The sequence below is a fragment of the Klebsiella sp. NPDC088457 genome (genome assembly GCF_044900465.1).
In the GTDB taxonomy this organism is placed as follows: Bacteria; Pseudomonadota; Gammaproteobacteria; order Enterobacterales; family Enterobacteriaceae; genus Klebsiella.
Map to the genome: position 1 here is coordinate 54894 of NZ_JBJDNH010000004.1, position 41627 is coordinate 96520.

Annotated in this window: 35 protein-coding genes and 1 pseudogene; 25 read left to right on the plus strand and 11 right to left on the minus strand. The window is 56.4% G+C overall.

The features are described from left to right. The 18 genes from mraW to mutT all read left to right on the plus strand — a co-directional run. The coding region (gene mraW, locus ACI2JR_RS04190) for a 16S rRNA (cytosine(1402)-N(4))-methyltransferase (protein ID WP_462477946.1) at positions 1 to 243 on the plus strand (243 nt) is incomplete at its 5' end. Continuing rightward, positions 240 to 605 carry a cell division protein FtsL gene (gene ftsL / locus ACI2JR_RS04195; protein ID WP_004857854.1) on the plus strand — a complete coding sequence of 122 codons (366 nt, stop codon included), beginning with the start codon at positions 240 to 242 and terminating at the stop codon, positions 603 to 605. The genes mraW and ftsL, both read left to right, overlap by 4 nt. Positions 606 to 620: 15 nt before the next feature. After that, positions 621 to 2387, plus strand: coding sequence for a peptidoglycan glycosyltransferase FtsI (locus ACI2JR_RS04200; protein ID WP_132729913.1), 1767 nt, complete (start codon positions 621 to 623; stop codon positions 2385 to 2387). Continuing rightward, the gene (murE, locus tag ACI2JR_RS04205) at positions 2374 to 3861 is read left to right on the plus strand and encodes a UDP-N-acetylmuramoyl-L-alanyl-D-glutamate--2,6-diaminopimelate ligase (protein ID WP_462477947.1); all 1488 of its coding nucleotides are present in this window, start codon (positions 2374 to 2376) and stop codon (positions 3859 to 3861) included. The genes ACI2JR_RS04200 and murE overlap by 14 nt, the downstream gene beginning before the upstream one ends. Then, positions 3858 to 5216 (plus strand): UDP-N-acetylmuramoyl-tripeptide--D-alanyl-D-alanine ligase, encoded by a 1359-nt coding sequence (murF, locus tag ACI2JR_RS04210; protein WP_462477948.1) that lies wholly within the window; start codon positions 3858 to 3860, stop codon positions 5214 to 5216. Before murE ends, murF begins: the two co-directional genes overlap by 4 nt. Continuing rightward, positions 5210 to 6292, plus strand: a complete 1083-nt coding sequence (gene mraY / locus ACI2JR_RS04215) for a phospho-N-acetylmuramoyl-pentapeptide-transferase (protein ID WP_132729910.1) — start codon at positions 5210 to 5212, stop codon at positions 6290 to 6292. Before murF ends, mraY begins: the two co-directional genes overlap by 7 nt. Before the next feature lie 2 nt (positions 6293 to 6294). Then, positions 6295 to 7611 (plus strand): UDP-N-acetylmuramoyl-L-alanine--D-glutamate ligase, encoded by a 1317-nt coding sequence (gene murD / locus ACI2JR_RS04220; RefSeq protein ID WP_462477949.1) that lies wholly within the window; start codon positions 6295 to 6297, stop codon positions 7609 to 7611. After that, positions 7611 to 8861, plus strand: coding sequence for a cell division protein FtsW (ftsW, locus tag ACI2JR_RS04225; protein ID WP_132729908.1), 1251 nt, complete (start codon positions 7611 to 7613; stop codon positions 8859 to 8861). The genes murD and ftsW overlap by 1 nt, the downstream gene beginning before the upstream one ends. After that, the gene (gene murG / locus ACI2JR_RS04230; protein WP_132729907.1) at positions 8858 to 9928 is read left to right on the plus strand and encodes an undecaprenyldiphospho-muramoylpentapeptide beta-N-acetylglucosaminyltransferase; all 1071 of its coding nucleotides are present in this window, start codon (positions 8858 to 8860) and stop codon (positions 9926 to 9928) included. Before ftsW ends, murG begins: the two co-directional genes overlap by 4 nt. A gap of 47 nt (positions 9929 to 9975) precedes the next feature. Then, entirely contained in the window at positions 9976 to 11451 is a 1476-nt protein-coding gene (murC, locus tag ACI2JR_RS04235; RefSeq protein WP_132729906.1) for a UDP-N-acetylmuramate--L-alanine ligase, read from the plus strand. Then, complete coding sequence (locus ACI2JR_RS04240; RefSeq protein ID WP_132729905.1) at positions 11444 to 12364, plus strand: D-alanine--D-alanine ligase; 921 nt, start codon at positions 11444 to 11446, stop codon at positions 12362 to 12364. Before murC ends, ACI2JR_RS04240 begins: the two co-directional genes overlap by 8 nt. 1 nt (position 12365) lies before the next feature. After that, positions 12366 to 13199: a cell division protein FtsQ gene (gene ftsQ, locus ACI2JR_RS04245; protein ID WP_132729904.1), complete on the plus strand. Its 834-nt coding sequence runs from the start codon at positions 12366 to 12368 to the stop codon at positions 13197 to 13199. Beyond that, on the plus strand, positions 13196 to 14458 hold the full coding sequence (gene ftsA, locus ACI2JR_RS04250; RefSeq protein WP_004857881.1) for a cell division protein FtsA: 1263 nt from the start codon (positions 13196 to 13198) through the stop codon (positions 14456 to 14458). Before ftsQ ends, ftsA begins: the two co-directional genes overlap by 4 nt. A gap of 62 nt (positions 14459 to 14520) precedes the next feature. Then, positions 14521 to 15672 (plus strand): cell division protein FtsZ, encoded by a 1152-nt coding sequence (ftsZ, locus tag ACI2JR_RS04255; RefSeq protein WP_004857884.1) that lies wholly within the window; start codon positions 14521 to 14523, stop codon positions 15670 to 15672. Positions 15673 to 15772: 100 nt separating this feature from the next. Then, on the plus strand, positions 15773 to 16690 hold the full coding sequence (lpxC, locus tag ACI2JR_RS04260) for a UDP-3-O-acyl-N-acetylglucosamine deacetylase (RefSeq protein WP_132729903.1): 918 nt from the start codon (positions 15773 to 15775) through the stop codon (positions 16688 to 16690). Positions 16691 to 16940: 250 nt separating this feature from the next. Next, positions 16941 to 17435, plus strand: coding sequence for a secA translation cis-regulator SecM (secM, locus tag ACI2JR_RS04265; protein WP_165905722.1), 495 nt, complete (start codon positions 16941 to 16943; stop codon positions 17433 to 17435). A gap of 59 nt (positions 17436 to 17494) precedes the next feature. After that, the gene (gene secA / locus ACI2JR_RS04270) at positions 17495 to 20200 is read left to right on the plus strand and encodes a preprotein translocase subunit SecA (protein ID WP_462477950.1); all 2706 of its coding nucleotides are present in this window, start codon (positions 17495 to 17497) and stop codon (positions 20198 to 20200) included. Positions 20201 to 20258: 58 nt separating this feature from the next. After that, complete coding sequence (mutT, locus tag ACI2JR_RS04275) at positions 20259 to 20654, plus strand: 8-oxo-dGTP diphosphatase MutT (protein ID WP_462477951.1); 396 nt, start codon at positions 20259 to 20261, stop codon at positions 20652 to 20654. A gap of 84 nt (positions 20655 to 20738) precedes the next feature. On the opposite strand, the gene yacG is transcribed toward mutT, so the two are convergent. Genes yacG through coaE form a run of 3 tightly spaced genes read right to left on the minus strand, consistent with a single transcriptional unit; the run spans position 20739 to position 22306 of the window. Next, complete coding sequence (yacG, locus tag ACI2JR_RS04280) at positions 20739 to 20933, minus strand: DNA gyrase inhibitor YacG (RefSeq protein ID WP_132729900.1); 195 nt, start codon at positions 20931 to 20933, stop codon at positions 20739 to 20741. A 9-nt stretch (positions 20934 to 20942) separates the two neighbouring features. Beyond that, a complete protein-coding gene (gene zapD, locus ACI2JR_RS04285) occupies positions 20943 to 21686 on the minus strand; it encodes a cell division protein ZapD (protein WP_462477952.1) in 744 nt (247 codons plus the stop codon). Next, on the minus strand, positions 21686 to 22306 hold the full coding sequence (gene coaE, locus ACI2JR_RS04290) for a dephospho-CoA kinase (protein ID WP_462477953.1): 621 nt from the start codon (positions 22304 to 22306) through the stop codon (positions 21686 to 21688). The genes zapD and coaE overlap by 1 nt, the downstream gene beginning before the upstream one ends. A 347-nt stretch (positions 22307 to 22653) precedes the next feature. Between coaE and ACI2JR_RS04295 the strand changes: the two genes are divergently transcribed. Next, positions 22654 to 23697 (plus strand): GMP reductase, encoded by a 1044-nt coding sequence (locus ACI2JR_RS04295; protein ID WP_462477954.1) that lies wholly within the window; start codon positions 22654 to 22656, stop codon positions 23695 to 23697. Positions 23698 to 23729: 32 nt separating this feature from the next. Here ACI2JR_RS04295 and hofC read toward each other — a convergent pair. From hofC to nadC, 4 genes and pseudogenes are all read right to left on the minus strand, one after another. Then, positions 23730 to 24925, minus strand: a pseudogene (hofC, locus tag ACI2JR_RS04300) (protein transport protein HofC). Further along, positions 24915 to 26300 carry a type II secretion system protein GspE gene (gene gspE / locus ACI2JR_RS04305; RefSeq protein WP_462477955.1) on the minus strand — a complete coding sequence of 462 codons (1386 nt, stop codon included), beginning with the start codon at positions 26298 to 26300 and terminating at the stop codon, positions 24915 to 24917. Before gspE ends, hofC begins: the two are co-directional and overlap by 11 nt. A gap of 10 nt (positions 26301 to 26310) precedes the next feature. Next, entirely contained in the window at positions 26311 to 26742 is a 432-nt protein-coding gene (ppdD, locus tag ACI2JR_RS04310) for a prepilin peptidase-dependent pilin (protein ID WP_132729894.1), read from the minus strand. Between the two features lie 179 nt (positions 26743 to 26921). Continuing rightward, positions 26922 to 27815 carry a carboxylating nicotinate-nucleotide diphosphorylase gene (gene nadC, locus ACI2JR_RS04315; protein WP_132729893.1) on the minus strand — a complete coding sequence of 298 codons (894 nt, stop codon included), beginning with the start codon at positions 27813 to 27815 and terminating at the stop codon, positions 26922 to 26924. A 232-nt stretch (positions 27816 to 28047) separates the two neighbouring features. Here nadC and ampD point away from each other — a divergent pair, with 232 nt between their 5' ends. Then, entirely contained in the window at positions 28048 to 28611 is a 564-nt protein-coding gene (gene ampD / locus ACI2JR_RS04320; protein ID WP_132729892.1) for a 1,6-anhydro-N-acetylmuramyl-L-alanine amidase AmpD, read from the plus strand. Continuing rightward, positions 28608 to 29462 (plus strand): beta-lactamase regulator AmpE, encoded by an 855-nt coding sequence (gene ampE / locus ACI2JR_RS04325; RefSeq protein WP_132729891.1) that lies wholly within the window; start codon positions 28608 to 28610, stop codon positions 29460 to 29462. The genes ampD and ampE overlap by 4 nt, the downstream gene beginning before the upstream one ends. Before the next feature lie 101 nt (positions 29463 to 29563). Here ampE and ACI2JR_RS04330 read toward each other — a convergent pair whose 3' ends face one another. From ACI2JR_RS04330 to aroP, 4 genes are all read right to left on the minus strand, one after another. Beyond that, on the minus strand, positions 29564 to 30931 hold the full coding sequence (locus ACI2JR_RS04330; protein WP_462477956.1) for a PTS transporter subunit EIIC: 1368 nt from the start codon (positions 30929 to 30931) through the stop codon (positions 29564 to 29566). Positions 30932 to 30973: 42 nt separating this feature from the next. After that, entirely contained in the window at positions 30974 to 32044 is a 1071-nt protein-coding gene (locus tag ACI2JR_RS04335; RefSeq protein WP_462477957.1) for an SIS domain-containing protein, read from the minus strand. A 151-nt stretch (positions 32045 to 32195) separates the two neighbouring features. Further along, positions 32196 to 33236 carry a LacI family DNA-binding transcriptional regulator gene (locus ACI2JR_RS04340; protein ID WP_462477958.1) on the minus strand — a complete coding sequence of 347 codons (1041 nt, stop codon included), beginning with the start codon at positions 33234 to 33236 and terminating at the stop codon, positions 32196 to 32198. A gap of 104 nt (positions 33237 to 33340) precedes the next feature. Further along, positions 33341 to 34714, minus strand: a complete 1374-nt coding sequence (gene aroP / locus ACI2JR_RS04345; RefSeq protein ID WP_165905721.1) for an aromatic amino acid transporter AroP — start codon at positions 34712 to 34714, stop codon at positions 33341 to 33343. A 646-nt stretch (positions 34715 to 35360) separates the two neighbouring features. Here aroP and pdhR point away from each other — a divergent pair. The 4 genes from pdhR to ACI2JR_RS04365 form a co-directional block, all read left to right on the plus strand. After that, on the plus strand, positions 35361 to 36140 hold the full coding sequence (gene pdhR, locus ACI2JR_RS04350; protein WP_004857919.1) for a pyruvate dehydrogenase complex transcriptional repressor PdhR: 780 nt from the start codon (positions 35361 to 35363) through the stop codon (positions 36138 to 36140). 248 nt (positions 36141 to 36388) lie between these two features. Continuing rightward, positions 36389 to 39052, plus strand: coding sequence for a pyruvate dehydrogenase (acetyl-transferring), homodimeric type (gene aceE / locus ACI2JR_RS04355; protein ID WP_462477959.1), 2664 nt, complete (start codon positions 36389 to 36391; stop codon positions 39050 to 39052). A 14-nt stretch (positions 39053 to 39066) separates the two neighbouring features. Then, a complete protein-coding gene (aceF, locus tag ACI2JR_RS04360; RefSeq protein ID WP_132729885.1) occupies positions 39067 to 40959 on the plus strand; it encodes a pyruvate dehydrogenase complex dihydrolipoyllysine-residue acetyltransferase in 1893 nt (630 codons plus the stop codon). 333 nt (positions 40960 to 41292) lie between these two features. After that, positions 41293 to 41627, plus strand: a 335-nt coding sequence (locus ACI2JR_RS04365; RefSeq protein ID WP_462477960.1) for an FAD-dependent oxidoreductase, incomplete at its 3' end; no start/stop codon positions are given.

Below are 41627 nucleotides of genomic sequence, written 5' to 3' on the forward strand. Positions count from 1 at the left end.
GGGCGGCTTTCGATCATCAGTTTCCACTCGCTGGAAGACCGTATTGTGAAGCGCTTTATGCGTGAGCAAAGCCGCGGTCCGCAGGTTCCGGCTGGGTTACCGATGACGGAAGAGCAGCTCAAAAAACTGGGCGGCCGTGAGTTGCGGGCACTAGGCAAGTTGATGCCGGGCGAAGAAGAGGTGGCAGAGAATCCACGGGCCCGTAGTTCAGTTCTGCGTATTGCAGAGAGGACGAACGCATGATCGGCAGAGTGACAGAAGCCTTAAGCAAAGTTAAAGGATCGTTAGGAAGCAACGAGCGTCATGCCTTGCCTGGCGTTATCGGGGACGATCTTCTGCGGTTTGGGAAGCTGCCACTCTGTCTGTTCATTTGCATCATCATAACGGCGATTACCGTAGTGACGACGGCGCACCATACCCGTCTGTTAACCGCGCAGCGTGAACAACTGGTTCTGGAACGTGACGCGCTGGATATTGAATGGCGAAACCTGATCCTCGAAGAGAACGCGCTCGGCGATCATAGTCGGGTTGAGCGGATCGCGACCGAGAAGTTGCAGATGCAACACGTCGATCCATCACAAGAAAATATCGTTGTACAAAAATAAGGATTATTGCGACGCATGAAAGCAGCGCCGAAAACGCTAAAACCAAAACGTCAGGAAGAACAGGCCAACTTTATCAGTTGGCGTTTTGCGTTGCTGTGCGGCTGTATTCTGCTGGCTCTGGCTTTCCTGTTGGGCCGCGTGGCCTGGCTGCAGGTGATCAGCCCGGACATGCTGGTGCGTCAGGGTGATATGCGATCTCTGCGCGTGCAGGAGGTTTCGACCGCCCGCGGGATGATTACCGACCGCTCAGGCCGTCCGCTGGCGGTGAGCGTGCCGGTGAAGGCGATTTGGGCTGACCCGAAAGAGCTGCATGATGCCGGCGGCGTCACCCTCGATAATCGCTGGAAGGCGTTGGCCGATGCGTTAAACATGCCGCTGGATCAGCTGGCATCGCGCATCAATACCAACCCGAGAATGCGCTTTATCTATCTGGCCCGTCAGGTCAACCCTGATATGGCAGATTACATTAAGAAACTCAAACTGCCGGGGATTCACATGCGCGAAGAGTCGCGCCGCTACTACCCGTCAGGCGAAGTTACCGCTCACCTTATTGGCTTCACCAACGTGGATAGCCAGGGGATTGAAGGCGTTGAGAAGAGCTTTGACAAATGGCTTACCGGCCAGCCAGGCGAGCGTATTGTGCGTAAAGACCGCTATGGCCGCGTCATTGAAGATATCTCTTCCACCGACAGCCAGGCCGCGCATAACCTTGCGCTGAGCATCGATGAGCGCCTGCAGGCGCTGGTTTATCGCGAACTGAACAACGCCGTGGCGTTTAACAAAGCCGAATCGGGAAGTGCGGTACTGGTGGATGTCAGCACCGGCGAAGTACTGGCGATGGCGAACAGCCCGTCCTATAACCCGAATAATTTCTCCGGCACGGCAAAAGACATCATGCGCAACCGCGCCATCACCGACGTGTTCGAACCGGGTTCAACGGTGAAACCGATGGTGGTGATGACGGCGCTGCAGCGCGGCATTGTGAACGAAAATACCGTGCTGAATACCATTCCTTACCGTATTAACGGCCACGAGATCAAAGACGTGGCGCGCTACAGCGAATTGACCCTGACCGGGGTACTACAGAAGTCGAGTAACGTCGGTGTTTCCAAGCTGGCGTTAGCGATGCCGTCCTCAGCGTTAGTAGATACTTACTCACGTTTTGGACTGGGAAAAGCGACCAATTTGGGGTTGGTCGGAGAACGCAGTGGCTTATACCCTCAAAAACAACGGTGGTCTGACATAGAGAGGGCCACCTTTTCTTTCGGCTATGGGCTAATGGTAACGCCGTTACAGTTAGCGCGAGTCTACGCAACGATCGGCAGCTATGGCATCTATCGTCCGCTGTCGATTACCAAAGTTGATCCGCCGGTTCCCGGGGAGCGCGTCTTCCCGGAACCTCTCGTTCGCACCGTTGTGCATATGATGGAAAGCGTGGCGCTGCCCGGCGGCGGCGGGGTGAAGGCGGCGATTAAAGGCTACCGCATCGCGATTAAGACCGGTACGGCGAAAAAAGTAGGGCCGGATGGTCGCTACATCAACAAATACATTGCTTACACCGCAGGCGTTGCGCCCGCCAGCCACCCGCGTTTCGCGCTGGTGGTGGTGATCAACGACCCGCAGGCGGGTAAATACTACGGCGGCGCCGTTTCCGCGCCGGTCTTCGGTGCCATCATGGGCGGCGTGCTGCGTACCATGAACATTGAGCCGGATGCGTTGGCAACGGGCGAAAAAAGTGAATTTGTGATTAATCAAGGCGAGGGAACAGGTGGCAGATCGTAATTTGCGCGACCTTCTCGCTCCGTGGGTGCCAAATGCGCCGGAGCGAATTCTGCGAGAGATGACGCTGGACAGCCGGGTGGCTGCTTCCGGCGATCTCTTTGTCGCGGTATCAGGTCATCAGGCGGACGGGCGTCGTTATATCCCGCAGGCGATAGCGCAAGGTGTTGCTGCCATTATTGCTGAGGCCAAAGACGAGGCTACAGATGGCGAAATCCGTGAAATGCACGGCGTGCCGGTGATTTATCTGAGCCAGCTCAACGAGCGCCTGTCTGCGCTGGCCGGGCGTTTTTACCATCAGCCGTCGCAACAGCTGCGCCTGGTCGGCGTAACCGGAACCAACGGCAAAACCACCACCACTCAACTGCTGGCGCAATGGGCCAAACTGCTGGGCGAAACCAGCGCGGTGATGGGGACCGTCGGTAACGGTCTGCTGGAGAAAGTGATTCCGACGGAAAACACCACCGGCTCTGCGGTCGATGTGCAGCACGTGCTTTCCGGCCTCGCAGGGCAGGGGGCAACGTTCGCGGCGATGGAGGTCTCTTCTCACGGGCTGGTTCAGCATCGCGTGGCGTCGCTGCAGTTTGCCGCATCGGTCTTTACCAACTTAAGCCGCGATCATCTCGATTATCACGGTGATATGGAACATTACGAAGCGGCGAAATGGCTGCTTTATTCCACGCATCATTGCGGTCAGGCTATCGTCAACGCCGATGATGAAGTGGGCCGCCGCTGGCTGGCGAAGCTGCCGGACGCGGTTGCCGTCTCGATGGCAGATCATATCAATCCGAACTGCCACGGTCGCTGGCTGAAGGCGACGGCCGTGAACTATCACGACAGCGGCGCGACGATCCACTTTGAATCCAGCTGGGGCAAGGGCGAAATTGAAAGCCGCCTGATGGGCGCGTTTAACGTCAGCAACTTGTTGCTGGCGCTGGCGACGCTGCTGGCGCTGGGTTATCCGCTGGCGGAGCTGTTGAAAACCGCTGCGCGTCTGCAGCCGGTTTGTGGCCGTATGGAAGTGTTTAGCGCGCCGGGCAAACCGACGGTGGTGGTGGATTATGCCCATACCCCTGATGCGCTGGAGAAAGCGCTGCAGGCGGCACGTCTGCATTGCAACGGCAAGCTGTGGTGCGTCTTCGGCTGCGGCGGCGACCGCGATAAGGGCAAACGTCCGCTGATGGGCGCCATCGCCGAAGAATTCGCCGATATTGTTGTCGTGACCGATGACAACCCGCGCACCGAAGTGCCCCGCGCGATCATCAACGATATTCTCGCCGGGATGCTGGACGCCGGCCATGCGAAGGTCAAAGAGGGCCGGGCCGAAGCGGTGACGAACGCCGTGATGCAGGCGCAAGAGAACGACGTGGTGCTGGTCGCCGGGAAAGGCCATGAGGATTACCAGATTGTCGGCAATCGTCGCCTTGACTACTCCGATCGCGTCACCGTGGCGCGTCTGCTGGGAGCGGTAGCATGATTCGCTTTACCTTAAGCCAGCTCGCCGGGATTACGCACGGCGAGCTGCACGGTCACGATCTGGCCATTGATGAGGTCACTTCGGATACCCGTAAAATTACGGCGGGCTGCCTGTTCGTGGCGCTGAAAGGCGAGCGCTTTGATGGTCACGATTTTGCTGAACAGGCGCGGCAAGCGGGCGCAGGCGCGCTGCTGGTGAGTCGTAAGCTGGACAGTGATTTACCTCAGGTGCTGGTGAAAGATACCCGCCTGGCCTTCGGCGAGCTGGCGGCATGGGTGCGTCAGCAGGTTCCGGCCCGCGTTGTGGCGTTAACCGGTTCTTCCGGGAAAACCTCGGTCAAAGAGATGACCGCAGCGATTCTCGGTCAGTGCGGCAATACGCTGTATACCGCCGGCAACCTGAATAACGATATCGGCGTGCCGATGACGCTGCTGCGTCTGACTAAAGAGCACCAGTATGCGGTTATCGAGCTTGGGGCGAACCACCAGGGCGAAATTGCCTGGACCGTCAGCCTGACGCGCCCGGAAGCGGCATTGGTCAATAATCTGGCCGCCGCGCACCTCGAAGGTTTTGGGTCGCTGGCGGGCGTGGCGAAAGCAAAGGGTGAAATCTTTACCGGCCTGGCGGAAAACGGCATCGCGATTCTTAACGCTGACAATAACGACTGGCTGAACTGGCAAAACGTGATTGGCGCGCGCAAGGTATGGCGCTTCTCGCCGAACGCGGCTAACAGCGACTTTACGGCCACCAATATTCACGTCACCAGCCACGGTACGGAATTTACGCTGCAAACCCCGCAGGGGAGCGTGGATGTTCTGCTACCGCTGCCGGGGCGGCATAATATCGCCAACGCGCTGGCTGCCGCCTCGCTGGCGATGGCGGTTGGCGCAGGGTTAAACGCGGTAAAAGCCGGTCTGGCGCAGCTGCAAGCGGTGCCTGGGCGTCTGTTCCCGATCGTTCTTGCGGAAAACCAACTGCTGCTTGATGACTCCTATAACGCCAACGTCGGTTCGCTGACCGCCGCGGTACAGGTGCTGTCAGAGATGCCGGGTTATCGCGTGCTGGTGGTCGGCGATATGGCTGAACTGGGTACGGAAAGCGAAGTCTGCCACCGTCAGGTTGGCGAAGCGGCGAAAGCGGCAGGGCTTGATCGGGTACTCAGCACCGGCGTGCTGAGCGCGGAAATCAGCCGCGCCAGCACGGTGGGCGAACACTTCAGCGATAAAGCATCGCTGGTGGCTCGTCTGCGCGAACTGCTGTCAGAACACAGTATTATCACCATTTTAGTGAAGGGTTCACGTAGTGCCGCCATGGAAGAGGTCGTACGCGCATTACAGGAGAATGGAACATGTTAGTATGGCTGGCCGAACATCTGGTCAAATATTATTCCGGCTTTAACGTCTTTTCCTATCTGACGTTTCGCGCCATCGTCAGCCTGCTGACCGCGCTGTTCATCTCGTTGTGGATGGGCCCGCGCATGATCGCCCGTCTACAAAAACTCTCCTTCGGTCAGGTCGTACGTAGCGACGGCCCGGAATCGCATTTCAGCAAGAAAGGCACCCCAACCATGGGCGGGATCATGATCCTGACCGCGATTGTGGTATCCGTGCTGCTGTGGGCTTACCCGTCGAACCCGTACGTCTGGTGCGTCCTGACGGTGCTGATCGGTTACGGCATTATCGGTTTTGTCGATGACTACCGCAAAGTCGTGCGTAAAGACACCAAGGGCCTGATTGCCCGCTGGAAGTATTTCTGGATGTCGGTGATTGCGCTGGGCGTTGCCTTCGCGCTGTATCTGGCCGGGAAAGATACGCCAGCCACTCAGCTGGTGGTGCCGTTCTTTAAAGACATCATGCCGCAGCTGGGGCTGCTGTACATTCTGCTGGCCTACTTCGTGGTTGTCGGCACCGGCAATGCGGTCAACCTGACCGATGGTCTGGATGGTCTGGCGATTATGCCGACCGTGTTTGTGGCGGCGGGCTTTGCGCTGGTGGCCTGGGCTACGGGTAACATGAACTTTGCCAACTACCTGCACATTCCCTACCTGCGCCACGCCGGCGAACTGGTTATCGTCTGTACGGCTATTGTCGGCGCGGGTCTTGGTTTTCTGTGGTTCAACACCTATCCGGCGCAGGTCTTTATGGGCGATGTCGGCTCACTGGCCCTGGGCGGCGCGCTGGGCATCATTGCCGTGCTGCTGCGCCAGGAGTTCCTGCTGGTGATTATGGGTGGCGTGTTTGTGGTGGAGACGCTGTCGGTCATTCTGCAGGTCGGTTCCTTTAAGCTGCGCGGTCAGCGCATCTTCCGTATGGCGCCGATCCACCACCACTATGAACTGAAAGGCTGGCCGGAACCGCGCGTTATCGTGCGCTTCTGGATTATTTCGCTGATGCTGGTGCTGATTGGCCTGGCGACGCTGAAGGTACGTTAATCATGGCAGATTATCAGGGTAAAAAAGTCGTCATTATTGGCCTGGGGATGACCGGGCTGTCTTGCGTGGACTTTTTCATGGCGCGCGGCGTGACGCCGCGCGTGATGGATACCCGCGTCGCGCCTCCGGGACTGGATAAGCTGCCGGAAGCGGTTGAACGTTACGTTGGCGGTCTGAATGAAGACTGGCTGCTGGCGGCGGATCTGATTGTGGCAAGCCCGGGAATCGCGCTGGCCCATCCTGCCCTGAGCGCGGCGGCGGATGCGGGCGTGGAAATCGTCGGCGACATTGAGCTGTTCTGCCGGGAAGCGCAGGCGCCGGTTATCGCCATCACCGGGTCGAACGGTAAAAGCACCGTGACAACCCTGGTGGGCGAGATGGCGAAAGCGGCGGGGGTGAACGTCGGCGTCGGCGGTAATATCGGCCTGCCTGCCCTGATGCTGCTTGATGCCTCCCGCGAGCTGTATGTTCTGGAGCTCTCCAGCTTCCAGCTGGAAACCACCGGCAGCCTGCGGGCGGTGGCGGCGACGATCCTCAACGTAACCGAGGATCATATGGATCGCTACCCGCTGGGTCTGCAGCAGTATCGTGCGGCCAAACTGCGGGTATATGAAAATGCGAAGACCTGCATCGTGAACGCCGATGACGGGTTGACGATGCCGGTGCGCGGCGCCGATGAGCGCTGCATTAGCTTCGGCGTGGACGTCGGCGACTACCACCTCAACCGTCAGCAGGGAGAAACCTGGCTGCGGGTGAAAGGTGAAAAGGTCCTCAACGTCAAAGAGATGCACATTACCGGGCAGCATAACTACAGCAATGCGCTGGCGGCGCTGGCGCTGGCCGATGCCGCGGGCCTGCCGCGGGCCAGCAGCCTCAAGGCGTTGACCACCTTTACCGGCCTGGCGCACCGCTTCCAGCTGGCGCTGGAGCATAACGGCGTTCGCTGGATCAATGATTCTAAAGCCACCAACGTCGGCAGTACCGAGGCCGCGCTGAACGGGCTGCATCTGGACGGGACGCTGTACCTGCTGTTGGGCGGTGATGGGAAATCCGCAGATTTCACGCCGCTGAAGCGTTACCTGGCGGGAGACAATATCCGTCTGTACTGCTTCGGTCGCGATGGCGAGCAGCTGGCTGCGCTGCGCCCGGAAGCGGCGACGCAAACTGAGACGATGGAACAGGCGATGCGGCAGATTGCCCCGCAGCTGAAATCGGGCGATATGGTGCTGTTGTCGCCCGCCTGCGCCAGCCTCGATCAGTTTAAGAGTTTTGAACAACGGGGCGATGTGTTTGTCCGTCTGGCGAAGGAGTTAGGTTGATGCGTTTATCCCTCCCGCGCCTGAAAATGCCTCAGTGGCGACTGCCGGGGATGTTTATCTTCGCCTGGCTGTTTGCCGCGCTGAAAGGCTGGGTGATGGGTTCCCGGCAGAAAGATAGCGATAGTCTGGTCATGTATGACCGGATGCTGCTGTGGCTGACCTTTGGTCTGGCCGCCGTCGGTTTCATTATGGTGACCTCGGCCTCGATGCCGGTGGGCCAGCGGCTGGCCAACGACCCGTTTTTATTCGCCAAGCGTGACGGGCTGTACATCCTGCTGGCGCTGGGGCTGGCGCTGGTGACGTTACGTCTGCCGATGGAGTTCTGGCAGCGGCACAGCACCGCGATGCTGATTGCCTCTATCGTGATGCTGCTGATCGTTCTGGTCGTCGGTAGTTCGGTAAACGGGGCATCGCGTTGGATTGCGCTGGGTCCTCTGCGTATTCAGCCGGCGGAATTTACCAAGCTGTCGCTGTTCTGCTACATCGCCAACTACCTGGTGCGCAAAGGCGATGAAGTACGTAATAACCTGCGCGGCTTCCTGAAGCCGATGGGCGTGATTTTCGTACTGGCGATCCTGCTGCTGGCGCAGCCGGACCTCGGTACGGTGGTGGTGCTGTTTGTGACCACCCTGGCGATGCTGTTTCTTGGCGGCGCCAGGCTGTGGCAGTTCATCGCCATTATCGGGATGGGGATCTCGGCGGTGGTGCTGCTGATCCTGGCCGAACCGTACCGTATTCGCCGCGTCACCTCCTTCTGGAACCCGTGGGAGGACCCGTTCGGTAGCGGCTATCAGCTGACCCAATCGTTGATGGCGTTCGGCCGCGGCGAAATGTGGGGACAGGGTTTAGGTAACTCGGTTCAGAAACTGGAATATTTACCGGAAGCGCATACCGACTTCATCTTCGCCATTATCGGCGAAGAACTCGGTTATATCGGTGTGGTACTGGCTCTATTAATGGTATTCTTCGTCGCCTTTCGCGCCATGTCGATTGGCCGCAAAGCGCTGGAGATCGACCAGCGCTTCTCCGGCTTCCTGGCCTGCGCTATCGGGATCTGGTTTAGCTTCCAGGCGCTGGTGAACGTCGGGGCGGCGGCAGGCATGCTGCCAACTAAAGGTCTGACGCTGCCGCTGATCAGTTACGGTGGTTCCAGTTTGCTGATTATGTCGACGGCCATCATGTTGCTGTTGCGAATTGATTATGAAACGCGTCTGGAAAAAGCCCAGGCGTTTACACGGGGTGTTCGATGAGCGGTCAGGAAAAGCGGTTAATGGTGATGGCGGGCGGTACCGGTGGACATGTGTTCCCGGGGCTGGCGGTCGCGCACCATTTAATGGACCTGGGCTGGCAGGTTCGCTGGCTCGGTACCGCCGATCGTATGGAAGCGGATTTAGTGCCGAAGCACGGCATTGAAATTGATTTTATCCGCATATCGGGCCTGCGCGGCAAGGGCCTGAAGGCGCTGCTGTTAGCACCGGTGCGGATCTTCAACGCCTGGCGTCAGGCGCGGGAGATCATGAAGCGTTTCCAGCCCGACGTCGTACTGGGCATGGGCGGATACGTTTCCGGCCCGGGTGGCCTCGCGGCATGGTCGCTGGGTATCCCGGTGGTGCTGCATGAACAGAATGGTATTGCCGGCCTGACGAACAAATGGCTGGCGAAGATTGCGAAGACCGTATTGCAGGCGTTTCCCGGTGCGTTCCCGCATGCCGACGTGGTGGGCAACCCGGTGCGGACCGACGTCCTGGCGCTGCCGTTGCCGGAACAGCGTCTGGTTGGGCGTCAGGGGCCAACGCGCGTGTTAGTGGTAGGCGGCTCGCAGGGCGCCCGCGTGCTGAACCAGACCATGCCGCAGGTGGCCGGGAAACTGGGCGCGGCGGTCACCATCTGGCACCAAAGCGGTAAAGGTGGCCAGCAGACGGTACAGCAGGCTTACGCGGATGCCGGGCAGCCGCAGCATAAAGTGACCGAATTTATTGATGACATGGCGGCGGCGTATGCCTGGGCCGATGTTGTTGTCTGCCGCTCCGGAGCGCTGACGGTCAGTGAAATCGCCGCAGCAGGTTTACCGGCGCTATTCGTGCCGTTTCAGCACAAGGATCGTCAGCAGTACTGGAATGCACTGCCGCTGGAGAAAGCGGGCGCAGCGAAAATTCTCGAGCAACCTCAGTTCACCGTCGATGCCGTGGCGCAGACGCTGGCCGGTTGGGATCGGGAAACGCTGCTGGATATGGCGGAACGAGCGCGTAGAGCCTCGATTCCGGATGCTACCGAGCGGGTAGCAGAAGAAGTGAGCGCTGCAGCACTGGCGCGCTAATCGCGGTGAATCTCACCGCCCGTATAAAGAAGTTGATGGCGTAAAGAATGAATACACAAGATCTGGCGAAACTGCGTTCCATAGTGCCCGAGATGCGTCGCGTCCGGCACATTCACTTTGTTGGCATTGGCGGTGCTGGCATGGGCGGTATTGCCGAAGTTCTGGCTAACGAAGGCTACCAGATTAGCGGCTCCGACCTGGCGCCGAATCCGGTGACGCAACAGCTGTCGAAACTTGGCGCCACGATCTATTTCAACCATCGTCCGGAAAACGTGCGCGATGCGAGCGTGGTGGTGGTTTCCAGCGCGATCTCCGCGGAGAACCCGGAAATTGTCGCGGCGCATGAAGCGCGTATCCCGGTTATTCGCCGTGCGGAGATGCTGGCGGAACTGATGCGTTTTCGTCACGGGATTGCTATTGCCGGTACCCACGGTAAAACCACCACCACCGCGATGGTCTCCAGTATTTATGCGGAAGCGGGTCTGGATCCGACCTTCGTCAACGGCGGGTTGGTGAAAGCGGCAGGCGTTCACGCCCGCCTTGGCCACAGTCGCTACCTGATTGCGGAAGCGGATGAGAGCGATGCATCGTTCCTGCATCTGCAGCCGATGGTCGCCATTGTGACCAATATCGAAGCCGATCATATGGATACCTACCATGGCGACTTTGAAAACTTAAAGCAGACCTTTATTAACTTTCTGCACAACCTGCCGTTCTACGGGCGCGCGGTGATGTGCGTGGATGACCCGGTGATTTGTGAACTGCTGCCGCGCGTGGGCCGCCAGATCACCACCTACGGTTTTCATGATGATGCTGACGTGCGGGTAGAAGATTACCGCCAGGTCGGCGCCCAGGGCCATTTCCGTCTGGTTCGCCAGGACAAAGAGGTGCTTCAGGTGACCCTGAACGCGCCGGGCCGTCATAACGCCCTTAATGCCGCCGCCGCGGTGGCCGTGGCGACGGAAGAAGGCATTGACGATGAAGCCATTCTGCGGGCGCTGGAAAGCTTCCAGGGGACCGGGCGCCGTTTTGATTTTCTTGGCGAATATCCGCTGGAGCAGGTCAATGGAAAAAGCGGCAGCGCGATGCTGATTGATGATTACGGTCATCATCCGACAGAGGTGGATGCCACCATCAAAGCGGCGCGCGCGGGCTGGCCGGATAAAAATCTGGTGATGTTATTTCAGCCGCACCGCTTTACCCGTACGCGCGATCTGTATGACGATTTCGCCAACGTGCTGACTCAGGTCGATGCGCTACTGATGCTGGATGTCTACTCCGCCGGTGAAGCGCCGATTCCAGGGGCCGATAGCCGTTCGCTGTGCCGTACTATCCGCGGCCGCGGTAAGGTTGATCCGATCCTGCTTTCCGACCCCGCTCAGGCGGCGGAGATGCTGGCATCGGTATTGACCGGCAATGATCTGATCCTGGTGCAGGGCGCGGGCAACATCGGAAAGATCGCCCGCCACCTGGCTGAAATCAAACTCGTGCCGCAAAAAACGGAGGAGGAGCGCCATGGCTGATAAAATCGCGGTTCTCTTTGGCGGCACCTCTGCGGAGCGCGAAGTCTCGCTCAATTCGGGGGCCGCTGTGCTCGCCGGCTTACGTGAAGGCGGCGTGGATGCGCACCCGGTTGATCCCCGCGACGTTGATATTACCCAGCTGAAACAGATGGGCTTTCAGAAAGCGTTTATTGCGCTGCACGGCCGCGGTGGGGAAGATGGTACCCTGCAGGGGCTGCTGGAGCTGATTCAACTGCCTTATACCGGCAGCGGCGTGATGGCCTCGGCTATCTCAATGGACAAAGTGCGCAGCAAACTGCTGTGGCAGGGCGCCGGTTTACCCGTCGCCCCGTGGGTCGCGCTGACCCGTGCGCAGTTCAACGCCGGCCTCTCTGCCGAGGCTGAACAGCAGATCGCCGCCCTGGGATTGCCGTTGATTGTGAAGCCGGGTCGCGAAGGTTCCAGCGTCGGTATGTCGAAAGTGAGCGAAAGTTGTGCATTACACAATGCATTGGCGCTGGCTTTTCAGCATGATGATGAAGTTCTGATTGAGAAATGGCTCTGTGGGCCAGAATTTACCGTCGCTATCGTCGGTGAAGAAATTTTACCGTCAATCCGTATCCAGGTGGCTGGAACCTTCTATGATTATGAGGCGAAGTATCTCTCTGATGAGACGCAATATTTCTGCCCAGGTTGTGAGGATCCTGCCCGCGAGTCAGAAATTCAGGCCCTGGTCGTTAAAGCCTGGAATATTCTCGGCTGTAAAGGTTGGGGGCGCATTGACGTGATGCTGGACAGCGATGGCCAGTTTTATCTGCTGGAAGCGAATACTTCCCCTGGCATGACCAGCCATAGCCTGGTGCCGATGGCGGCCCGTCAGGCAGGGATGAGCTTCTCGCAGCTTGTTGTTCGAATTCTGGACCTGGCGGGGTGATATGTCGCAAGCTGCGCTGAATACGCGGAACCACGAAGAAGAGGAGACGTCTTCTTCGCGTCGGAGTAATGGAACTCGTCTGGCCGGGATTTTCTTCCTGCTGGCGGTGCTATGTACCGTGTTGGTCAGCGGGTGGATGGTTCTGGGCTGGATGGAAGATGCACAGCGCTTACCGCTGTCCAGGATGGTGGTCACCGGCGAGCGCCACTACACGCGCAACGATGATATTCGCCAGGCGATTCTGGCGTTGGGTTCGCCGGGGACCTTTATGACCCAGGATGTCAACATCATCCAAAGTCAGATTGAACGTCTGCCGTGGATTAAGCAGGCGAGCGTCAGAAAGCAATGGCCGGACGAATTGAAGATTCATCTGGTTGAATATGTGCCGATTGCGCGTTGGAATGATCAGCATATGGTGGACGTTGAGGGAAATTCCTTCAGCGTGCCGGCAGATCGCACCAGTAAGCAGAATTTACCGATGCTGTACGGCCCGGAAGGCAGTGAGAACGAAGTGTTGCAAGGGTATCGCGACATGGGGCAGGTGCTGGCAAAGGATAAATTCACGTTGAAAGTGGCGGCAATGACCGCGCGTCGCTCCTGGCAGTTGACGCTTAATAACGACATTAAGCTCAACCTTGGCCGAGGCGATACCATGAAACGGCTTCAGCGCTTTATGGAACTCTACCCGGTTCTTCAGCAGCAAGCGCAGACCGACGGCAAACGGATAAGCTACGTTGATTTGCGTTATGACTCGGGGGCGGCAGTGGGCTGGGTACCTGCTCCCGCAGAGGAAACTAATCAACAACAGAATCAGGCACAGGCAGAACAACAATGATCAAGGCGACGGACAGAAAACTGGTAGTTGGACTGGAGATTGGCACCGCGAAGGTTGCCGCTTTAGTAGGGGAAGTTCTGCCCGACGGCGTGGTCAATATCATTGGCGTGGGCAGTTGCCCGTCGCGTGGTATGGATAAAGGCGGGGTTAACGATCTGGAATCCGTGGTGAAATGCGTACAGCGCGCCATTGACCAGGCCGAACTGATGGCGGATTGCCAGATTTCGTCAGTGTATCTGGCGCTTTCAGGTAAACATATTAGCTGTCAAAATGAAATTGGTATGGTGCCGATTTCAGAAGAAGAAGTGACGCTGGACGACGTCGAGAACGTGGTGCATACCGCGAAGTCGGTTCGCGTACGCGATGAACATCGCGTCCTGCACGTGATTCCGCAGGAGTACGCCATCGACTACCAGGAAGGGATTAAAAACCCGGTGGGGCTGTCCGGCGTGCGTATGCAGGCAAAAGTGCACCTGATTACCTGCCATAACGATATGGCGAAAAATATTGTTAAAGCGGTGGAACGTTGCGGTCTGAAAGTGGACCAACTCATTTTCGCCGGTTTAGCCGCCAGTTATTCCGTGTTGACGGAAGATGAACGTGAACTGGGCGTCTGCGTGGTGGACATCGGCGGTGGTACAATGGATATCGCCGTTTATACCGGCGGTGCGCTGCGTCATACCAAAGTGATCCCCTACGCGGGCAACGTGGTGACCAGCGATATCGCTTACGCTTTCGGGACGCCGCCGAGCGATGCCGAAGCGATTAAGGTACGCCACGGTTGCGCGCTGGGTTCCATTGTCGGCAAAGACGAAAACGTCGAAGTGCCGAGCGTCGGCGGGCGTCCGCCGCGCAGCCTGCAGCGCCAGACGCTGGCAGAGGTGATTGAGCCGCGTTATACCGAGCTGCTCAACCTGGTGAATGAAGAGATCCTGCAACTGCAGGAGCAGCTTCGCCAGCAAGGGGTGAAACACCACCTGGCGGCGGGGATTGTTTTAACGGGCGGCGCCGCGCAAATCGAAGGTCTTGCCGCCTGCGCTCAGCGCGTGTTCCATACGCAGGTGCGTATTGGCGCGCCGCTGAATATTACCGGCTTAACGGATTATGCCCAGGAGCCGTATTATTCGACGGCGGTTGGGTTGCTGCACTACGGGAAGGAATCTCATCTCAGTGGTGAAGCTGAAGTGGAAAAACGTGTAACGGCATCAGTTGGCTCGTGGATTAAGCGACTTAATAGCTGGCTGCGAAAAGAGTTTTAATTTTTTAAGAGAACGCAGAAAATTAGCGTTCTCAGGCGACAGGCACAAAACGGAGAGAAACTATGTTTGAACCTATGGAACTGACCAACGACGCGGTGATTAAAGTCATCGGCGTCGGTGGCGGCGGCGGTAATGCCGTTGAACACATGGTGCGCGAGCGCATCGAGGGCGTTGAATTCTTCGCGGTGAACACCGACGCGCAGGCGCTGCGTAAAACGGCTGTTGGCCAGACTATTCAGATCGGTAGCGGTATTACCAAAGGTCTGGGGGCCGGTGCAAACCCGGAAGTGGGTCGCAATGCGGCTGACGAAGACCGTGAAGCGCTGCGTGCTGCTCTTGATGGTGCAGACATGGTGTTTATCGCGGCAGGTATGGGCGGCGGTACCGGTACCGGTGCCGCGCCGGTGGTGGCGGAAGTCGCGAAGGATCTGGGTATCCTGACCGTGGCTGTTGTCACCAAGCCGTTTAATTTTGAAGGCAAAAAGCGCATGGCGTTCGCCGAACAGGGGATCACTGAGCTGTCCAAGCATGTGGATTCGCTGATCACCATTCCGAACGACAAGCTGCTGAAAGTTCTGGGTCGTGGCATTTCTCTGCTGGACGCCTTCGGCGCGGCAAACGATGTGCTGAAAGGCGCGGTACAGGGGATCGCCGAACTGATTACCCGTCCGGGTCTGATGAACGTCGACTTTGCGGATGTGCGCACCGTGATGTCCGAAATGGGCTATGCGATGATGGGCTCCGGCGTGGCGAGCGGTGAAGACCGTGCGGAAGAAGCGGCTGAAATGGCGATCTCTTCTCCGCTGCTGGAAGATATCGATCTGTCCGGCGCGCGCGGCGTTCTGGTCAACATCACCGCGGGCTTCGACCTGCGTCTGGATGAGTTCGAAACCGTGGGTAATACTATTCGTGCTTTCGCATCGGATAACGCCACCGTGGTTATCGGTACCTCCCTTGACCCGGATATGAATGATGAACTGCGTGTAACCGTTGTGGCTACCGGTATCGGTATGGACAAACGTCCGGAAATTACCCTGGTGACCAACAAACAGGTTCAGCAGCCGGTGATGGATCGCTACCAGCAACACGGTATGGCTCCATTGACTCAAGAGCAGAAACCGGTCGCGAAAGTGGTGAACGACAATACGCCGCAAACCGCGAAAGAGCCGGATTATCTGGATATCCCAGCCTTCCTGCGTAAGCAAGCTGATTAAGAATCGGCTGGAAGTTGGGCATCTGCGCTCTTTGTGCTAAACTGCCCTCCCGAATGTGTTGTACACTTCGGTTGGATAGGTAACTTGGCGAGATTATACGATGATCAAACAAAGGACTCTTAAACGTATCGTTCAGGCGACTGGCGTCGGTTTGCATACCGGCAAGAAAGTCACCCTGACGCTGCGCCCTGCGCCGGCAAATACCGGGGTCATCTATCGTCGCACCGACTTGAATCCACCGGTTGATTTTCCGGCTGATGCCAAATCTGTGCGTGATACCATGCTCTGTACTTGCCTGGTGAACGAGCATGACGTGCGGATTTCTACAGTCGAGCACCTGAATGCCGCACTGGCTGGCCTGGGCATTGACAACATTGTTATTGAAGTCGATGCGCCGGAAATTCCAATTATGGATGGTAGTGCTGCGCCGTTCGTTTATCTGTTGCTGGACGCTGGTATCGATGAACTGAACTGTGCCAAGAAATTTGTGCGCATCAAAGAGGCCGTTCGCGTCGAAGATGGCGACAAATGGGCTGAGTTTAAGCCGTACAATGGTTTTTCGTTGGACTTTACCATCGACTTTAACCATCCGGCGATTGACGCAAGCAGCCAGCGCTACGCGATGAACTTCTCTGCTGATGCATTTATGCGCCAGATTAGTCGCGCTCGTACTTTTGGTTTTATGCGTGATATCGAATATCTGCAGTCCCGCGGCCTGTGCCTGGGTGGCAGCTTCGATTGTGCCATCGTTGTTGACGATTATCGCGTATTGAACGAAGACGGTCTGCGCTTTGAAGACGAGTTTGTTCGTCACAAAATGCTGGATGCGATTGGTGACCTGTTTATGTGTGGTCACAATATCATCGGTGCATTCACGGCGTTCAAATCCGGTCACGCGTTGAATAACAAACTGCTGCAGGCCGTTCTGGCAAAACAGGAAGCCTGGGAGTACGTGACTTTCGAAGACGAAGCAGAAATGCCGCTGGCATTCCGCGCACCGTCAATGGTTATGGCGTAAGCCTGACCATTCAGTAAAATCGACTGGTAACCTGGTACTCTCTCCGACCAGGGGACCAGTCTTTTTTCATTTTTGCCTTCCTCCCCCTGTTACGCCTTGATTCTACAGTGCTGTCCATCGTTCGTTCGCTGTTTTATTGAACGTTTTTGCCCTGCCGGAGCCTTCATTCCTGCTGCCGTAGCGCGCTATTAATGGTAGTATTTGGGCGCAAAATTATTTCCTGGGGTTGCTTCAACTAAAGGTAACGTAAGTGAGTGGATTGCTGACGCGCTGGCGACAGTTTGGCAGACGGTATTTCTGGCCGCATCTCCTGTTGGGGATGGTCGCGGCTAGCCTTGGCCTGCCTGCGCTCAGCAACAGTCATGAAACCCCTTCGCCGGCGAAAGCTACGGCAAGCAACCACCATCCGAGCAAAGTTAATTTCTCCCAGCTGGCGCTGCTGGAAGCCGCCCGTCGCCCCAACTTTACCGTTGATTACTGGCATCAGCATGCTATCCGCACGGTTATACGCCATCTGTCATTCGCGATGGCGCCGCAAGCGCTGCCGGTTGCGGAAGAGTCTTCGCCATTACAGGCGCAACACCTGGCTCTGCTCGATACGCTCAGCGCGCTGCTGACACAGGAAAGCAAACCGCCGGTAAGCGTCCGTCAGGCGTCATACACCCCGTCCCATTCTGCGTTTTGTGTCTCGGCCTGGATTAGCCAGGTGACGGGGATACGTGCAGGGCCTCAACGTCTCAGCTGAACGAAAAACGGATTATTCTTTTTTGTGACTCCGCACAGCGGGGCGTTTGAGATTTTATTATGCTAATCAAATTATTAACTAAAGTTTTCGGTAGTCGTAACGATCGTACTCTGCGCCGCATGCGCAAAACCGTTGGCGTGATCAACGCCATGGAACCGGCGATGGAAAAGCTCTCCGATGAGGAGCTGAAAGGCAAAACCGCCGAGTTCCGCGCGCGTCTGGAGAAAGGCGAAAGCGTAGAAAGCCTGATCCCGGAAGCCTTTGCGGTGGTTCGTGAGGCGAGTAAACGCGTATTCGGCATGCGCCACTTTGACGTGCAGCTGCTGGGCGGTATGGTGCTCAACGAGCGTTGCATCGCGGAAATGCGTACCGGTGAAGGTAAAACCCTGACCGCCACGCTGCCGGCGTATCTGAACGCGCTGTCGGGTAAAGGCGTTCACGTGGTGACCGTCAACGACTACCTGGCGCAGCGTGATGCGGAAAACAACCGTCCGCTGTTCGAGTTCCTCGGCATGACGGTGGGTATCAACATGTCCGGCCTGCCTGCTCCAGCGAAACGCGAAGCTTACGGTGCGGACATTACCTACGGCACTAACAACGAATACGGTTTCGACTACCTGCGCGACAACATGGCGTTTAGCCCGGAAGAGCGCGTTCAGCGCAAACTGCACTACGCGCTGGTGGATGAGGTCGACTCCATCCTGATCGATGAAGCGCGTACCCCGCTGATCATTTCCGGTCCGGCAGAAGACAGCTCGGAGATGTACAAGCGCGTAAACAAAATTATCCCGCACCTGGTGCGCCAGGATAAAGAAGACTCCGATACCTTTACCGGTGAAGGCCACTTCTCCGTCGATGAGAAGGCGCGTCAGGTTAACCTGACCGAACGCGGCCTGGTGCTGATCGAAGAGCTGCTGGTACAGGAAGGTATTATGGAGGAAGGGGAATCTCTGTATTCACCGTCCAATATTATGCTGATGCACCACGTGACCGCAGCGCTGCGTGCGCACGTGCTGTTCACCCGCGACGTCGACTACATCGTCAAAGACGGCGAAGTCATTATCGTCGATGAGCACACCGGTCGTACCATGCAGGGGCGCCGCTGGTCCGATGGTCTGCATCAGGCCGTGGAAGCGAAGGAAGGCGTGGATATCCAGAACGAGAACCAGACGTTGGCCTCTATCACCTTCCAGAACTACTTCCGTCTGTACGAGAAGCTGGCGGGGATGACCGGTACGGCGGATACCGAAGCCTTCGAATTTAGCTCCATCTACAAGCTGGATACCGTGGTTGTCCCGACCAACCGTCCGATGATCCGTAAGGACATGGCGGATCTGGTCTATATGACCGAAGCGGAAAAAATTCAGGCGATTATCGAAGATATTAAAGAGCGTACCGCCGCAGGCCAGCCGGTTCTGGTGGGTACCATTTCGATCGAAAAATCAGAAGTGGTTTCTCATGAGCTGACGAAAGCCGGCATCAAGCACAACGTTCTGAACGCTAAATTCCACGCCAGCGAAGCGGATATTGTCGCCCAGGCGGGCTATCCGTCGGCGGTGACCATCGCCACCAACATGGCCGGTCGTGGTACCGATATTATGCTCGGCGGTAGCTGGCAGGCAGAGGTCGCGGCGCTGGAAGATCCGACGCCAGAGCAAATCGAACAGATTAAAGCCGACTGGCAGGTTCGTCATGATGCCGTTCTGGCGGCGGGCGGTCTGCACATTATCGGTACCGAGCGTCATGAATCCCGTCGTATTGATAACCAGCTGCGCGGCCGTTCCGGTCGTCAGGGGGATGCCGGTTCTTCGCGCTTCTACCTGTCGATGGAAGATGCCCTGATGCGTATCTTTGCCTCCGATCGCGTCTCCGGCATGATGCGTAAGCTGGGTATGAAGCCAGGCGAAGCGATTGAGCACCCATGGGTGACCAAAGCGATTGCTAACGCACAGCGCAAAGTGGAAAGCCGCAACTTCGATATTCGTAAGCAGCTGCTGGAATATGACGATGTTGCCAACGATCAGCGCCGGGCGATCTATAGCCAGCGTAACGAGCTGCTGGATGTTTCTGACGTGAGCGAAACCATCAACAGCATCCGTGAAGACGTGTTCAAAGCGACTATCGACGCGCATATTCCGCCGCAGTCGCTGGAAGAAATGTGGGATGTGGAAGGCCTGCAGGAACGTCTGAAAAACGACTTCGATCTTGATCTGCCGCTGAAAGAGTGGCTGGATAAAGAGCCTGAGCTGCATGAAGAGACGCTGCGCGAACGTATTCTGCAGAGCGCGATTGAAACCTACCAGCGTAAGGAAGAGGTGGTCGGTGCCGAAATGATGCGTCATTTCGAGAAGGGCGTGATGCTGCAGACCCTCGATTCTCTGTGGAAAGAGCATCTGGCGGCGATGGACTATCTGCGCCAGGGTATCCATCTGCGCGGTTATGCACAGAAAGATCCGAAGCAGGAATATAAGCGTGAATCGTTCTCCATGTTTGCCGCGATGCTGGAATCACTGAAGTATGAAGTGATCAGCACCCTGAGCAAGGTTCAGGTGCGGATGCCGGAAGAAGTGGAGGCGATGGAGCAGCAGCGTCGCGAAGAAGCCGAGCGTCTGGCGCAGATGCAGCAGCTTAGCCATCAGGATGACGAGACCGCCGCCGCCGCCGCACTGGCTGAGGAGACGGGCGAGCGCAAGGTCGGCCGGAACGATCCGTGCCCGTGTGGTTCTGGTAAAAAATACAAACAGTGCCATGGTCGTCTGAGTTAAGCTCAGAGAATAAAACTAAAGGCGCAGATATCTGCGCCTTTTTTATGGAATTAACACAATGAAAAAACTACAAATTTCTGTTGGCATTATCCGTAACCCGCAGGGCGAAATCTTTATTACCCAGCGGGCAGCCGACGCTCATATGGCCAATAAACTCGAGTTTCCCGGGGGGAAAATTGAAGCCGGGGAATCCCCGGAGCAGGCGCTGACGCGTGAACTTCAGGAAGAGGTGGGTATTACGGTAGAGTCATCCCGGCTGTTTGATAAGCTGGAGTATCAGTTCCCGGATCGGCATATTACGCTGTGGTTCTGGCTGGTCGAGACGTGGGCTGGTGAACCGTGGGGCAAAGAGGGGCAGTCGGGACGTTGGATTGCCCAGCAGGCGTTGGTGGCCGAGGCGTTTCCGCCGGCAAATGAGCCGGTTATTACGAAGTTAGTCCAGACCGCATTCTGAGCAAAAATTTTCCCGGACGAGGCTATCCGTCATCGCCATCCGGGATTTACCCCGACCGTGCAGCGCCCGGCCGGGCTGGCGCAATTACTGCTGTTCCTCGCTCCAGTCATCGGTATCGGACAAATCTCCGGCGCTAGGAATACGTTTTTCTTCCGCAGCCCACTCTCCGAGATCGATCAGCTGGCAGCGTTTTGAGCAAAATGGCCGAAACGGGCTACGCTCGTTCCAGACCACGGTTTTGCCACAGGTTGGGCAATTGACGATCGTCTCTTCTGACATTTTTGCTCCTTAACAACAAGCCAGTTCAAAATCAAAGCGCTCAGGTACGATCCCAAGCTCGCTGTCCAATGGCAGGAAGCGAATAGCAAACCGGCTCTTATGGCCGGAAATTTGCGGATACAGCTGACTGGCAATATCCAGGCGTAAACGCAGCAGGTCGGCATCTTCGCCATTGTCCTGATAAAAGCCGTTGAGGCTGGTCTGCTTGCGAAAAGGGGCCGAGTTACGAATCAGGTCGAGGATCAGCACCAGGGATTGCGTCAGCGGTGCAAGGCTGGCTAACCATCTTCCGACCTGTTCATCGCGATACACCTGAGGCATATGCAGCCAGACGTGTAACGTTGGTAAATCGAAGCTGCAGCAGCCGCCGGGAATGCTCAGACGCTGACGCACCAGGGCAATCAAGCGGTCTTCGCGCAGGAACTGGCCGATCCGCGGGGCGGACATCAGCGTACTGCCGCATTGCTTCAGCTGCTGGCGTAAGTCCTCAATGCGCTGGCGATCGACGCCGGGAACTTCCGCCCAGGATTGCAGTTTGCGCTGCTGGCGTTCCAGCTCTTTCAGCAGATCCGTTCGCACCTCGCCGCGCTCCAGAACATCTAAAAGATCGCCCGCGTTGCGGAAGAAATGGAGCGCATTGGCATAGGCGTCGATCGTCGGGTGAACGGTCAGCTGCTGCAGCAGAAATTCAATACGCAGCCAGGTGCGCATTTTTTCATTGAGTGGATGTTCAAATAGAACAGGGGTGTGCATTACGATTTTTCCTGTGAGGCGGCCTGCGATGCCAGCATAAGATACTTTTCGTGCAGGCGGGCGACGTCCGCTGCGATGGCATCCGGCGGGCCCATGTTTTCAATAACATCATCCGCAACGGCGAGGCGCTGTTCACGCGTCGCCTGGGCGGCAAGAATATGTTCGGCATGTTCACGGCTGACCCGATCGCGAAGCATCGTACGCGCGATCTGAGTTTCTGTGGGAACATCGACGACCAGCACGCGGTCAGCGTTGGCGGCCAGGTGGTTTTCAACCAGCAACGGGACCACCCAGAGGAGATAAGGCGTGCGAGAGGCCTGCATTTGTCTGCGCGTTTCCTGCTGGATGAGCGGATGCAGCAGCGCATTAAGCCAGGCTTTATCCTCAGGATGCGCAAAGATTTTTTCCCGCAACGCGCGGCGGTTCAGCGTGCCGTCATCATTGATCGTCAGCGAACCAAAATGCGCGGCAATGGCCTGCAGGGCGGGAGTGCCGGGTTCGACGACCTGACGGGCGATAATGTCTGCGTCGATAACGTTAACCCCAAGGTGAGAAAATGCATCAGCCACGGTGCTTTTACCACTGCCGATGCCGCCCGTTAACGCTACCGTATACCTCATGCTTTCCGATCCTGAACTGACTATATACACATTACGCTGCAGAGAAGTTCGTTATTCACCCGCGCCCTGGCCTTGTGAGCGATGCCTCATCAAGGCTGTCTCGGGCCAACGAACGGCCCTCACAATATAGACTGGATTGTTTTGTATATATAAATCAAGTAGTTAAAAATAATACGCTGGACAGTGATTATCGCAAGCGCGCTATTCGCTGTTCACCAGGTAAATTTATACGATTGTAGCGTAAAAAAAGTGAAAATCGCAGTCTTGCGCAGCCCTGATTCGCGCGTATGATAACGTCACTGGAGTTGTGCTCTCACAATAATGCAATTAACCCCAGGAATTCGCACATGCGTATCGAAGAAGATCTGAAGCTTGGTTTTAAAGACGTTCTTATCCGCCCAAAACGCTCTACCCTCAAAAGCCGTTCTGATGTTCAGCTGGAACGTGAATTCACTTTTAAACATTCTGCTCAGTCCTGGTCTGGCGTGCCGATCATCGCTGCTAACATGGATACCGTTGGTACCTTTGGCATGGCGAAGGCGCTGGCCTCATTCGGTATTCTGACCGCGGTTCACAAACACTATAGCGTTGAAGAGTGGCAGGGTTTTGTCCAGTCAGTTTCTGCTGATGTGCTGAAATACGTTATGGTGTCCACCGGGACTTCTGATGTGGATTTCGAAAAAACCAAACAGATCCTCACTCAGAACCCGCAGCTCAACTTCGTCTGTATCGACGTGGCGAATGGTTATTCTGAACACTTTGTCCAGTTTGTCGCCAAAGCGCGCGAAGCCTGGCCGCAGAAAACCATCTGTGCGGGTAACGTCGTCACCGGCGAAATGTGCGAAGAACTGATTCTGTCCGGTGCCGATATTGTGAAAGTGGGCATCGGCCCGGGTTCCGTGTGCACCACCCGCGTGAAGACCGGCGTCGGCTATCCGCAGCTCTCCGCCGTGATCGAATGTGCCGATGCGGCGCACGGCCTGGGCGGGCAGATCGTCAGCGATGGCGGCTGTACCATGCCGGGCGATGTGGCGAAAGCCTTCGGCGGCGGCGCTGATTTCGTCATGCTGGGCGGAATGCTGGCGGGTCATGAAGAGAGCGGTGGTACCGTCGTTGAAGAAAACGGCGAGAAATTCATGCTGTTCTACGGAATGAGTTCTGAATCAGCGATGACGCGTCATGTTGGCGGCGTGGCGCAGTACCGCGCGGCGGAAGGTAAAACCGTTAAGCTGCCTCTGCGCGGCCCGGTGGAAAATACCGCCCGTGATATTCTCGGCGGCCTGCGTTCTGCCTGCACCTATGTGGGCGCGTCTCGTCTGAAAGAGCTAACCAAACGCACGACCTTTATTCGCGTACAGGAACAAGAGAACCGCGTGTTCAATAGCCTGTAATGCCCGCTGCCGGCGCCGTATCGCGCCGGCATTTATCCCCCCATGCCGCTAATGGCGTCACCCAGATGAAAAATGGGTAAATACATCGCCACCACCAGCACACCGACAATCGTCCCGGTAATGAGCAACAGCGCGGGTTCCAGCAGCGTCGCCAGGTTTTCGGCCTGATAATGCGTCTGTTCGCTATGGTGACGGGCGAGATTTTCCAGCATGGTATCCAGCGACCCCGATGCTTCACCGGTACGGATCAGCTGCAGGCATAGCGGCGTAAAACCTCCGCTGCGGGCGAGGGCCTGCCAGATGGGCATCCCGTGGGTAATCTGCGTATACGCGTGATGGATCCGCTGGCGCCACAGCGGGCAGCTCAGCGTTTGCTCTACGCTTTCCAGACCCTGCAGAAAGCTGATGCCGGCGCTCTGGGTGAGGGTGAGAACGGTGAAGATCTGGCTGAGCGACTGCCCGCGCATCAGCTTACCGGCCACCGGCAGGGCGTGAAGCATTTTTTGTCGCTGCAGCAGCCAGTGCGGGCGACGACGGGCAAGACGGTTCAGGAGAGCAGGTAACACCAGCAGCAGAATCAGCGCTGGCTGAGACTTTCGCTGGCGGCAATAACAAGCCGCGTCAGTAGCGGTAGTGGCGTATTAAACGTTTGATAGATAGCGGAAAATTCAGGAAGAACAAACCACAACATCGCGGTAATGACCAGCAGCGCCATGCTCAAAATGATGAGGGGATAGCGCAGCGCTTTTTTGACTTTCTCCGCCAGCTGCTGCTGTTCCCGCTGCTGGTGAGCGAGCTGCAGGCAGCACAGATCCAGTTTACCGGTGAGCTCACCGGTGCGGATCATCGCCAGATAGAGTGGAGGAAAGGCCTGCGGCCATTTCTCCAGAGCGTCAGAGAGTGAAATGCCCTGTGTCAGCTCCTGAGCCAAAGAGCGCAGCAGGGCCTGCCACTGCGGGGTAGACTGCTGCTGCGCCAGCAGTTCGAGCCCTTCAGCCAGAGGAAGCCCGGCCTGCAGGAGCGCGGCCAGCTGGCGCACAATCTGGCCACTGTAGCGCGGGTGCCAGAGCGCATTTTTGACCGCGCAACGGCGAAGCGTCAGCGGAATAATGCGTTCATGCTGAAGCGTCTGCAAGGCCGCCAGTCGGCTACTTTCCCATAACGTCCCCTGACAGGGGGCGCCCCGGGTATCGACCCCTTGCCAGCACCAGAGACGGTCAGTTGCCATGAGGGATCCCCAGTACGCGTATCACTTCCTCGAAGTTGGTCAGCCCTTGCCCGACCGCCTGACAGCCGCTTTCAAACAAGGTCATCATCCCGGACTCGCGCGCCAGAGATTCGACTTCCGCGGCGCTAAGGCCGTGGGCAATGGCCAGGCGCAGCGCGCTATTCACCGGCAGCAGTTCAAAGAGCGCCTGGCGGCCATAGTAGCCGTGATAGCACTGCGGGCAGCCCACCGCCTGCCAACGAGGGAGCGGATGTGGCCACAGGTTGTGCGGTACCTCGACGGTATCCCCGGTCTCACGGCGGCAGTGTACGCACAGTTTACGCACCAGGCGCTGAGCGATGACCAGCGACAGCGCGGAAGAGATCATCCAGCTGGCCACGCCCATTTGCTGCAGGCGGACAAGGGTCTCGCTGGTGGAGTTGGTATGCAGCGTCGAGAGCACCAGGTGCCCGGTTTGCGCCGCTTTAATGGCAATTTCTGCGGTTTCCGCATCGCGAATTTCACCGACCATAACGATGTCAGGATCCTGACGTAACAGCGCGCGCAGGACGCTGTGAAACGTGAGCCCGGAGCGGGTGTTAATCTGCGTCTGGTTCATCCCGGCGATAGGGATTTCCAGCGGGTCCTCGACGCTACAGATGTTGACCTGCTCCTGATTTCTGGCCTGCAGCGCGCTATAGAGGGTGACGGTTTTACCGCTGCCGGTGGGGCCGGTGACCAGGAGCAGGCCCTGCGGCTGGCTGAGCGCCGCGCGAAAGGCGGCGAGCTGAGGGGATGACAGCCCCAACGCTTCCAGCTCCAGCGCCTGTTCTACCTGATGCAGTAAACGCAGAACGATTTTTTCCCCGTGACGGCAGGGGAGCGTGGCAATACGAAAAGAGACCGGGCGGCCGCACAGGGTCAGGGTAAACTGGCCGTCCTGCGGCAGACGATGCTCGGCGATGTCCAGATTGCCGAGCACCTTAAGGCGCGCGGCGATCGGGGCTGCGAGTTCTGATGGCAGAAGCGGGAGCGGGTGGAGTACGCCATCGACCCGCAGGCGGATCCGCAGGTTATTCTCCTCGGGTTCGATATGAATATCGGATGCCCGTTGACGTAGCGCCTGCTCAAGGACCTGATTAACCCGTTCGATAATACCGGGCGCGGTATCGCCGCCGACAGGAAGTGAGGGGGGAGCGGAAGCATGTTGCCGCTTATTCATCTGGTCCTGGCTCCAGCACTCGATATCGATTCGTTTCTGCGTGGCGAAGCGCAGCGCCTCCAGCAGTTCCGGCGCCGGAGCATCGACCACCGCGATCGCGATGGTTTGTTCATCGCTGTTCAGCAGCAGGGCGTGGTAGCGCAGGCAGAGAGGGATTAATTGTTCAGCTTTCATTGCGGCGGTCTCAGTTTACGCGAAAGACGTCTTCGCAGGCCTGTTTGAGCTCGCCGTTGCTGGCAATCCCGCAGACGCGCTGCCAGCCGGTAATGCCGCCTGCGTTATCCCAGACTGGGGTCATAGTAACGCTCAGGCCATTGAGGCTCTCCTGACCATCCAGGGTGACAATACCCTGCGCCACGCTCATCGCGGCGACGTAACGCGTGGTGGTCGGGGAGGGGATGCCGTTGCTGCCGCCATCACAGCTGGTGAGACCGCCGTGTTCGAGAGCGCATAATTCAATGGCCGTGCGGTACGGCACAAAGGTTTGCAGCATGTCGGTGAGGGCCGCTTTGCGCAGGTAGTTCTGGTAGGCCGGAATGCCAATGGCGCTCAGGATGGCAATGATCCCAATGACCACCATCAGTTCGATCAGAGTAAAACCGCGTTGTCTGTCCATAAGTGCTCCTGGTTATTTTTGGGCACTGTGACGGGCTTTCGCTGCGATGGCGACGGAGAAATGAGAAGGCGGGGAACGGGGTTCCAGGCTTTTTGCGATGATTGCAGGCGGAGCGGCGAGAGATATAAGCGGCCTCGCAAAAGGCAACCCCGGTCGGTGACGGAAACCGGGGAAGGTTATCAGCGAAAACGCATGGAAAGATCAAGCGCGCGCACGTGTTTGGTCAGCGCGCCGACGGAGATGTAATCAACGCCGGTTTCGGCAAATTCGCGGATAGTGTTGAAGGTGACATTGCCGGAGACTTCCAGTGCCGCCTGACCGTTGTTCCGCTTCACCGCTTCACGCATCAGGTCGGTGGTGAAGTTGTCGAGCATGATGATATCCGCGCCAGCTTTGAGCGCTTCATCCAGCTCATCAAGCGACTCTACCTCCACTTCCACCGGCACATCCGGGTGCATCCAGAAGGCTTTTTCCACCGCCTGGCGTACCGAGCCCGAGGCAATAATGTGGTTTTCTTTGATCAGGAAAGCATCGGATAGCCCCAGCCGATGGTTTGCGCCGCCGCCGCACAAGACGGCATACTTCAGCGCGGTGCGCAGACCTGGTAGGGTTTTACGTGTATCCAGCAGTTGGGTTTTGGTTCCCGCCAGCAGGTTCACATAGCGACGCACTTCGCTGGCGACGCCGGATAAGGTCTGCACGAAGTTCAGCGCGGTGCGCTCACCGGTCAGCAGCAGGCGGGAGGGACCATCCAGTTCGAACAACGGCTGGTCCGCCTTAATCGTATCGCCATCCTCGACGTGCCAGGTGAGGCTGACATCGTCGCCAGCCAGCTGAATAAACACTTCTTCAACCCAGCGCTTACCGCAAAATACACCGTCCTCGCGAGTAATGATGACCGCATGCGAGCGCGCGTCTTCCGGCAATAATTGCGCGCTAATATCGTTGTTAGCATTGACCTCGCCACCGAGATCTTCGCGCAGTGACTGGGCGACGGCAGCGGTGATATCCTGGTTAATGCGCTCCAGCAGCGCGTCACGGCGGCGGTCGGGATTGTAGCGACGAGGCGACATGATAAAGCTCCAGATAGATAAGATTCAGCAGTGGGAAACATGCTAACCTGAACAGCGTTTCTACACCATATACACTTCGTTGTTCAGGGCATCTCCGCACCGGCTGTTCTTCCGCTTCCGGGGCGTGATTCGCGAGTTGTCCTGCCGCGATCGGAACGATTTGTGTATGATAATCAGCATCCTTTGGGCCATGGGCGGCCCGGGATCATGAGTTAGCGAAAGGAGACTCCACATGCAGTTGAATGGGGGATGGCTGGTGGATGCGCGTCGGGTTCCTTCGCCGCACCATGATTGCCGCCCGGATGATGAAGCCCCTTCCTTATTGGTGGTGCATAATATTAGTCTGCCGCCGGGTGAATTTGGCGGCCCGTGGATTGATGCCTTGTTCAGCGGCACGCTCGATGCCAATGCTCATCCTTTCTTTGCCGAAATCGCTCATCTGCGCGTTTCGGCGCATTGTCTGATTCGTCGTGATGGCGAAATCGTGCAGTATGTTCCTTTCGATAAGCGCGCATGGCACGCGGGCGTCTCCAGCTATCATGGGCGCGAACGCTGTAATGACTTTTCGATTGGTATTGAGCTGGAAGGGACCGACACTCTGGCTTATACCGATGCGCAGTACCAACAGCTGGCGGCAGTCGCACAGCAGCTGATCGCGCTGTATCCGGCCATCGCTGACAATATCACGGGCCATAGCGATATTGCGCCGGTGCGGAAAACGGATCCCGGTCCGGCTTTTGACTGGGCAAAATTTCGCGGTCTGTTGGCCGCTTCGTCAGATAAGGAGATGCCATGACGTTGTTTACTACGCTGCTGGTACTCATCGCTGAGCGTCTGTTTAAGCTCGGTGAACACTGGCAGCTCGATCACCGGCTGGAAGTGCTGTTTCGCCGGGTGAAGCATTTTTCGCTGCCTGGTACCCTGCTGATGACCGCCGCGGCCATGGCGGTGGTGTTTATCATTCAGCGCGCGCTGCACGGGGTGTTGTTTAATGTCCCACTGCTGGTTTTCTGGATTTTACTGGGCCTGCTGTGCATCGGCGCGGGCAGGGTGCGCCTGCACTATCATGCTTATCTGCAAGCCGCATCACGTAACGATCGCCATGCCTGCGATGCAATGGCCAGCGAACTAACGCTCATCCACGGCGTGCCGCCGGGCTGTGACACCCGCGAATTCCTCAGCGAGTTGCAAAACGCGCTTCTGTGGATTAACTACCGCTACTACCTGGCGCCGCTGTTCTGGTTTGTGGTCGGTGGGCAGTGGGGGCCGATCACGTTGATTGGCTACTGCGTTCTGCGCGCCTGGCAGACGTGGCTGGCGCGTTACCAGACCCCACGCCATCGCTTACAGTCGGGCATTGATGCCATTCTGCACGTGGTGGACTGGCTGCCGGTACGACTGGTTGGCGTGGTGTATGCGTTAATTGGTCATGGCGAAAGGGCTCTTCCTGCCTGGTTCGCCTCGCTGGGCGATCGCCACTCTTCGCAGTACCAGGTCCTGACCCGACTGGCGCAGTATTCGCTGGCGCGCGAGCCGCACGTGGATAAAGTCGCAACGCCGAAAGCGGCGGTTTCGATGGCCAAGAAAACCTCGCTGGTGGTGGTGGTGATCATGGCGCTGCTGACGATTTACGGGACCTTGATTTAAGCCCTACCCGCCGTGGGCGGGGTTTTATGGCGTATCAGCAGGCGGGATGCCGAAGTCGGGCATCCCGTTTTCCTGCCAGCGAACCCGTGACGGCCTGAAAATCAGCGCTGCCCGGCGGCAGAGACTAAGGTGCGTGTTTTACCGTAAATAATCGTCAGGATCGCCGGGACGCTGAAGGCGACGACGATGGCTATCACCTCGTAGATAGCTTTTGATTCCGGGCCGCTGAACAGACCCAATTCGAATACATTCAGCACCGGCAGGAAGCTGTAGGTTTTTACCCGCAACAGCCCGGTGATCGCTCCCCCCATTGCGGCGCCGATGCAGCCGAAGATAAACAACATCCGGTATTTCAGGTTCACGCCGTACAGAGCCGGTTCGGTTATGCCGAAGAAGGCTGAGATCGATGCTGAGATCGCGAGCTGTTTGTCCTTAAGGTTGCGGGCGATAAAAATAGCGCCGAATGCTGCCCCGAACTGCCCCATGACCGCTGACATAAACATTGCCATTACCGTGTCGTAACCGTTCACCTGCATGTTGATCAGCGCAATCGGGATAATGCCCCAGTGTACGCCAAACACGACGAACAGCTGGCCAATCCCCGCCAGCAGCGCGCCAGAGAGCATTGGACTGAGATTGTAGAGCCATGTGTAGCTGTTGGCGATGCCGATCCCGACATAATCGGCAATGGGGCCAATCACCGTAAACACGACAAAACCGCAGATAATTAGCGACAGGCAGGGGACAAATACCAGCGCCGCGACTTCTGGCACCACTTTTTTGCACCAGCGTTCGACGTAGCTCAGAAACCAGACCGCAAAGATCGCCGGGATTACCGCACCTCCGTAAATCTTCAGCGGAAAGGTGAGGTGAAAGAGCTCCACGCTGTTGGGGGTTGCGGCGTCGGTAAGCGGGAAGATCATCGCGGCAGTCAGCGCCAGTGCGGTGAAACGACTGGTCTTAAATTTATCCGCGGCGGTCACGGCAATAAACATCGGTAACATGACGAATACGCCGCTGGAGAGCGCATTGAAGACCACGAACAGCCAGGATTTTGTCGAGATAAGATCCATCGTTTGTAGTAGAACCACCAGCCCTTTCACCACCCCGACTCCGGCCAGGACGCCAATGTAGGGAGTAAAGATTGCCGACAGTGTCGCCAGCAGACGGTTAAACAAAGAAGTTTTGACGACCTCTGGGGTTGTGGTATCGCTATGAACGGGCATCAGGGTGTTCATAGCGGCGTAAATTTTTTCAACCTTCGGGCCAATGACTATCTGGAACTGGCTGCCGTTGTTGACCAGTTTGACCACCTCGGGGAGCTTGTACAGCTGTTCCTCATCGATCAGGGCCTCATCCTTGAGGTTCAGGCGTAGACGGGTTGCGCAGTGAGTCGCATGTTCAATGTTTTCCCGGCCACCCACGGCGGAGAGGATCTGTTCTGCAATGGTATTAAATTGAGTCGCCATAACGAGGCACCTTATAGAAATAGGTAGGGTACAGGCTGTAGATCAGGCGTAATCGCCTGGTTTGGTTTTGCTTTTTACGGCCACGCCGAAGTCGGTAAAGATACGCTGTGGCAAGTTATTGCCTTTTGCTTCGGCAATATGGTGTGCGAGGATTTGGAACGGGACGATCAGCAGCAGTGGCGCCACGGTTTCCGGAACGTTGATACCCAGCGCCAGGGTATGTGGATCGTCGCTTTCGCCCGGAGTGACGGTATAGACTGAGGCGGTATGCCGCTGTTCGTATTGGCGCAGTAGCAGCAGACGTTCGCGAGCGATGCCCGGTACATCGAGGAAAAACAGACGATGCTGCGAATTAATTTCAAAATATGGTCCATGCATAAACACTTCCATCTCAATTCCCTGTGACGGTACGCGCACGGTCTCGGTGAATTTGGTTGCCATCTCCATGCATACCCCGACCGCCGGACCATAGCCGATACTGGTGAAACGTGGGGACGAGACCAGATCGTCGTGCCAGCGGCGGAAGAAAATTTCGGTCGCCTCGATAATGCTCGGGATTGCACCTACCGCCTCACGCAGCATCTTCAGTTCCCGCTGTTCACAGGCTTCATCAATGGCATCAATGCTCCGGGCATGGCGCAGGCCCATTAGCATCAGCGTCAGGATCGTCGCAACATAACCCTTGGTGACGTAGCCGACACGTTCTTCACCGATATCCAGTAGCACAAGGCGATCGGCAGTTCTGGCGAGTTCGCTTTGCGGTTTGCTGGTTACACCTAGGGTATTGACCGGGAACTGCTGCTTTAGCGCCGCCAGGGCGTGCAGGGTTGAGGTGCTTTCTCCGCTCTGGGAAACGGCGACGACGGTGCGGACTGCCGGGTTGTGTTTTTCAAAATGCTGATAGTGGAATGGTTCGGCGATGCTGACGCGCACGGCGGAGAGACTTTCGATGTAATACTTAGCGCTGACGGCGGCGTTTACGCTGGAGCCGGTCGCCAGAATCAGCCACTCGCTGTCGTCGGCGATGGCCGGAATATTCTGCGGATAGTTATCCAGAATATGCGCAAGCGTGGCCTGCTCTTCGTGGATATAGGTCATCATCGTGGGTTTCATTGGGTCGCTCCGCTATGGGGATATGGGGGAAAAAAACTGAAAGCGTTTTCAGTAAAATATTATGAAATAAAATTAACCGTCAATTTTGTTGATTGTTATCTGTGATGATGATCTTGATTTTTTATCCGGCCGGGTTGCTGCCGGGCGACAATTAGGCGGATTCCGCGGGGAGAAGCAGAGGAGTAATCGGAGTGGATTCAGGCAACCTATCCTGCAACAGCATCATCATTTGATTAATAACCTGTTGACCAAGTTCGTTATTTTTATGATCGACGGTAGTGATACGCGGGATGAAATATTCGCTACCGGGGAAATATTCACAGCTGGCGACGGCAATATCATCAGGAACCGACAGTTTATGATCTTTCAAGGCGCGGATGGCCCCCATCGCCACGCGATCGTTGATCGCCAGCAGCGCCTGGGGTAGGGGGCGGCCGGATTTCAGCAGCTGCTCTACGGCCTGATACCCGTGCTGTGGGTAGAAGTTGGTCTCGACGATCGGCACTGACTTCGCCGGGATTCCCGCTTCCTCCAGAGTCTGCAGAAAGGCGCCGATACGCTGGCCGGTCATATATACGCCGGAGGATCCGCCGATAAATGCGAGGTCGCGATAGCCTTTTTCCAGCAGATAGCGGGCGATCATGATGACACAATTGACCTGATCTCGCTGCAGGCAGGTGTAGTGGTAGCGTGCGAGTTTACGACCAACGACGATCACCGGCAGTACTGCAATAAGCTTTTGTAAACCTTCAAGATAGCCGTCTGGAATGGTCAGGTAGTCGATATTACCGCCGAGAATAATGACGCCGTCGAGCTGGCTATCGATAATACTGCTGAAGATCTGGTCTTCAGCGACGATTGGCTCCGGGCCACTGCGCTTGTTTGCTGATTGGGTATCAAACAGGACAATTTTGTATCCGGCCTGCAGACAGGATTTTTCAATCTGCTCAACCAGAGTGGCAAAGTAGGGGTTGGTAATATCGGATACCACAATCGCCAGCGTCATACTCTTGCGAGAAATCATGCTGCGTGCCATCAGGTTAGGGCTGAACTGGTGTTCGTCGATCACCTTTTGTACTTTGGCGCGCGTTTTGTCAGACACCCAGCTATTTTTGTTGAGAACCCGCGAAACGGTGGCGATAGAGACGTTAGCCAGCTCGGCAATATCCTTGATAGTGAGGTTTTTTTTCATTGGCCACCCAGGTCCTTTTGTCAACGGTAACGACAGGATGGTACATCACTTTTGGCGGAGGGTGAACGCTCTGTACCCAATGAGGTACAGAGCATGGAGAAGGACTAATGGACTTTTACCGTGCCGGCGTTTTTCTGTTTAAACAGATAGCCGATACCCAGAACCGCAATCCATACCGGGATCAGGTAAACGGAAATCGCCATGCCTGGGGTCATCAGCATAATCACCAGCACCGCCACCATGAACAGCAGGCAGACCCAGTTACCGACCGGGTAAAACAGCGCCGGGAAGCGAGAGATCACGCCCTGCTGCTGTTTTGCGCGACGGAACTTGATATGCGCCAGGCTAATCATCGCCCAGTTAATCACCAGCGCCGAGACCACCAGCGCCATCAACAGGCCAAACGCCGACTCCGGCGCCAGGTAGTTAATCAGTACGCACAGGGCGGTGACCACCGCAGAGACCAGAATCGTGTTGACCGGTACGCCGCGTTTGTCGACGCTCATCAGCGCTTTCGGCGCGTTGCCCTGTTGAGCCAGGCCAAACAGCATTCGGCTGTTGCAATATACGCAGCTGTTGTACACGGAAAGCGCCGCGGTCAGCACCACCACGTTGAGCGCGTTAGCCACGAAGGTATCGCCCAGCTCGTGGAAGATCAGAACGAAGGGGCTGGTATCCGCGGTTACGCGCGTCCACGGCAGCAGTGAAAGCAGAACCGCCAGCGAGCCGACATAGAAAATCAGAATGCGGTAGATAACCTGATTGGTGGCTTTGGGAATGCTCTGCTCCGGGTTATCCGCCTCTGCGGCAGTAATCCCCACCAGCTCAAGACCGCCAAACGAGAACATGATGATGGCCATCATCATCACCAGCCCGGTGAAGCCATGCGGGAGAAAGCCGCCCTGATCCCACAGGTTACGAACGGTGGCCTGCGGGCCGCCGTTGCCGCTGAACAGCAGCCAGCCGCCGAAAAGAATCATCGCCACGACGGCGACCACTTTAATAATGGCGAACCAGAACTCCATTTCACCAAACACTTTGACGTTGGTCAGGTTGATGGCGTTGATGGCGATAAAGAACACGGCGGCGGAAACCCAGGTCGGGATCTCTGGCCACCAGAACTGGATATATTTCCCGACGGCGGTCAGCTCGGCCATGGCCACCAGAACGTACAGCACCCAGTAGTTCCAGCCGGAGGCAAAGCCGGCAAAACCCCCCCAGTATTTATAGGCGAAATGACTGAATGACCCTGCCACAGGTTCTTCTACGACCATCTCACCCAGCTGACGCATGATCAGGAAGGCGATAAAACCGGCGATTGCATAGCCCAGAATGATGCCCGGACCCGCGGATTGAATAACGGATGCGCTGCCCAGAAACAGGCCGGTGCCGATCGCACCGCCCAGGGCAATAAGCTGAATATGGCGGTTTTTCAGGCCGCGCTTGAGCCGATCGCCATGCTGTTGACCTTCCATCATGAAACCTCGTGTGTGGTTATTCTGTTTATACGCGTCATCCTTCAGGCTGCTGCTTCGTGGTCTGTCCCTGCCAGAGATAGCATAGCTATCAATATTCAAGGGAGCTTTGGTCCGCGCAGTCCTGAGGTATTCAGCTTACATATTGTTGTGTGGGTGTAATTACGAAATTCCGTTTCCGTATTAATTACTTTACGCAAGGCGAAATATAAAATCATCAAAAGGCCTTTCGTCTCATGGAGAATAGTGATAAGCGCCAGCGAATGCACCTGCTTTATGAAGGGGTGATGACGAAGCGAACAAAAAGAAACCATTTGTAAATGGCCCGCGGCTCAGGAGGGAATGGTTGAGTTGGTTTTTTATTCACTTAAATAGAATAAAAAACCATGTTTTTCTGAGTTGAATCGGTTCAGATAGCGTAACTTTTCGTTTCATAAAGGTTAACGCTACCTCTTATTGGGTAAATGCATCATTTGTGTGAAGTTACAATTCTGAAATGTTATTTCTGTAAGGTTGTTAAAATGTGCGTGGTTTACTGATTTCAATCAAAACCTGTATGGACAGAAGGTGAATACTTTGTTACTTTACCGATACGAACTGCGAATTGGTAAGACCAATTGACTACGGGCTAATGGCAGAGACAGGGAATATGGCCTACAGCAAAATCCGCCAACCAAAACTATCCGATGTGATAGAGCAGCAGCTTGAGTTTTTAATCCTTGAGGGGACCTTACGCCCCGGTGAAAAACTCCCGCCTGAACGCGAACTGGCCAAACAGTTCGACGTTTCCCGTCCCTCGCTGCGTGAGGCGATTCAACGCCTCGAAGCCAAGGGCCTGTTGCTTCGTCGCCAGGGCGGTGGAACTTTTGTACAAAGCAGCCTGTGGCAGAGCTTCAGCGACCCGCTGGTAGAGCTACTGTCCGATCACCCTGAATCCCAATTTGACCTGCTGGAAACCCGTCACGCGCTGGAAGGCATCGCGGCTTATTACGCGGCGCTACGCAGCAATGATGCCGACCGCGAACGTATTCGCGAGCTGCATCAGGCTATCGAACGGGCTCAGCAGTCCGGCGATCTTGACGCCGAATCCGATGCCGTCGTCCAGTATCAAATTGCCGTCACCGAAGCGGCGCATAATGTCGTGCTGCTCCATCTGCTACGCTGCATGGAGCCGATGCTCGCGCAAAACGTTCGTCAGAACTTTGAATTGTTGTACGCCCGTCGGGAAATGCTCCCACAGGTCAGCAATCATCGTACTCGTATTTTCGAGGCGATAATCGCCGGGGAGCCGGAGCAGGCGCGTGAAGCGTCGCATCGCCACCTGGCGTTCATTGAAGAAATTTTGCTGGATCGTAGCCGTGAGGAAAGTCGTCGAGAACGCTCACTGCGCCGTTTACAGCAACGGAAAGATGAGAACTCCGGTTCTTAAGCGCCATTTTTTAGAGCGCGGCAACTAAACGCAGAACCTGTCTTATTGCGCTTTTAGTTTCAGCAGCCCTAAATAATTCGGCTTGTATCGCGGCGGCAAGCGTCGGAATCCCCGGGAGCATAGTTAACTCTGTGACTGGGGGGAGGACGAGAAGCCAACAATGAGACAATCCGAAGTATGACGGGCAAAGAGTGCAATGGGACAGGTTCCAGATTAATCAACGATTAGATAGATAAGGAATAACCCCCATGTCAGAACGTTTACCAAATGACGTGGATCCGATCGAAACTCGCGACTGGCTACAGGCGATCGAATCGGTCATCCGTGAAGAAGGTGTTGAGCGTGCTCAGTATCTGATTGACCAACTCCTTTCTGAAGCCCGCAAAGGCGGGGTACAGGTTGCTGCTGGCACATCTACGGGCAGTTACGTCAACACTATTGCCGTTGAAGATGAACCGGAATACCCGGGTAATCTGGATCTGGAACGCCGAATTCGTTCTGCGATTCGTTGGAACGCCATCATGACCGTTCTGCGCGCATCGAAAAAAGATCTCGAACTGGGCGGCCACATGGCTTCCTTCCAGTCCTCCGCGACCTTCTACGAAGTCTGCTTCAACCACTTCTTCCGCGCCCGCAACGAGCAGGATGGCGGCGATCTGGTTTACTTCCAGGGCCACATCTCCCCGGGCGTATACGCGCGTGCGTTCCTCGAAGGCCGTCTGACTGAAGAGCAGATGAACAACTTCCGTCAGGAAGTTCACGGTAAGGGGCTGTCTTCTTATCCGCACCCGAAACTGATGCCGGAATTCTGGCAGTTCCCGACCGTATCCATGGGTCTGGGCCCGATCGGTGCTATCTATCAGGCTAAATTCCTCAAGTATCTGGAACACCGCAGTCTGAAAGACACCTCGAAACAAACCGTTTACGCCTTCCTGGGCGACGGCGAGATGGACGAGCCGGAATCTAAAGGCGCGATCACCATCGCTACCCGTGAAAAACTGGATAACCTGGTCTTCGTCATCAACTGCAACCTGCAGCGTCTGGACGGCCCGGTCACCGGTAACGGCAAAATCATTAACGAACTGGAAGGCATCTTCGCCGGTGCCGGCTGGAACGTTATCAAGGTTATCTGGGGCGGTCGTTGGGATGAGCTGCTGCGTAAAGACACCAGCGGCAAGCTGATTCAACTGATGAACGAAACCGTTGACGGCGACTACCAGACCTTTAAATCAAAAGACGGCGCCTACGTTCGCGAGCACTTCTTCGGTAAATATCCGGAAACCGCCGCGCTGGTTGCTGACTGGACTGACGAGCAGATCTGGGCCCTGAACCGCGGCGGCCACGATCCGAAGAAAGTCTATGCTGCACTGAAAAAAGCGCAGGAAACCAAAGGCAAAGCGACCGTCATCCTGGCGCATACCATTAAAGGGTATGGCATGGGCGACACCGCTGAAGGTAAAAACATCGCTCACCAGGTGAAGAAAATGAACATGGACGGCGTACGCTACGTCCGCGATCGTTTCAGCGTCCCGGTAGCCGATGCCGATATCGAAAAACTGCCGTACGTGACCTTCCCGGAAGGTTCCGAAGAGCACACCTATCTGCACGCTCAGCGTCAGAAACTGCACGGCTATCTGCCGACCCGTCAGCCTAACTTCACCGAGAAGCTGGAGCTGCCGACCCTCGAAGATTTCGGCCCGCTGCTGGAAGAGCAGAACAAAGAAATCTCTACCACCATTGCCTTCGTTCGTGCTCTGAACGTGATGCTGAAGAACAAATCGATTAAAGATCGTCTGGTGCCGATCATCGCCGATGAAGCGCGTACTTTCGGTATGGAAGGTCTGTTCCGTCAAATCGGTATCTACAGCCCGAACGGTCAGCAGTACACCCCGCAGGACCGTGAGCAGGTTGCTTACTATAAAGAAGACGAGAAAGGTCAGATCCTGCAGGAAGGTATCAACGAACTGGGCGCAGGCGCATCCTGGCTGGCGGCGGCAACGTCTTACAGCACCAACAACCTGCCGATGATCCCGTTCTACATCTACTACTCGATGTTCGGTTTCCAGCGTATCGGCGACCTGTGCTGGCAGGCTGGCGATCAGCAGGCTCGCGGCTTCCTGGTAGGGGGCACTTCCGGTCGTACGACGCTGAACGGCGAAGGTCTGCAGCACGAAGATGGCCACAGCCATATTCAGTCTCTGACTATCCCGAACTGTATCTCTTACGATCCGTCTTATGCGTACGAAGTTGCGGTCATCATGCATGATGGTCTGGAGCGTATGTACGGTGAGAAACAAGAGAACGTTTACTACTACATCACCACGCTGAATGAAAACTACCACATGCCGGCGATGCCAGCAGGCGCCGAGGAAGGTATCCGTAAAGGTATCTACAAACTCGAAACCATCGAAGGTAGCAAAGGTAAAGTTCAGCTGCTGGGCTCCGGTTCGATCCTGCGTCACGTCCGTGAAGCAGCCGGGATCCTGGCGAAAGACTACGGCGTAGGTTCTGACGTCTACAGCGTGACCTCGTTCACTGAACTGGCGCGTGATGGCCAGGACTGCGAGCGTTGGAACATGCTGCACCCGCTGGAAACCCCGCGTGTACCGTACATCGCTCAGGTGATGAACGACGCGCCGGCCGTTGCATCTACCGACTATATGAAACTGTTCGCCGAGCAGGTCCGTACCTATGTACCGGCTGATGACTACCGCGTACTGGGTACTGACGGTTTCGGTCGTTCCGACAGCCGTGAGAACCTGCGTCACCACTTCGAAGTTGATGCTTCCTATGTGGTTGTAGCGGCGCTGGGCGAACTGGCTAAACGTGGTGAAATCGATAAGAAAGTGGTTGCCGATGCAATCATCAAATTCAACATCGATGCAGAAAAAGTTAACCCGCGTCTGGCGTAAGAGGTAAAAGAATAATGGCTATCGAAATCAACGTACCGGATATCGGGGCAGATGAAGTTGAAATCACCGAAATCCTGGTCAAAGTTGGCGACAAAGTTGAAGCTGAACAGTCGCTGATCACCGTAGAAGGCGACAAAGCCTCTATGGAAGTCCCGTCTCCGCAGGCAGGCGTGGTCAAAGAGATCAAAGTCTCTGTCGGCGACAAAACCGAGACCGGTAAACTGATCATGATTTTCGATTCCGCCGACGGTGCAGCAGACGCTGCACCTGCGAAGGAAGAGAAGCAAGAAGCGGCACCGGCACCGGCAGCAGCACCTGCTGCGGCAGCGGCAAAAGAGGTTCATGTACCGGATATCGGCGGTGACGAAGTTGAAGTCACTGAGATCATGGTCAAAGTGGGCGACACCGTTGCGGCTGAACAGTCGCTGATCACCGTAGAAGGCGACAAAGCTTCTATGGAAGTCCCGGCGCCGTTCGCGGGCACCGTGAAAGAAATCAAAATCAACACCGGCGACAAAGTGTCCACCGGCTCGCTGATCATGGTCTTCGAAGTGGCTGGCGCCGCTGCTCCGGCAGCACCTGCGCAGGCTGCTGCACCGGCTGCCGCGGCACCTGCTGCAACCGGCGTGAAAGACGTTAACGTACCGGACATCGGCGGCGACGAAGTTGAAGTCACTGAAGTGATGGTCAAAGTCGGCGATAAAGTTGCCGCTGAGCAGTCGCTGATCACCGTAGAAGGCGACAAAGCCTCTATGGAAGTTCCGGCGCCGTTCGCGGGCACCGTGAAAGAAATCAAAATCAGCACCGGCGACAAAGTGTCCACCGGCTCGCTGATTATGGTCTTCGAAGTGGAAGGCGCTGCGCCTGCCGCGGCTCCGGCTGCTGCTGCTCCGGCACCTGCTGCTAGCGCACCGGCTCCGGCGACAAAAACGGCAGCACCGGCGGCGAAAGCCGAAGGCAAATCTGAGTTCGCTGAAAACGACGCTTATGTTCACGCGACTCCGCTGATTCGCCGTCTGGCGCGCGAGTTCGGCGTTAACCTGGCGAAAGTGAAAGGTTCTGGCCGTAAAGGTCGTATCCTGCGCGAAGACGTTCAGGCGTATGTGAAAGACGCGGTTAAACGTGCTGAGTCTGCACCTGCCGCCGCGACCGGCGGCGGTCTGCCGGGCATGCTGCCATGGCCGAAAGTGGACTTCAGCAAGTTTGGCGAAGTGGAAGAAGTCGAGCTGGGTCGCATCCAGAAAATCTCTGGTGCTAACCTGAGCCGTAACTGGGTGATGATCCCGCACGTTACGCACTTCGACAAAACCGACATCACCGATCTGGAAGCCTTCCGCAAGCAGCAGAACGCTGAAGCTGAGAAGCGTAAACTGGACGTGAAATTCACGCCGGTTGTCTTCATCATGAAAGCCGTGGCCGCTGCGCTTGAGCAGATGCCGCGCTTCAACAGCTCGCTGTCTGAAGATGCGCAGCGTCTGACGCTGAAGAAATACATCAACATCGGTGTCGCGGTTGACACGCCGAATGGTCTGGTTGTTCCGGTATTTAAAGACGTGAACAAGAAGAGCATTACCGAGCTGTCTCGTGAACTGACGGTGATCTCGAAGAAAGCGCGTGACGGTAAGCTGACTGCGGGCGAAATGCAGGGCGGTTGCTTCACCATCTCCAGCATCGGCGGCCTGGGGACAACCCACTTCGCGCCGATTGTTAACGCGCCGGAAGTGGCTATCCTCGGTGTGTCCAAATCCGCGATGGAGCCGGTGTGGAATGGTAAAGAGTTTGTGCCGCGTCTGATGATGCCAATCTCTCTGTCCTTCGACCACCGTGTGATCGATGGTGCTGATGGTGCGCGCTTTATCACCATCATCAACAACATGCTGAGCGACATTCGCCGCCTGGTGATGTAAGCGAAAAGCCGGCCTGACGGCCGGCTTTTTTCTGCTAATCCCGTCTTCGTTTCGGGGTTACCAGCAACAAAGGACAAAATCGTTTGCCGTTTGTTGTTTCAAAATTGTTAACAATTTTGTAAAATGCAGGCGGATAGAACGTCCCGGTGGACATGGGCGTAATTTACACAAAATAATTCGAGTTGCGTCAAGGCGGCAAGGGAGTGAATCCCTGGAGCGTACAAGCAGTACGTAACCCGGGGTGAGCGAGCGCAGCCAACGCAGAGGCGGCTTGAAGGATGAAGTGTATAACAATAGCGTCAGACCCGCCGGATACAAACTACAGAGGTCATGATGAGTACTGAAATTAAAACTCAGGTCGTGGTACTTGGGGCAGGTCCTGCAGGTTATTCTGCTGCCTTCCGTTGCGCTGATTTAGGTCTGGAAACCGTCATCGTAGAACGTTACAACACCCTCGGCGGTGTTTGCCTGAACGTCGGTTGTATCCCTTCTAAAGCACTGCTGCACGTTGCTAAAGTTATCGAAGAAGCGAAAGCGCTGGCCGAGCACGGCATCGTTTTCGGTGAGCCGAAAACTGACATTGACAAGATCCGCACCTGGAAAGAAAAAGTCATCACTCAGCTGACCGGTGGTCTGGCTGGCATGGCCAAAGGTCGTAAAGTGAAGGT

Coding starts and splice junctions, on each gene's coding strand:
- ftsL (WP_004857854.1), top strand. CDS start 240: ATGATCGGCAGAGTGACAGAAGCCTTAAGCAAAGTTAAAGGATCGTTA.
- ACI2JR_RS04200 (WP_132729913.1), top strand. CDS start 621: ATGAAAGCAGCGCCGAAAACGCTAAAACCAAAACGTCAGGAAGAACAG.
- murF (WP_462477948.1), top strand. CDS start 3,858: ATGATTCGCTTTACCTTAAGCCAGCTCGCCGGGATTACGCACGGCGAG.
- mraY (WP_132729910.1), top strand. CDS start 5,210: ATGTTAGTATGGCTGGCCGAACATCTGGTCAAATATTATTCCGGCTTT.
- murD (WP_462477949.1), top strand. CDS start 6,295: ATGGCAGATTATCAGGGTAAAAAAGTCGTCATTATTGGCCTGGGGATG.
- ftsW (WP_132729908.1), top strand. CDS start 7,611: ATGCGTTTATCCCTCCCGCGCCTGAAAATGCCTCAGTGGCGACTGCCG.
- murG (WP_132729907.1), top strand. CDS start 8,858: ATGAGCGGTCAGGAAAAGCGGTTAATGGTGATGGCGGGCGGTACCGGT.
- murC (WP_132729906.1), top strand. CDS start 9,976: ATGAATACACAAGATCTGGCGAAACTGCGTTCCATAGTGCCCGAGATG.
- ACI2JR_RS04240 (WP_132729905.1), top strand. CDS start 11,444: ATGGCTGATAAAATCGCGGTTCTCTTTGGCGGCACCTCTGCGGAGCGC.
- ftsQ (WP_132729904.1), top strand. CDS start 12,366: ATGTCGCAAGCTGCGCTGAATACGCGGAACCACGAAGAAGAGGAGACG.
- ftsA (WP_004857881.1), top strand. CDS start 13,196: ATGATCAAGGCGACGGACAGAAAACTGGTAGTTGGACTGGAGATTGGC.
- ftsZ (WP_004857884.1), top strand. CDS start 14,521: ATGTTTGAACCTATGGAACTGACCAACGACGCGGTGATTAAAGTCATC.
- lpxC (WP_132729903.1), top strand. CDS start 15,773: ATGATCAAACAAAGGACTCTTAAACGTATCGTTCAGGCGACTGGCGTC.
- secA (WP_462477950.1), top strand. CDS start 17,495: ATGCTAATCAAATTATTAACTAAAGTTTTCGGTAGTCGTAACGATCGT.
- mutT (WP_462477951.1), top strand. CDS start 20,259: ATGAAAAAACTACAAATTTCTGTTGGCATTATCCGTAACCCGCAGGGC.
- yacG (WP_132729900.1), bottom strand. CDS start 20,933: ATGTCAGAAGAGACGATCGTCAATTGCCCAACCTGTGGCAAAACCGTG.
- zapD (WP_462477952.1), bottom strand. CDS start 21,686: ATGCACACCCCTGTTCTATTTGAACATCCACTCAATGAAAAAATGCGC.
- coaE (WP_462477953.1), bottom strand. CDS start 22,306: ATGAGGTATACGGTAGCGTTAACGGGCGGCATCGGCAGTGGTAAAAGC.
- ACI2JR_RS04295 (WP_462477954.1), top strand. CDS start 22,654: ATGCGTATCGAAGAAGATCTGAAGCTTGGTTTTAAAGACGTTCTTATC.
- gspE (WP_462477955.1), bottom strand. CDS start 26,300: ATGAAAGCTGAACAATTAATCCCTCTCTGCCTGCGCTACCACGCCCTG.
- ppdD (WP_132729894.1), bottom strand. CDS start 26,742: ATGGACAGACAACGCGGTTTTACTCTGATCGAACTGATGGTGGTCATT.
- nadC (WP_132729893.1), bottom strand. CDS start 27,815: ATGTCGCCTCGTCGCTACAATCCCGACCGCCGCCGTGACGCGCTGCTG.
- ampD (WP_132729892.1), top strand. CDS start 28,048: ATGCAGTTGAATGGGGGATGGCTGGTGGATGCGCGTCGGGTTCCTTCG.
- ampE (WP_132729891.1), top strand. CDS start 28,608: ATGACGTTGTTTACTACGCTGCTGGTACTCATCGCTGAGCGTCTGTTT.
- ACI2JR_RS04330 (WP_462477956.1), bottom strand. CDS start 30,931: ATGGCGACTCAATTTAATACCATTGCAGAACAGATCCTCTCCGCCGTG.
- ACI2JR_RS04335 (WP_462477957.1), bottom strand. CDS start 32,044: ATGAAACCCACGATGATGACCTATATCCACGAAGAGCAGGCCACGCTT.
- ACI2JR_RS04340 (WP_462477958.1), bottom strand. CDS start 33,236: ATGAAAAAAAACCTCACTATCAAGGATATTGCCGAGCTGGCTAACGTC.
- aroP (WP_165905721.1), bottom strand. CDS start 34,714: ATGATGGAAGGTCAACAGCATGGCGATCGGCTCAAGCGCGGCCTGAAA.
- pdhR (WP_004857919.1), top strand. CDS start 35,361: ATGGCCTACAGCAAAATCCGCCAACCAAAACTATCCGATGTGATAGAG.
- aceE (WP_462477959.1), top strand. CDS start 36,389: ATGTCAGAACGTTTACCAAATGACGTGGATCCGATCGAAACTCGCGAC.
- aceF (WP_132729885.1), top strand. CDS start 39,067: ATGGCTATCGAAATCAACGTACCGGATATCGGGGCAGATGAAGTTGAA.